This is a genomic window from Marinactinospora thermotolerans DSM 45154 (genome assembly GCF_900167435.1).
In the GTDB taxonomy this organism is placed as follows: Bacteria; Actinomycetota; Actinomycetes; order Streptosporangiales; family Streptosporangiaceae; genus Marinactinospora; species Marinactinospora thermotolerans.
Map to the genome: position 1 here is coordinate 1 of NZ_FUWS01000018.1, position 57671 is coordinate 57671.

Sequence of the window (57671 nt, forward strand, 5' to 3'; positions counted from 1 at the left end):
GTACTAATCGGCCGAGGGCTTGTCCACCGCAGATGCTGGGTGCTCGCGCATACACACGAATCAGAATATTGTTGGATATTGTTTTTGCCGCGTTGTTGTTGTGGCTCTTGGTTTTCCCGCCCCTGTGTGGGGGTTGGGGTGAGGGTTACGGCGGTGATGGCGGGAGGGAAACACCCGGTCCCATTCCGAACCCGGTCGTTAAGCCTCCCAGCGCCGATGGTACTGCCCCCTGGTTGGGGTGGGAGAGTAGGTCGCCGCCGGGCATCTTTTCGGTTGAGGCCGGATCCTCCGTGTGGGGGGTTCGGTCTCCCGTGTGTGTGGGGGGGTTCCCGTTCCGGGAACCCCCCTTTTTTTTTGTGCTTGAGGAGCGGGCACACCAATCCGGCCGGAGCGAGTGAAGGTCTACTCTGGCTTCGGCCATGAAACAGGACGTACGAGGAGCCTCTCGTGCCGGAATTCGTGTGGGTCGGCCTCCTGGACGCGTTGCCGACCGCGCTGTGGGTCGGTTTCGCGCTCCTCGTCTTCCTGACCCTTCGCAGGCCGCTGTTGCAGGAGATCCTGCCCCGCGTCTCCGAGATCAGGGGGCTCGGCGTGGAGCTGACGCTGGGAGAGGCCGAGGAGCTCCTGGAGAAAGCCGCGGAGCACGCGCCAGGCCGCGGTCCCGTCCACGCAGGCCAGGCGGCGCCGCTCGCCGGGGCAGAGGGCAGTTCCGTGGTGGCCCGTCTGGAACACGCCGCTTCCCTCCTGAAGGGCGGCCGGATCCTGTGGGTGGACGATGTTCCAGGGAACAACCGTTACCTCGTCCGTCTCTTCGAGGAGCTTGGAATGCGGGTCGACCAGGTGACGTCCACCTCGCAGGCCCTGGAGAAGGTCGACCGGAACTCCTATGACATGGTGATCAGCGACATCGCCAGGGACGGAGACGAGCGGGCCGGTATCGACATGGTCGAACTCTTCAGGAAGAACCAGGTCAGGCTTCCGGTCATCTTCCACAGCGAGGGATTCGACCCGCGGCTCGGTCTCGATCCGATGGTCTTCGCCGGAACCAGCGGAATCGGTCTCGTTCACTACGTCATCGACGTCATGGAACGCATCCGCTTCGCCCATCCCTGAACCCGCCGGGCTGGACCGCGCTCCACGGGTCCTCCCGCGCGTTGTACCAGAACCCTTTCCCGGCGTCCTGGCCGGCAGCCGGCGGCCCGGCACCGCGCATCGCGCACACACGCACCGCCCATCACCGGTGGCCGCCTCAGGGCACACTCGCCGCCGCTGGGGCGGACTTGTCCTCCGAGGCGTCCCCGCCCGACCGTCGGGATGCGAGCCGGTCCCGGTGGGGCGGTCTTTCCCCCGCGTACAGGCGGGGGGATGATCGATGAGGCGATGGTGCCCCGAGGCCGAGGGACCGGCCGGGCACCACGCCCCGGGACCAAGGACGAGGAGAGGGACATGGCGGAAGAGAAGAAGGAGTTCAAACGGTCGCTGAGCCACTTCACCGACCGGATCACCGCCGACGGTTCGAGCGGATGGCCGGTGGAGGCGGGACGGTACCGGCTGGTGGTCAGCCGCGCCTGCCCGTGGGCGAACCGGGCCTTGATCGCGCGCCGGCTGCTCGGGTTGGAGTCCGCGATCTCGCTGGCCGTCGCCGACCCCATCCAGGACGAGCGGAGCTGGCGGTTCACGCTCGACCCGGACGGACGCGACCCGGTGCTGGGAATCCGGTTCCTGGCCGAGGCCTACCTGGCGCGCGAACCCGGCTACACGGGCGGGGTGAGCGTGCCGGCGATCGTGGACGTCCCCAGCGGGAGGCTCGTCACCAACGACTACCCGAACATCCCCGCCGAGCTGGCCACCGAATGGGCGGCGCTGCACCGTGCCGGCGCCCCCGACCTGTACCCGCGAGAACTACGCGACGAGATCGACGCGATCGCCGAGGACATCTTCCGCGACGTCAACAACGGCGTGTACGTGTGCGGCTTCACCAGGGACCAGGCCAAGTACGAGCGGGCCTTCACCGCCCTGTTCGACCGCTTGGACGCGCTGAGCGAACGCCTGGAGAACCGCCGCTACCTCGTCGGCGACTCCATCACCGTCGCCGACATCAACCTGTTCGTCACCCTGGTCCGCTTCGACGCGGTCTACCACGGTCACTTCAAGTGCAACCGGAACAAGCTGACCGAGATGCCGGTGCTGTGGGCCTACGCCCGTGACCTGTTCCAGACCCCCGGGTTCGGTGACACCATCGACTTCGACCACATCAAACGGCACTACTACGTGGTCCACCATGAGATCAACCCGTCGGGGATCGTCCCGGCCGGCCCGGTCCTGACGGAGTGGACCACCGCGCACGGTCGCGAGTCCCTGCCGGGCAGCCCGTTCGGTCAGGGAACCCCGCCGCCTGCGCCGCCGGAGGCCGAGCGGGTCCCGCCGTTGGGCTGACCACGGGACGACGGGGCGGTCGAGGGAGCGACGTGTCCGTTTCCCCGGCACCGGGGATGCAGGGCCCTCGGGATTCACGCGCGCGGACGGAGCGGGAGCGGCCCCGGTTCGCTTCCGGACCGTCCGGATGGTACTTCTCGACGGTGAGCATCTCGACGTTGCAGGAGCTTCTGGCCGACTTCGCCGACCGGCGCGACTGGGAGCCCTACCACACCCCAAAGAACCTGGCGATGGCCCTGACGGGCGAGGCGGGCGAGCTCGCCGCGGAGTTCCAGTGGCTGACCGAGGAGGAGTCGCGGCGGGTCATGGACGACCCGGCCAAGGCCGAGGCGGTGCGCCTGGAGATGGCCGACGTCCTCAGCTACCTGCTGCGTCTCGCCGACGTGCTGGGGGTGGACCTGGAGCAGGCCCTGCGGGACAAGGTCGCCATCAACGAGAGGCGTTTCCCCGCGCCGGAACGCGGGACCGAGGCCTCTTAGCCGGCGCTGCCCCGTCGTCCGCTGCGGAGGGAAAGTCCCGGTTTCCCGGGCCCGCCATCAGTCCTGCGGGCTTCGATGAATCCGATGTACCGCTTCTACGACGTCTGTCCTATCGTTTCCTGACCAGTCGAGCCGTCCTGAGAGCTGATAAGAGAACTGAGGTTCAGAGAAACCGATCGACAGCCAGGGGAGGGCTTCTGCCGCTCCGACCAGACCTGTTCGGACGAGGTGGTCCAGCAAGTCTGATGGGGCATAGCAGGGAGCGTTCTCCAGTTCGTACTCCCCTTTACTTTTTCTCGCGTTCCCAGGAAATGATCAGATCCCGCCAGGCGGGGACGTCCTTCAGGTCTTCGACGAGTCTCTGGAGGCGTGGTGGGTATTCAGCGTTCCGGCTCCTTCCCGGCGCTCGTCGAAAAGCGTGGCGCGAGAGACCTTAATCTTCCGGTGGACGGTTCTTCAGCTCGGGGTACACGGACCAGCCTCCGTCGGGAGGAGCCTCGGAAAGAAAGTTCATCACCCCCCACTTGTCGCGGAAGAACTCGGCCGTTCTCGATACGTCGACGTCGAGGCTCTGCGCGATGACGTGTTCTTCTCTCTTCCGTGACCTGAGGATGTACTTGACCGCCTCTCTTTCGGGCATCTCTTCCGAGTAGACGGATATGCCCTTCATGAAGTTGAGCAGGGACATCTCTTCGACCTCCCGGAAGAGGAGGTCCACTCTGGGACGAAGGTTGTTCTCCCTGGGGGAGGCGCTGATGATCAGAGACCTTCTCCTGGGGGTGTAGAACTTTACCTGGAACGCGAGTTCGGGTAAGTCGGCTTCCGGTCGGATCTCTCTATGCTTCATGTTTTCGGGATACCTCGAATTCGTCGATAAGGATCAGTCTGTCGTGGTAATCCCGCACCGGCGTCGACCTGTCGACCTCCGATATCCGGCACCAATGCGCGGCCACATACCCGATGCTTCCCGATGACGCTATCCGAAAGAAGCTGACGCTTGGACCATCGGGAGGAGAGGCGTCAGGGAACAGTCTCCTGATCTCCCTGAAGGTGGCCTGGGATACGAATATTCCTTCGAACTCGGTGGGAAGATGCAGCTGGTCGGTCCGGTGGAAAAGTAAATCAATCCTTTTCTCTGGGTTTCCCGGGTGGGGGCCGGTGATCAGTAAAGGGGACTGGGGGAAGCTCCATCCTTGAATCCAGTAGCGGCCGGAAGCGGAGAAGGGCAAGGTTATGGACATGGGCACCTGCCGGGGATCGTGGACGTCATGTCCTGTGGGACTGCGGTGTCCGGCTCCCTTCGGCGGGAAACCGGCGCCGGTGGCCGTGTGAACCCGGAATCGGTGCGCGCCTCGCTCGCCCGGCCGGGGTCCTGCCGCGGTTGAACGCGCGCCGGGAGCGCGAGTCTCCGGCTTCGGGGCCATCTCCGTTATCGCCTGCGTCCTCATCGGGTGCGGGCCACTGGAGACCGGACCGCCAAGAAGCCGTCGTCCCGATCGCCGCTACCTCAAGTCTGCCCGCAGACCAGGAGAGTGCGCTACTTCTTCGAGACCATCGAAATCCCGCCCACCGCAAGGGAGAACATTCGGGCCAGAGCCTTCCGGACGATCGGGTCTCGATCAAGCCGATCCAACGATTCGTATCTCGCCGGATCGAGATCGATCGTGGCGACTCCTCCGGCATCTCCGTCGTCCATCGTCGAGAACAGGAGAAGGCATCGGTAGGCCCGCACGACTCCCTCTCTCTCTTCACGCATCAGCGACTGAAGGACGACGCTTCCCTCCTTGACCTGGCTACGGAGCGCGTCCACCGAAGTCCACCGAGTCGCCCAACCTCGTTGCTCCGCCTCCAGTTGGATTTCGAGCAGCGTGTCGAAACCGATCTGACACACACGGAAGTCAGAGTCGGTCACACGGACCATGGACATCGGATTATCAGTCCTCACCCAAAACGTCGATACGGATCGGCCTGTCTGGGGCGATGCGCCCGTCCTGGATTCTCCTTCGGGGTTCATCCCGGCGATGATGCCCTCCAAGGAGGTTCCTCACGGGAGACGGCCCTCCCGTCCCCTCTACGACCTTATCGATCGAGCCCAGAAGCTCCCGGTCGCTTGATTCCCCGTGAGACCGCTGTGACGCAGGGGCCCCAGCCGACCGGCCCGGGGCGTATTACTGAGCGGCATCACCAGCCGTCTCTGTAGGTGTCGCCCATCCACACCCCCGGAATCGTGAACCGGGACCGGCGTGGCCCTCGCCACGGGAAGCCCGGTGGCGGCCGCCCGGCGCGAGGGGGCGCGTCCCACGCGGTTTCCACGTTCGTCCCATCGGTGGGGTGAAGGAGGTGGTCATGAGGGTCGCCGGCCGGCTCGGTCGCACTCTCCCGGTCCTGTAGGCTCGCGTCCGGATATCGGTTCACACGGTCGCAGGAGCCGCCGCAGGAAATCTCCCATTTCCGCGGCCGAGGGGGAATCGGCGTCGCCCCTTTCTCCGAAAACTCCGGAAGAGGGAAAGTAGACGCCCGAATCCCATGGTCTGGAGGTCGAGGCGGCGTTCCGCGGCCACGATGCCTGAGGGGTGTGTTCCAATATTCGTTGAGATATGAAGACGTCGTGGATCGCGAAATAGGTGCGCCGGGCATCGAAATCGATGGGAGCGGGAAGTCCGGTTTCGATCCCGATCGATGCGTAGAGGGGGTCGGTCTCCTCACAGAGTCTGCGCATCAAGGACAACGCGGACTTCGTCCTCTTCCTCGTCGCGGACACCCTCTGGAAGGCCGAGCGCGGACGGATCCGTGAGCAGGCATATCGGATGCGGGCCACGGGAGGCCGGGTCGAATGTGGCGACCACGAGGCCGAACGGCTCCAGTGTGAAACCGACCTTCACGGGGCGGGAATCGGGGGAGCCTCCATGTAGGAGGTCAGGGGATGCCTGTTCTGAGGAGATCCGGGCCTGCCATCTCTCCTCGATGTCAGAGGTCATCACGAACTCGACGTTTCTCGGTGCCGATACCACATCCCCCGTCGGGATGGCCCCGGAGGACTCGAGAAAACGGTGAACCATCTTCAGGTGGTGCTGATCCCCTTCTCGGTCTCCGTAGAACGCGCAGATGCAGAGATGGGGAGAAGGAGGGGAAAGAGGGTTCTCGGTCATCGATGTTCCTGCCGGTTCTAGAGTTCACGCAGGATGGCGGGAACGACGCCTCAGGAGGTGAGGAAGACGTTCCTTCGGTGCCATGAGGTGAACTCCCGGTTGGGATGGTCGGAGCGGCGCTCGGGGAGGAGGACCTGTTGGCCGGCCTTCTCGTAGAAACAGGCGGTACCGTCGAAATCCTTTCGTAGACGATGGCTGACCAGAAGACGGTGTTCCTCGTCCAGGCCGAGGTACCCGCGGTCGAACAACGTGTGGATGTCGGAGCGCAGCAGGATGCCGTTGTCCGCGCGATGTTCACCCCCGGCGGGAAGAGGGCGGATGTGCGCCGCCTGGAGGGTGGGCCGTATCCGGCTCCCCGAAACGGCGCAGCGTCCGTCGTAGGTGTTCAGGATGACCGCTTTGAACGCCTGCTGCCCCAGCCGAGGTGTGACCGGCCGGGGCGCGCCGTAGACGGGGCCGGGGCGTTTCCAGGGGGCGGAATCGCCGTCCTTCGGGACGAGCCCCTCCGCCTCTTTGCACAGCCTGTCGAAGTAGTCCGCGTGACCCGGGTTCAGGGAGAGGTCGTATCCCTTTCCCTGAACGAGGTTCGGGGCGAAGCCGGGCGGAGGGTCCGCCGCCAGTCCGGCGGGAAAGAAGAAAGGGTCGCGCAGGAGTATGCAGCCGATCACCGGATCCTCGCCGTCCCCGATCGGCTCCTTGCGATAGGAGCTGATCCGTTCCCGCATCAGGTCGATGCTGGGAGCCCCGTTTCCCTCCCCCAGCAGGTTCCAGGCCTCGGAGACCCTGAGCCGGGCGAACCCGCTGTAGACACCTCCTCCGACCACCTTGTTGTGGGGAAAGTGCGTCTTGAAGAAGAAGAGATCTCCGGGTGAGAGGACGCGGAAGGCGCCCTTGCCCGACGGGCGCCAGAAGTTGATCTCTCGGATCCCGAACCGGGTGACGCGCTCCGCGAGAAAGTCGTACCACTTACCGTCGGTAACTCCGACGTATGCCTTCATGGCGGTAATTATGCATATTTGAGGTTGGCCTGTTCGACCGGGGGCTTACGGGGCCCGTCCGGGCCACGGCACGGGCCGGCTCCTCGTTTTCCGGGGTCTGGGATGTCGTCACGACCACGCTCTCGGGTCCGTCAGTCGACGCGCCGGTTCCCGGTGACCGCCCTGATCGTCTCCCGGAGCGGGGCCGCGGAGACCTCGGTACCGATGACAGCGCAACGGTGGTACAGGCGGTCGGCGGCCGCCTCCAGTGCCCGGTGGTCGATCTGCGGGGCGCCGAGCCGGTCGAGGAGGACGGTCAGGTCCTCGAGGGCGATCGCGGCGTCCCGGTCGCCGGCGCGGGCAAGACCGTCGAGATCGCGGCGCAGCCGTCCGGCCCGCTCCCGGACCGCCGCAATGGGATCGGCTTGGCCGGCGGGGGCGTGGTTGACCTGGACGTTGCCCGTCCCGAAGGGGTTGTTCTGGACCGGACCGTTGATCGTCCCCGCCGTCACCCCGTAGTTGACGGAGAGCCGGTCGCCGTGCTCGCTCATGTTCCCTCTCCCTGTTGTTGCTGGGTGTTGTGGTCGCCGAAGGGGGTGATCTGGACCTGGCCGTTGAACTGCTGGTCCGATCCCATGACGCCGAAGTTGACGATCGCGTTCGTGGTGGCCTCGCGGTATTCGCCGGTGTCGATGTCGTGTTCGTCGAGGAACCGCTCGACCGAGTCGAAGACGCGGCGTTGGAGGAGGCTCGCGTACTGCCGGGTGTCGTGCTTCATGTGCATGTCGTCGACGCGACGTTTGCTGTAGGCCTCGCGCAGGCCGACCGGTCCCCTCCCCGTGTCGATCTCGGGGCGTGGGCGCCGGCGGGGGCGCAGCAAGGGCGCGAACAGCGCGCCCACGTCACCCGCCGCCTGGAGGGCGGTGAGGAGCAGCCGCAGGGGATGGCGGAGCGGTACCGGGCGCAGCCGTGAGACCACGTCCACCAGGGGTGCCACCACCTGCGGGATGACGATGACGTGCAGGTGCTCCTCCCGGCGGGTGAAACGCACGAGGACGGAGACCACGAGCGACCCCGACCAGCCCTTGATCCTGGCCCACAGGTAGGGGCGCAGCAGCCGGGGATCGGGGGCGGTGTCGCCTGGTGCGACCCCGTCGGTCACCGAGGGAAGACTCCGCCAGGTGGGGTCGTCGATGCGTTCCCACGAGACGGCGGAGGTCCCCCAGATGCCGGCCACGTCCACGGGAAGGTGGTCGTCGGGCATGTCCTCGAAACGGATCTCGCGCTCCAGGTCGCGGGCCACCCGCTCGTACAGCTCGGTCAGCGTGAAGCCTTTCGGGTCGCGCCGGCCACCGCCGTACATCATCCCCAGGAGGGCCAGGATGGCATCGTCGCGGTGAGGGGTCTCCCCGGGCGTGACGCCGGGGCCGCCCTTGGTGACGTCGACGCTGATGGAGGCCGGATTCCACACCTCCAGGCCCGCGCCGAGGAACCGGTCCTCCTCCAGGAACCGGCGCCGTCCCCTGTCCGATATGTAGGGCAGCGCCGCGACTCCGGACTCGTCCGGTGGCGTTCTGCCCGGCCCGCCGAGGGACGACGGGGCGCGTTCCAAGACACGGTTCATCGACCGCTGGGCGGTGATCCGGTCGAAGAGGAAGATCCCCCACAGCAGGGCGGGGAAGACGACGAGGAGGCCGGCGGTGGGAAGGACGTCCAGCTCCGCCGCGCCCCAGGCGAGGAGCGCCGCGGAGCACAGCAGCGCCCGCCGGACGGCCCCCAGCCGTGCTCCGGTCTCGCAGGAGGCGATCACCGCGTCCTGGTCGAACCCGATGACGGGCAGCGGCCGGTCGCTGCGCGCGATCCGGCGCAGGACCCAACGGGCGTAGGCGTCGCCGACCAGTACGTCGGGATCGGGTTCCTCCTCGTCCCGGAGGGAGAAGAGCTCCCGTTCCCGTTCGGGCAGCAGCAGCAGCCGGAACAGCCGGTTGTTCCGCCGCAGCCGCTCGGTGAGCCGTTCGAGGCAGGCCCTGCCCTGGGCGAGGAGCCAGTCCGTGACGGGTCTGATCCGGTCGGGCCGGGCGAACGCCGTCGCGCACAGGAGCGGGGTCACCTCATCTGGGAGCGGTGGCCGCAGTGGCGGCCGCCGGCGTGGACGTGGGGAGGCGGTGACGGACATGGGAATTCCTTCGTTCCTGCCATTTCGGATACAGGCTCACGACGGGATACGCGGAGATGGTAGAGGCGGAAAAGGGTGGGCGGACTTCTTCGCTGATGGGGACGAGGTCGGTGAACCGGGTTTTCGGAACCTGGTGCCTGAATAGAGGTCCCTTTTTCAGACGTCCGGATTTCCGTCGTCGTCCTGTCTGTGCAGGTAGGAGGGGGTGCCGGAGGAGTGAAGGAAAGGGGAGGGGAGAGGAGGCGCGGGTGCGTGCGCGGTGGGGCCGTCGCGAGATCGGGGAAGGCCGTGAGCTGCTCTCATGGGTGGAGGTGTGAAACTTTCCGCGTTCGCTTTCCTGTTTCCTGTTGTCCCGTCAGAAGGGGGGAGGGGAATGGCGGCGGACGGATTTTCCGGTGGGGCGAATGCGGAAGAATCGCGTTCGGTCGGTTCCCGTCGGAAACAGGATCGTGAAACGTTTTCAAATTCGCGTGTTCCGGGACTCCGTGGATCCGCCCCACCGCCAGAAGACCCGAGAACGAGGGAGAAAAGCGTGCCCCAGATCTTCGTCAACTACCGCACAGGGGACGAGGAGGCCACCGCGACACTGATCGAACGCGAGCTCTCGCGCCACTTCGGCAGCAGGTCGGTCTTTCGCGCCAGCAAGTCGATTGCCCCGGGGCGGGACTTCCACCGGGAACTCCTCAACGGGGTTCACCGCAGCGACCTGCTCCTCGCCGTCATCGGAAGCGGATGGCTGGAGGCGGGGGACGGGCGTGGCGGCCGGGCACTGGAGGACCCCGATGACTGGACACGCCGGGAGATCGCCGAGGCGTTCGCCCACGGCATTCCCGTCGTCCCCGTCCTGGTCGGAGCCGCTCGGCGGATCCCCGCAGGGGTCCTGCCCGGGGAGATCGCCCAGATCGAACGGTGTCAGTACCTCAGGTTCAACCACCGCAACGCCGAGGCCGACATCGGCCGGCTGGTCAAGGCGGTCGCCGACGCGGTTCCCGGCCTGCGCCACGACCTGGACGCGGCCTCTCCGTCGGAGCGGGTTCCCCCGCAACGCGGTCCGGGAGACCGCGCCACCGGTGGGACCGCGGTCCACAACCACGTCGGCGGCAACCACGGCCTCAGCCAACAGGGGCGCGACTTCCACCGCCACAGCGGGACCGGAGACGTCGGGGTCAACCACGGAACCGTCATCGGCACCGCCAACGGCCCCCTGCACACCGGGAGCGGAACCCAGATCAACGGCCCGCAGGTGCACGGTCCCTGGTACAACGGCCCCTCGTTCCACGGCAATGAAGGGGTGAACTACGTCGCCGGCGACCAGCACGGAGACGTCCACCAGCGCTTCGACCGACGCCGGAACGAGGACGAGGAGGGACGGTGACGGCGGAGTACGGAGGGGAAAGGCCCGGACCGGCCCCTGCCGTGGACCCCTCCGTCTCCGTCGCGGCCGACATCGGTGAAGTGCGGGGAGCGGCGCACACCGGCAGCGGGGACCAGTACAACACCCACCTCCACCTGGGTTCCGTCTACGAGATCGACGAGCGGGGAAGGCTGCGGCGGAGGGTCCGGACACGTCTGATCACCGACGAGCAGGTACGCCGCCTCGACAGGTGCTTCGTCGAAGGCCCCGGTTACGCGAAGGCCCGCGACGTCCTCGGCGGTGACGAGCACAGCGTGATCGTCACCGCCGAGCCCGGCAGTGGCCGCCGGGCCGCCGCCATGATGCTGCTGCACCGGCTGGCCGACCGCGACGTGGACTCCCGTTTCCGGGAACTCCCCGATGACGCCGTCCACAACAGCGTCGACCCCGGGCTCCTCCTGGACGAGCGCAACCTCCAGCGTGGCGACCGGTTGCTCCTCGACCTGACCGGTCCCGCCGGACGGGGGCTTCTGGAGCAGGTCCAACCGGTCCTGGAGGGCTACCGGCACGCGGTACAGCGGCACCGCGCCCGGCTCGTCGTCGTGCTTCCCCGGGACCAGGAGGAGGCGCTGTACCAGGACTTCCGGGCCCTCGTCGTCCACCTCGAACGTCCCGACGGACGAGAGGTCCTGCGCGAACATCTGGATCTCCACGCCATCCCGTTCACCGAGACCGATCTCCATCGATCCGGCGTCCAGGAATGGGCCGCCGGCGCGGCACCGGGGGAGATCGCCGAACTGGTGCGCATGGTGGAGACGGCCCGGCAGGCCCCCGGCGCGGGCTCCCTCGCCGGATGCCTCGCCCAGGCGCGGATAGCGCTCAGCGATCGCGGCGTTCACGCGGCCGAGCAGATCGACAAGACCACCGACGTGCGAGAACGGGCTCTTCTCCTGGCGGCGGCGATGTTCGACGGCTTCCGCGGTGACGTCGTCTTCGCCGCCGCGGAACTCTTGGGGAGGGAGCTGAGGCTCCCCGATCCCGAAACCCCTTACCTGGAGCGCAGCAGGCTCGGCCGGAGGTTCGACGAACTGGGGATCCGGGTGGGCCCCGACCGAACCGTCACCTTCGAGCGCCTCGGCCATGCCGAGGCGCTCCGCAACCGATTCTGGGACGACTATCCCGAGCTGGGCCAACCGTTCCGTATGTGGATCGGCGCCTGTATGCGGGGACTGGAGATCACCGGCGCCCAACGTGACGAGCTGGCGGGGCGCTTCGCGGCCCAGTGTCTGCGCACGGGCCGGATCCGGGAACTGTTCGCCCAGGTCGAGGCGTGGTGCAGGGGTGAGCGGGGCGGGCGGGTGTCGCTGTCCCCGCAGGCGGTGTTCCTGCTCAACCAGGCACTGGCGGACGGCTCGGCCGCCCGGGAGGTCCGCCAGCAGGTCCGCGTGTGGGCCTCCCGCCCCTCCCTGCCTCCCGCGCTCGCCCATGTCCTCATCATGGTGTCCGCCGACGCCATCGCCTCCGGCTGGCCCGACGAGGCGGTGGTGCGCCTGCACCACCTGGCGCGCCACGAGGATCCCGGGGTCCGTGAGGACGCCACCGAGGAGCTCCTGCGGGTCGCCTCCCGCCCCTGGTCGCGGCGGCTGCTGTTGAACCGGGTGGTCGACGGGCTCGGCAGGAGGACCTGGAAGGCCGATCTCGCCCTCCTCACCCCCGTCGCCGATCCGGCCCGCTTACAGGGGACCTACCGCGGCCGGCCGTTCGTCGCGGACCCACAGGTGCGCGCCGATCTCACCGCCGGCCTCGCCGCCCTCTTCGGGAAGAAGGGGGAGGAGACGATCCGCCATCACGCGCGGCGCTGGCTGGACGCCTGCGCGGCGGGGGAGGCACCGAGAGACCTGCTGGAGCTCCTGGCCGAGGCCGCCCACCGGACGGGCCGGTCCAATCGGCTCTATGCGGCCGTCCGTGAGTGGACCCTCCGCACAGCAGAGGGAACGCCCGAGCGCAAGATCGCGCTCGGGCTCTTCAGAAGGATCGACGAGTACCAGGGCCTGCGTCCGCGCGGTACCGGCCCGGGAGAGAAAGAGTGGAGGACGCCGTGACGAAGCGCGCGGCCTGGAGCATTCCGGCGGTCCTGGTGGTCGCCGTCGTCGTCATCGCGGCCATGATCCACCATCTGGGCTGGTGGACGCTGCTGTGGGGCCCGCTGTTGCTCCTGCTGCTGGGAGGCGCCGCGGTGGTCTCGGGGACGCTGAGCCCCGCCCCGTTCCCGCTGGGACCGGTGGACGACGACAGGGAGGTGGCCGAAGCCGTGGAGACACCCGATCAGATACCGCGGCACACGATCGAGAACGTGCCGTTGCCCAGCGCGAAGGTCGACTACCTGTTCCTCTTCTCCGCGACGGTGGGCCGGCGCGGCGGAGGACGAGGGGAGCACGCGAACGAGGAGGCCCTGGCCGCCGATCTGCTGTTGCGTCGCGCCAGGGAGCTCACCAGGGCCTACGACCCCGCCGACCACGGCCTGGTGGGACACCGCCTGGCCGCCGCGCTCGGCCGGCCGGAGCACGACCCCGGCAGCGGTCTGGAGGTGTGGGCCGAGAACGTCACGATCAACCTTCCCGAGGAGGACGAGCAGCGCGTGCGGCGGCTCTCCGCCATCCGCAAGGATCAGGAGATACGGGAGCAGGAGCGCGGCGCCGAACTCGACCAGCGACGCTACTTCGGCGACGACGTCTTCACCACCCCCGGCCGGGCCCTCGTGTGGTGGCTGGCCCGCAACGCCGAGAGGATCGGCGACGCCGACACGATCCACCAGGCGGTGGAACTGGTCGAGCCGCTGACCCGGCTGACCAGGGTGGCCGGCCGCGAAGACGATCCCGACGAGGGGGCGATGCCGGCACCCGTCTCCGGCCTGAGCTGGTCGGCCGAGGACCTACCCCCCTCTGACCTCCTCGCTCCCGGACGGAGTGCGGAGGACGAGGTGGACGCCCTCATCGCGGCCGTCCCGCCGGAGGAGCGTGAGTCCTTCGTCGACAGGTTCGCGACCCTGCTGCGCGAGTACGGCCATAAGGAGACCGCCGACCGGATCCGGCGCGAACACGGGGTTCCCGACCTCACCGGTGACGTCCTGCCCGGGTTCGACGCGGATCAGGGGAGGAACGAGGGCGCGGCGCCGCGGCACACCGACGACGGAAACGACGAGGACGGCGATCCGAGGGTCGGACGCCCTGCACCCTTCTGGTGAGCGGACGGGTGGGCCGGGCCGCCGGCCCGGCCCACCCGTCCTCACAACGGTTGCCGGCGCAGGGCCAGGGCCAGCCGCGGGGACAGGTCGCGGACCGCGGGATCACCGTGCCAGCGGGTCAGGGTGCGGGCCAGCTGGCGCAGGTCATGGGCGATGGTGGCCGAGTCCACCATGCCCACCTCGTCCAGCAGGTCCGTGGCCAGGGCACAGGCCTGGTCGACGTTCCCGGCGCTCGCGTGGGCCAGTGCCCGGCGAGCGCCGAAGCGGGCCCGGGCGCGTACCGCCCCTTCGGGGACGCCGGCGAGCGCGGAGTCCAGGGTCGCGGCGGCCTCGGCCGCGAGACCGAGGTCGTACAGGCACCAGCCGGTGACCAGGGGGAGACGGTCCTCCACGCTCGACGTGCCGAGCGGCGGGCGGCCGGGGGCCGTCGTCCCGCCGCCGTCGGCGAGGGACGCGGCGAGGTCCAGCGCCCTCATGCAGTCGTCATGGTCGCCGAGGAGGGCGTGACCCTGGGCCTCACGTTCGGCGGCGAGGGCGCGGACCCGTGCCGACACGGCCTCGGACCGGGCGCGTTGCGCCAGTTCGACCGTTTGGAGACCGTCGTGGGCGTACATCGTGACGCAGGCGCGGCGGATCAGCGCGTAGGAGTGCAACTCGTGGTCGCCGGCGGCGGTCGCCATCTGCACGGCCTGGTCGGTCCACCACAGCGCGGCACGGTCGTCACCGGACTCCTGCGCCATCCAGCCGCCGTACTCGGCGTAGCGGGACGCGAGGAAGAGCGCCTCGACGCGCAGCTCCGGTTCGGCGTTGCGCGCCAGTTGCGTGAGGGCGTGCGTCTGGGCGAGGACGGAGGGCAGGACGAGCGCCGGACCGGTGCGCTGCCCCAGCAGCCTGAGCTGGCCGAACAGGGCGGAGAAGGTGTCGAGGACCCGGGGGGAGCGCAACGGCGGTTCGCGGTGGGCGCCCGCGGGGCTCAACCCGAGGAGCGCGGCCGAACCGATGTCGAAGGCGCCCTGACCTGAGGCCGGGGGGAAACCCGTCGGTAGTGACGGCGAACCCGAGGCGGGCAGGGGACGGGAGCCCGCCGCGACGCCGGCGCGCGCGGGGGCGGGGACCAGGGCGGCCAGGCCGCCCTTCGCCCCCAGCGCGTTGTCGCAGGCGCGCGCGAACGTCACGGACGGGGCCTTGTGCCCGTTCTCGACCTTGCTCAGATGGCTCTTGCTGTAGTGGACGGCCACGGCGAGGTCTCCAAGGGTCCAGCCGGCGACGTTGCGCAGGCGGCGGAGTTCGGAGCCGAAGGTACTGATGTCCCCTGCCATGTCACTCCCAAGTGTTCCGGCTCCCCGGCCGGGCGGGGAGCCATTGGTTTCGTCTCGACGAGGCCGGTCCCAGGGACGTTTCGGAACCCGGCCGGCGCTTCCCGTTTCCGGGTCCGTGGATCGTCCCGGATGTGGGACGGCCGGTTCGCTGGGGGAGGAAAAAGAAATAGGCGGTCGTTGCGAAGATCCCCGAAATGGCGGTCGCGGCCTTGGAGAGTTGAGGAGACCGCGGTGTGCCGTCCTCGTCGACAGGCGGTACCGGACTCCCCCACCGACCTTGCCGGAGCGGTGACAGCGCCGTGCGCCATGTGTGGTCCTGTGAGTGAGGCCCGGCAGCAGGCCGGAACCGGTGTTCCGGCAGGCCTGCCCGGCCTGGTGGGGAAGGCGCCGCAGGGACGGGGGTGGACCAGGAAGTGGTATGTGGACACGACCGTCGGCGCCATGGTCACCTCGGGCCGATAGCGGGATTCGGCCGGCCCGGAAGGGTGCCCGCGAATGGAACGAACCCCCGGTGCTTCAAGGCGCCGATCTCTCCTGTGAGGCCATACTGAAATCCTGCTGGGAGGAGCACTTCGCCATCAATCGTTTCGCGTTTCCTGTTGATTTCCTTTCCGAGGACACGGGAAATTCGGCCGTGAGCGGCGGGAAGGGGCGTCCGGCTCTCGGGCGCGCCGCACAGGGACGGGGACGGTCGACCTCGGAGAGGGGAATGTCCGGACGGCGTGGTGCGGGTCTCAGGTGCGGCGGAGGGTCGATGCGGTAGAACGGCCACATGAGCGAAGCAACGGACACCACGCCCGGTTGGCTCTCCCGCGAGGAACTGGACGCGGCGCGCGATCGGATGCCGATCCTCTATGTCGACGCCGTGCCGGTGCGGGTCGACGACACCGGCACGGTGACCCACGTCGGTCTGCTGTTGCGTGTCGGAGAGGACGGCACGATCAGCCGGGCCCTGGTCTCGGGCCGCGTCCTCTACCACGAGCGGATCCGCGACGCGCTGCTACGTCACCTGGAGAAGGATCTCGGGCCGATGGCGCTGCCGCGGATCCCCACCTCGCCGCAGCCGTTCACGATCGCCGAGTACTTCCCCACCCCCGGCATCACCCCCTACCACGATCCCCGCCAGCACGCCGTCTCGCTGGCCTACGTCGTCCCGGTCGCCGGCGACTGCCGGCCCCGCCAGGACGCGCTCGACCTGGTCTGGTTCACTCCCGAGGAGGCGGCCGGCCCCGACGTCCAACAGGAGATGACCGGGGGGCACGGCGTGCTGCTGCGCCAGGCCCTGGCCCACGTGGGGAGGCTGCCCTGAGCGACGTGGCGGGCGACCCGCCACGGGTTCCTCAGCGCCGTGGCGGAGGGAGCTCCCTCAGGTAGATGTCCCAGTAGGGCGGGACGGTTCCCGGTATCGGCCCTTTCCGGCCGACGAGCCGCCACCCCGTGCGCAGGTACAGCGCGTGGGCGGCGGTGGCGTCGGGCTGCACCGAGAGCACGGCGCGTTCCTCATCCCGGCTCGCGAGGAGGGCGCCGAGGAGGCGGGTCGCCCACCCGCGCCGGCGCAGGCCCGGACGGACCGCGAGATCGACCACCGCGAACGTACGCCCCTCCCATTCGCGGGTGAGCTCCTCGTCCAGTGGGGTGGGGAACCGTCCCCACCAGCGGTGGTCCACGGGAAGGCGGTGCCCGTAGGCGAATCCGGCGATCCGCGCCCCGGCCGATCCCACGGCGACCGTGAACGTGGCGTCGGCCCGTAGCCGGAGGAGTTCCGCCTCGTGCGCCTCGGCGGCGCCGTCCTGAAAGAGGAACGGAGGCCGGAGGAACACCTCGTCGTAGAGGTGACGGATTTCGGCGTGGTAGCGCGCGGCCAGGTCGCCCGCGCCGACCACGACGTCGGGGGAGGGGCTCACCCGGACCCTCCAGGGGAGAGCGGTGACCGCGCCGGACCGTCAGCGTCATGGCCGGGAAGGCGCCTTCTGAGGTCGGCGGTCTGCTCGTCGCCGAGCTCTTCGATGAGCTCCGCGGCGACACGGTAGTGGTCGCGGGACTCCTCGATCCGTCCCAGCGCGGCGTGAGCCTCGGCCAGGCCGATGAGCGCCCGCAACTCGTTACGCCGGTTGCCGAAGGCGCGGAAGGTGGCGAGGGCGTGAGCGTAGTGGTCGAGTGACTCCGTCCAGCGTCCCGTTTCGGCGACGGTCTCGCCGAGCGCGCACAGTCCCCAGGCGGTACTCCACTCGTCCCCGATTCCGCGGAACACCTCCACCGCGTCCTGGTGGCAGCGGATCGCCTGCGCGGACTGTCCCAGCTTGCGGTGGGAGTCGCCCAGGGTGAGGAGCGCCATGCCGGTGCCGCGCTGTTCCCCGGCGGCCCGGAACGCGGAGAGGGCCTGTTCGGTGAGGGCGAGCGCCTCGTCCGGGCGTTGTCGCTCGATCAGGAGCACACCGAGTTGACGCAGGGCGAACCCCTCGATCCAGCCGTCTGCGCAGCGCCGCGCGACCTCGACGGCGCTTCGGTAGCACTCCCACGCCTCGTCGGAGCGTTTGAGCAGCCAGTTGGCGTCTCCCAGGCCGAGCAGGTTGCACGCCTGGCCCAGGTCGTCTCCGAGCGCCCGGGCGGCCTTGAGCCCGAGCAGGTGGATGTCGCGCCATTGCGTCCAATGTCCGCGCAGTTCGAAGAACCCGTACATGACGGCGGGGAGCCGCCACGCCAGGTCGTGCTGGCCGCGCTCCACCGCGGCCTGGAGAACGTCGACCAGGTTGCCCCGCTCGTCCTCGAACCAGCGCATCGCCTCGTCCACGCCGGTGAAGGACAAGGGGACTCCGGCGCCCGTCATCTCGGGCAGCGGAACCGTGTGAAAGGAGGGGAGGACGACACGGTGACCGTTGTCCGCCGTGTGGAGGTACCAGTTCGTCAGGCGGCGCAGCGCCAGTTCGCGTTCCTGTTCTGCTTCGTCCTGTTCCGCGCGCTCCAGCGCGTAGAGCCGGAGCAGGTCGTGAAAGCGGTACCGGCCGGTCTCCGTGACGGTGAGGAGGTGGGTTCGGGAGAGCCGTTCCAGCAGCCTTCGCGTGGTCGGGACCGTGAGGTCGGCCAGGGCGGCGCAGGCGTGCAGCCCGATCTCGCGTCCCGGATGCAATCCGGCCAGCCGGAACAGACGGGCGGCGGCGGGGTCCAGGTTGTGGTAGGAGGCTGCGAAGACCGCCCGTATGTCGCTCAACTCGTCGTCCTCGACCTCCAGGGCGTCCAGGCGCTCTCTCTCGTTCTCGAGTTCGGCCACGAACTCGGCCAGCCCGGCGTGGGGGCGGCCGGTGACACGTTCGGCCGCGATGCGCAGGGCAAGGGGCAGGTGTGCGCAGAGCGCCACAAGCCGTTCCGCGGCCTCGGGGTCGGAGTCGATCCGCTCGTCGCCGATGATGCGGCGGAGCAGGGCGAGAGATTCGGATAGGGAGAGCACCTCGAGCACCATTCGTGTGGCCCCTTCGCGGGCGACAAGACCGGGAAGGGCGTTCCTACTGGTCACGATCGTCAGGCAGGCCGACGAACCGGGGAGGAGGGGACGGACCTGGTCGGCGCTGGCGGCATTGTCGACCAGGATCAGCATCCTCTTACCGGTGAGGACCGAGCGGTACAGCGCCGCCCGGCCGTCGATGTCGGGGGGGATCCGGTCGGGGGGCACCTGGAGGGAGAGGAGCAGCGCGCCGAGGGCCTGCCCCGGTTCGACCCGGGGGCCGGGGCCGTACCCCCGCAGGTCGATGTAGAGGTCCCCGTCCACATAGTGCGACCGGGCCCGGTGGGCCCAGTGCACCGCGAGCGCCGTCTTGCCGACCCCGGGGGCTCCCGTGATGGCGGACACGGTGACTTTTGGGGCCTTCTCGTCGTGGGGGCTGGTGAAGGAGTCCAGCGTCGCCAGGTGGGAACGGCGGTCGACGAACACGGACACGGCCAGGGGGAGCTGCCGCTGGGCCACGGCGATGGAGCCTTTGGGGAGCTCCACGTGGACGCCGCCGTGGACCACCCCGGCCTGGATCGACGCTCCTGTGGCTCCCACGGCCTCGTTGATCGTCAGTCGGTTCGCCTCTTCGTGGGAGGGGGGCATCCATGGCTCCGGAGACGAGGTCAGCGGGGAAGGAACATGGGGTCGAAGCCCTGCTCGTACTGGGTGAAAGGGATCGACAGGTGTATGGCGCGGTCACGCCAGAGATTCGCCTGGACGACGGCGGCCGGGTCGTCGACGAGCTCCGCGGAGCGGAAGGCTCCGTCCGCGGCGTAGTCCATCCACACCAGGACCGAGGAGTCGAAGAGCCAATAGTCGCTGCGGGGAAGGCCGTCGGGCCATCCGGTCGCGTCGACCGGGAGGATGCGCACGTCCTCTCCCGCGCGCACCGTGTGCCGATAGGACCAGGCGCATTCGAAGCGAACGTAATCCGACAACGGCTCGGATACGACGTGTACGCGATGAAAGACCTTTCCCTGTCCGCCTCCCTTACGTACGCGGTCGATCCAGCGTGAGATCCCCGGAAACGCTCCGCGTGACTGGCCGGAGCGGAAACGCCGGAACTCCTCCAGTTCATAGGGGACGCCGTAGGTCTGTAGCGTCTCGAGCCGGTACGCGGTGTAGGAGAATTCCTCGAACAGGTGCTGGAATTTGTTCTCCTCCAGTGAGGTGAATGTCAGTCCCATGGTGATTTCCAGTCATCCGCGAGCCTGGTACCGCCTGATGGCCTCGATGACGATTTCGGGGGCGATACGCACGGCGGTTTCGCCCGGAAGTGGATTCTCCAGCGAGGAGAGGTCGTCGTGGGACAGTTGCGCACCCTGCACCACCAGTTCCCCGGTGTCGGCAAGGTAGACGCTGGGGCAGCCCTCGCCGCCGGATCCCTGGTCCTTGCAGAGCATGGTCAGCTTCATCTTCCCTCTTCTCCGTCTGGATGTGCGGTGTTCGTTTCATTTCCCGGTTACGGAGAGGAGTAATCGCGCGACGGGGAGGTGAAAACTCCGCCTGAGAATACACAATTCTCGTTCGTGTACGCGGGGGGAATGTGCGGTGCTTCTGTCCTTATTTCGTATTGGTGCTGTCGCAGGGAAAGGGGTGACGATCGGCGGGGAGGGGTGAGACTGGTCCCCCGACCCTATAACGGTCGGTTTGGAAACCGCTATACATGACCGCCTCGATGTCCTGCGGGCTGGGACGGACACCGTCCCCGACCACCGCCACGGCCGGGTACGCTCCGCAGCAGGTCGGGGAGCGCCCGGACCGGGAGCAGGCCGCCGCGAGGGGCGGTCGCGGGCCGTGGAGGAGAACGTGGGCAGGTCGGGCGGGAACCGGGGCGGTGCCGGGGGCGAGGCCCCGCGGGCGGAACGCGACGGGGACGCCGCCTCCCCCGACGAGCTGATCTCCGCCGCGTTGGCCGCCCTGGCGCGCGGTGACTCCGACGACGCGCGCCGCCGGTCCGACCGGCTGGTCGCCCGGCCCGACGAGGCGGCGTGCCGGGCCGTCGACCGCGCGTTGTTCACCCGGCTGGTCCGCACCGTCTCCTACGCCTGGCCCAACGGCTGGCAGCCGGCCGAGCTGGTGCGCCACGTCCGCCGGGAGAACACGGAGGGCGGGGGCGAGGGCGCCCTCCACGCCCGTCTCGCCACCGACGTGATCGCGGCCGAGGCGCGCCGCTATGACCCCGCGACCGTGGACGAGCGGTGGAGCGCGCAGCTGGAGGCCCTGGGCGCGACCGTGTGGTGGGAGGACGACGACGGCTACGTCGCCGGGTGGGCCGCGCGGGAGAACGCCTACCGGGCCGAGTGGGTGGAAGCGGCCCTGGAGGTCCTGCACACCCTGTCGAGACTTCCCGCGATGGCCACGCTGCTCCCACCGCCGGGCAGGGGACGCCGCGGCCCGGCCCCGGTGGCCGCGGCGCGCGGGGCCGCGGCGGTGCCCTCCCGGATGCTGGAACGGGTGCGCGCCCTGTTGCGCAAGGCCGAGTCCACGGAGTTCCCGCAGGAGGCCGAGGCGCTGACCGCGCGGGCCCAGGAGCTGATGGCCCGCCACAGCATCGACCACGCGCTGCTGGCCGTGGAGGAGGGCGCGCAGGGGGAGGGCCCGGTGAGCCGTCGCCTGCCGGTCGACGACCCCTACGACACCGCCAAGGCGGTCCTGCTCGACGTGGTGGCCGGCGCCAACCGGTGCCGCGCGGTGTGGGACCAGGGGGTGGGGCTGTCCACGGTGGTGGGGTTCGCCGAGGACGTCGAGGCGGTCGAGCTGCTGTTCACCTCGCTGCTGGTGCAGGCCGACACCGCGATGGTCGCCGCGGAGGCCCGCCAGCGCGCCGGCGGGCGCAAGCGCACGAAGACCTTCCGCCAGTCGTTCCTCGCGGCCTTCGCGCAGCGGATCGGCGAGCGGCTCGACGCCGCCGCGGACGCCGCGTGCCAGGAGGCGCGGGAGCGGGCGCCGGAGGCGGACCTGCTGCCGGTGCTGGCCGCCCGTGACGTCGCGGTCGCCGAGGCCGCCGACGCGATGTTCCCGGAGACGGTGACGAGCCGGGTCCGCGGCGTCCACGACCACGCGGGCTGGCGCTCGGGCCGCGACGCCGCCGACGCCGCCCCGCTGCGTCCCGCGACATGACGTTCGTCCCTCGCCGGCCCTCGGCCGCGGTGCCGTCCCGCGCGGCTAGCCCGGGGCGACCTCGCTGGTGACCTCCCAGGCGATGCGTTCGGCGAGGTCGTCGGTGAGCTCGGCGCCGTCGAGGCGTTCGGCGAGCCGGGCGGCGTGGTAGAGCACGCGGAACCCGAGGCGCTGGGCCTCGCCGGCGCTCATGATCGCGTAGTCCTCCCACAGCTCCGGATCGACGGCCAAGACGGTGATGTCGTCGTTGTGCGGGATCGCGCCCGGCTCGTGCGCCTCGTGGATCTCGCGGATGTCGTCGGCCTCGACGTGCGGGAAGGTCCGCTCGGCGACGTAGCTGTCCTCCAACGCCGCGGCCTGGGGCGGGGTGAGGTCGTCGGCGTCGTAGCCGAAGTCCGCGGCGAGCTCGCCGAGGCGCCGCGCGATGGCGGCGACCTGACGTTCGACCGCCTGCGCGCTCGCCGGCCCGTAGCTCGTCTCCCTGATCCGGCCGGCCAGCCCCTGGACGTCCACCCGTCCCCTCCCGTCTCCTCGTCGCCTTCCGGCGGGTGAGGGCGGCGCCGTCACCGGCGTCCATGTTCCCACCTGCGGAGAGGGCCGGGAACCGGCGGTCCGCCCGGCGGGGCGCGGCGGGCCCCGCGCGGCGGGCGCGGAGATGTCGTGTGCCACTGATATGTCTTCTCGGGCCGGACATTTCGCGATCCAGGAGCGGCGCATGGACATCTACGACAAGATCACCGAGTTCGGGGGCCTGCCGGTGGTCGACCTCCCACCGGACGGACCGCTGCCCGAGGCCGTCGCGGATCCGGGCGCGGTCGCCTGGCGCCTGGACGTCGACCCGTGGGACGACCGGTATCCCAAATTCCCCTTGCACTTCGCCCGTTTCCTGGAGGTCGTGGACACCACCAGGGTCACCGCGCTGGTGATCGGCACGTGGGGGGAGGGGTACGAGGACTCCGGGAGCGTCCCCCGCGACCTGCTGGTCGAGCACGCCGCGCGCTTCCCGGCGCTGCGGGCGCTGTTCTTCGGCGAGTTCACCATGGAGCTGACCGAGATCTCCTGGATCGAGCAGACCGACGTCACGCCGCTCCTCGCGGCCTTTCCCGGACTGCGCGAACTGGTCGTGCGCGGCAGCACCAGCCTGGAGTTCCCGGCCACGCGCCACGGCGAGCTGCGCAGCCTGGTGTTCCAGACCGGCGGCCTGCCCGCCGAGGTGGTCCGGGGCGTGCTGGGGTCGGACCTGCCGGCCCTGGAACACCTGGAGATGTGGTTCGGGTCGGAGTACTACGGCGGCAGCAGCACCGTCGCCGACCTCGCCCCGCTGCTCGACGCCGAGCCGTTCCCCCGCCTGTCGCGGCTGGGCCTGCGCAACGCGGAGTGGACCGACGAGCTGGTGGCGCGGCTGGCCGACGCGGCCGTCACCGGCCGGGTGCCCGACCTCGACCTGTCCCTGGGCACGCTCACCGACACCGGGGGTCGCGTCCTGCTGGAGGCGCCGGTCTTCCGCGGACTGCGCCGGCTCGACCTGCACCACCACTTCCTGTCCGAGGAGATGGAGGACAGGCTGCGGGAGGCGTTCACCGCGGCGGGGGTCGAGATCGACCTGAGCGAGCGCGAGCAGCCCGACGTCTACGACGGCCAGGTCCACTACTACCCGGAGGTCACCGAATGACCTCTGCGCGGCCCCGCCCGGTCGCGGTGGTCGCGGTCCCCGGCGGGCGCCGGCTCGCCCTGTTCACCGCCGCGCTGCGCGCCGCGGGCCGCCCCGACCCCGTGGTGCTGCCGTGGCGGGGGCTGGCGGCCGGAGAGGTGAAGGTCCCGCCGGGAGCGCTGGTGCGGGTCGACTCGCCGGGCGAGGACCCCGAGACGGCGCGGCTGCTGCGCGGCCTGCCGCACCCGCCCGACCTGTACCGCGTCGAGGGGTCGGCGGCCTTCCACGCGGGTTTTCGCGCCGCGCTGGACCGGCTGGCCGCGGAGGTGGCGGCCACCCCCGGCGCCCGGCTGGTCCAGGACCCGGCCGACCTCGTCACCATGTCCGACAAGCGGCGCTGCCACGCGCTGCTCACCGCCGCGGGCGTCCCCGTGCCGCCGGCGCTCGACGGTCCCGTCGAGGACTACGCCGCCCTGCGCGCCGGCATGGCCCGGCGCGGGTGGGGCCGGGTGTTCGTCAAACCCGCCCACGGCTCCTCCGCGTCGGGGGTGGTGGCCCTGACGGCGGGACGCGACCGGGTGCGCGCCGACACCTCCGCCGACCTCGTCCGCACCGCGGCGGGGGTGGAGCTGTACAACAGCCTGGTGATCCGCACCTACGAGTCCGAGGCCGACGTCGCGACACTCGTCGACGCGCTGTGCGCCGAGCGCGTGCACGTCGAACGCCGGCTGCCCAAGGTCGTCCACCAGGGCCGCGCGGTGGACCTGCGGGTGCTGGTGGTGGCGGGCCGGGCCACCCACGTGGTGGCCCGCGCGTCGCGCTCCCCGATGACCAACCTGCACCTGGGCAACGCGCGGGGCGACCTGACCGCGTTGCGCGCCCGGATGGGCGAGGACGCCTGGGCGCGGGCGATGGCGGTGGCCGAGCGGGCCGCCGCGTGTTTTCCGGGCACCCTGCACGCCGGCGTGGACCTGCTGGTGGCGCCGTCGCTGCGGTCCTTCGCGGTGTGCGAGGTCAACGCCTTCGGCGACCTGCTGCCCGGGGTGCTGCACGAGGGCCGCGACACCTACGCCGAGCAGGTGCGCGCGCTGCAACGGATGGAGGCGACATGCCCGGTGTGACGCCGAGCGTCGACATGAACGCGATCGTCGGCACCCACGACATCCTGCTCGTCACGTTGGACACGCTCCGCTACGACGTGGCCCAACGGCTGGCCGAGGAGGGGCGCACCCCCAACCTGTCGAGGGTGCTGCCCGGCGGGGGGTGGGAGCGGCGGCACGCCCCGGCGAGCTTCACCTACGCCTCCCACCAGGCGATGCTGGCCGGGTTCCTGCCCACGCCGGCCGCTCCCGGCCCGCACCCGCGCCTGTTCGCCGCGGCCTTCCCCGGCAGCGCCACCACGGGGGAGCGCACCTGGGTGTTCGACGCCCCCGACCTGGTCTCGGGCCTGGCCGCGGCCGGCTACCACACCGCCTGCGTGGGCGGGACGGGCTTCTTCAACCGCCGTTCCCCACTGGGCTCGGTGCTGCCGGACATGTTCGCCGAGAGCCACTGGGAGCCCTCCTTCGGCGTGGCCGACCCGCGCTCCTTCGAGCACCAGGTGGCGCGCGCCGCGGAGGTCGTCACCGCGCTCCCCGCTCAGCGCAGGCTGTTCCTGCTGGTCAACGTCGCGGCCCTGCACCAGCCCAACTGGTTCCACCTGCCCGGCGCGACCGCGGCGGACGGGGACACCCCGGCCAGTCACGCCGCGGCGCTGGAGTACGTCGACCGGCACATCCCCCGGCTGTTCGCCGCGGCGGCCTCGCGCCGAGACTGCTTCGCCATCGTGTGCTCCGACCACGGCACCGCCTACGGCGAGGACGGCCACACCGGTCACCGGATCGGCCACGAGACGGTCTGGACGGTCCCCTACGCCGAGTTCACGCTGCCCCACCGCCCCCTGGAGGACCCCGCCCCGTGACCTCGCTCGACATCACCCCCCTCGCCCCCTCCGAGCCCGGGGAGGACTCCCCCTACCGCTCCTACGTCTACGCCTATCCGCACAAGACCGCCTACCGGCCACTGCCCGACCGGCCGCGGCTGAGGGAGGTGTGGGCGGGTGAGCCCCGCGACGCGCTCTCGCTGTACCTGCACGTCCCCTTCTGCGAGATGCGCTGCGGGTTCTGCAACCTGTTCACCCGCTCCACCCCGCCCGCCGAACAGGTCGCCGCCTACCTCGACGCCCTGGAACGCCAGGCCGAGGCGGTGGCCGAGGCGATCCCGGGCGCCCGCTACGCGCGCGGCGCGCTGGGCGGCGGCACGCCGACCTACCTGACGGCCGACGAGCTGGCCCGCCTGTACGACATCGCCGGGCGGGTGCTCGGCGCGGACCTCGCGGCGATCCCCACCTCGGTGGAGACCTCGCCCGCGACGGCCACCCCCGACCGGCTCGACGTGCTCGCCGAGCACGGCGTGTCCCGCGTCAGCATCGGCGTGCAGAGCTTCATCGACGCCGAGGCCCACGCGGCGGGGCGGCCCCAACGCCGCGCCGAGGTCGACCGGGCCCTGGACGCGATCCGCGCGCGCACCGACGCCGCGCTCAACATCGACCTCATCTACGGCATCGACGGCCAGACCCCGCGGACCTGGCGCTACTCCCTGGACACGGCCCTGGAGCGCGAGCCCGAGGAGCTCTACCTCTACCCCCTCTACGTCCGGCCGCTGACGGGCCTGGGCCGTCGCGCCCGCGACTGGGACGACCACCGGTTGAGCCTGTACCGGCAGGGGCGCGACCACCTGCTCGACAACGGCTACCGCCAGGTGTCGATGCGGATGTTCGAACGTGGGGACGCGCCGCGCGCGCAGGGGCCCGACTACTGCTGCCAGAGCGACGGGATGGTGGGGCTGGGCTGTGGCGCCCGCTCCTACACCGCGGACCTGCACTACTCGTTCGACTACGCGGTGGGGGTCGGCGCGGTGCGGGCGATCCTGGCCGACTACACCGCCCGGGACCGCGCCGGGTTCGAACGGGCCGAGGTCGGGTTCCGGCTGGACGAGGGGGAACGCCGGCGCAGGCACCTGCTCCAGTCGCTGCTGCGCGCCGAAGGCGTCGACCCGGACCTGTACCGCGACAGGTTCGCCTCCCACCCCGCCGCGGACTTCCCCGCGGAGTTCGCGGAGCTGGCGGCGCGCGGCTGGCTGGTCCCGGGCTCCGACGCGGAGGGGGAGCGCCCGCTCCTCACGGCCGAGGGACTGGCCCACTCCGACGCGATCGGCCCCCTGTTCTTCTCCCCGCGGGTCACCGCGTCGATGGCGGGGTACGACGCGCGATGAGCCTGCCCGAGCACCTGACGATCCTGTACCGCGGCCCGTTGGCCAGCTGCGACTACGACTGCCCCTACTGTCCCTTCGCCAAGCGGCGCGACTCCCCGGAGCGGTTGCGCGCCGACCGGGCCGCGCTGGAACGCTTCACCGCCTGGGTCGCCGACCAGGGCCGCGCGGCGCCGGGCACGCGCATCTCGGTCCTGTTCACCCCCTGGGGCGAGGGGCTGGTGCGGTCGTGGTACCGGCGCGCCATCGTCGACCTCAGCCACCTGCCGCACGTGGAACGGGTGGCCATCCAGACCAACCTGAGCGGGCGCACCGGCTGGCTGGCCGACTGCGACCGGTCCACGGCCGCGCTGTGGACCACCTACCACCCCGGCCAGGTCGCCCACGACCGGTTCCTCGGCAAGTGCCGGGAGCTGCTGGACCTGGGGGTCCGCTTCAGCGTCGGCGTCGTGGGCCTGCCGGAGCACCTGGAGGCCGCGCGCCGGCTGCGCGCCGAGCTGCCGGGCGAGGTCTATGTGTGGGTGAACGCGGCCGAGGGCCACGCCTACAGCGACGCCGAGGCCGCCGACTGGCAGGGGATCGACCCGCTGTTCCACCACAGCAGGCACGCCCACGCATCGCGCGGCCTGCCCTGCCGGACGGGGGAGAGCGTCGTGTCGGTGGACGGCGAGGGGCGGGTGCGCCGCTGCCACTTCGTCCCCACGGAGCTGGGCAACCTCTACGACGGCTCGTTCCGCGCCGCGCTGCGCCCACGATCGTGCCCGGCGGCCCTGTGCGACTGCCACATCGGCTACGTCCACCTGGAGCCGCTCGGGCTCTACGACGTGTTCCGCGGCGGCGTGCTGGAGCGCATCCCCGCGGGGTGGGGGGACGCGACGCCGGCCGGCGCGGTGAGCGCTGACGTCGAGCGGTGAACGACGACGCCGAACGGCCGTCCGGACGAGGGCCTCGCCCGGCCGGACGGTGCGATGACGCCTTTGAGCGCGCGGACGCGCCGGAGCAGGGGCCGCCGCCTCCGATGCCGCTCCGCAACGCCTCTCCCGGCCGGGTGACGGAGGGCCTCCCGCCGGGAGGGACGGGGGTGTCCGCGGCCGGCGCGCTCTCGTCGAGAGCGAGGGCCGACATCGCGAGAGGAAGACTGAACCGTAACGCTTCCACCTGCACTGATGCACTACCGGCGGATCGCTGCGAAAATGGGTCTCCAAGTGACCATCGAGGCGGCTCTGACCTGGGACTTTACTCTCGGGCCGCTGATCATCCCTGGAGGGATAGCAACTGGGCTGGCTCCCCGACATTCAGGGACGGCACGAGTCGCTGATCATCCCTGGAGGGATAGCAACACCGGGTGGATCACCCACTGGGCCGCAGGCAGGTGCCGCTGATCATCCCTGGAGGGATAGCAACACGGTGATGGGGGTCAGGGTGTAGCGGCCGGGACTGGCTGCTGATCATCCTTGGAGGGATAGCAACGTCACCTCCCCCTGGCTGGACGGCCTGGCCGCCGGTCGCTGATCATCCCTGGAGGGATAGCAACAGGTTCGCGCGATCGTTGCGGTGGGGCTCGAACCGCTGATCATCCCTGGAGGGATCCCGGCACGCCTCAGTCCCGGTCGGGTGCCGTGTTCAGGGTCTCGCAGATCTGGAGGAGCCGGGCGCGTAGCGCGGCGCCGCGTTCGGCGAATGAGCGTTGCGCCGTGACGTATTCGGCCTTGCCCTCGGGTGTCTCGATGGCGACGGGGGTGTAGCCGTGCGCGGACAGGTCGTAGGGCGAGGCGCGCATGTCGAGTTCGCGCACGTCGCGGGCCAGTTCGAAGCAGTCCAGGACGAGGTCGCCCGGCACCGCAGGGGCGAGCTTGTAGGCCCACTTGTAGTAGTCCATGGTGGCGTGCAGGCACCCCGGCTGGTCCAGTTCGACCTGGCTGTCGCGGGTGGGGTGCAGCTGGTTGAGGGGCCGCGCCTCGGGGGTGAAGAAGCGGAAGGCGTCGAAGTGGGAGCAGCGGATGCGGTGCTCCTCGACGACGCGGTCGGTGCCCTCGGGCCCCAGGCGCAGCGGCACGGCGGAGTGCCGTACCTGTTCGGGCGGGAGCCGGTAGACCATGGCCCACTCGTGCAGGCCGAAGCAGCCGAAGTTGGCGGGGCGGCGGTCGATCGCGCGCAGGAGTGAGGTGACGAACCGCAGCGGGGTGGCCCGCGCGGCGCGGAACGCGGCGACGTCGAGTTCGACTCCCCCGCCGGGGGCCTCGCGGTACCAGCGCCCGTCGAGGCGGTCGCGGGCGCCGTCGCCCAGCAGTACGACGCCGGGTCCCGGGTGCCAGCGGCGCAGGTGCGCGGGCTTGTGGCTGTAGTAGGTGAAGAGGAAGTCCTCGACCGGGTGGGCGACGCCGCGTCGGCGCCGGTCGAGGTGGCCCGCCAGCAGCGCGTCCGCGCGCTCGTGGTGGCGTTCCTCCAGGGGCCGCCACTGGTGTTCGGCGAGAACGCTGCGCTGCCCGCCGCGGGCGGGGGTCGAGGTGGTGGTGGTCATGGCGTCCTCCAGGGTATGCGCCCGCCGAGTGGAGGGGTTCGGAGGGGACCCGGAGCGAACTCGTGCCCGCGAGGGGATTGACCGCGCGGAAACCCGTTCTTAACATGCGTCGCAATGGTGAATCGATTCGACGCCGTAACTCGGCATCGAGTCGAATCGATTCGACAAGGGGGAGGCGGAGCCATGGCCACCATCAAGGACGTCGCCCGGGCCGCCGGGGTGGCGCCGAGCACGGTTTCCTACGTGCTCAGCGGCTCCCGGAAGATCTCGGAGGAGACCCGCGAGGCCGTCCGCGCCGCCATCGAACGTCTCGGCTACCACCCCAACGCCGGAGCGCGTTCGCTGCGCAGCACCCGGACCAACGTCATCGCCCTGGCGCTGCCCCTGTCCTCCTCCCGGGGGTATCTCCCGGTGGGCGGGCGGTTCATGTACGGCCTCAGCGAGGCCGCGGGGGAGCACGGTTACGACGTCCTGCTCATCACCGGCCGCGACGCCGGTCCGGGCGGGGCCGGCCTGGAGCGGGTCGCCCGCAGCAGGCTCGCCGACGCCGCCGTGCTCATGGGGGTCGAGATGGAGGACCCCCGCATCGACGCCATGCGGGAGCTCGATTTCCCGGTGGCGGTCCTGGGCCGTCCCGCCGAGGAGTCCGCCGTCGCGTGGGCCGACCTCGACTGGGAGGAGGCGGCCGCGGTCTCGGTGCGCGCGCTGTATGAGGCGGGGCACCGTGACATCCACTACCTCGCGACGGTCGAGGAGGACATCCGTGACCGTCGCAGCTATTCGGTGCGCGGCATCGACGGTGTGCGCCGGGCCTCCGCCGAGCTCGGCGTGCCGGTCCCGGTGTGCCCCTCCAGCAGCGATCCCGCCGAGCTGCTGCGCCGGCTGGACGCGCTGTTCGACGCCGAGGATCCGCCCACGGCGCTGGCCGTCCAGCATCCGGCGGCGATCCCCGGCATCCTGCGTCACCTGGCGGCGTGGGGGATCCAGGTTCCCCGCGACGTCTCGCTCGTGGCCGTCGGCAACTTCCCCGAGGACCTCGGTGGGATCGACGCCACCCGTGTCGAGCTGCCCGTCCGGGAGATGTCGGTGGCCGTGACCCGTCTGGCCGTCGAGCTGGCCGCCGACCCGGCGGCCTCCCGGCCCACCGCCGGACGCGAACTGATCCCGCCCCGCCTCATCCGGGGTGGCACGGTCGCGCCGGCTCCCTGACCCCTTTTCCCGTTTCTCGATCCAGCTCTCCCACGATCCGCCGCCCCCTGTCCCGGTGGGCGGGTGGCCTTCCGGCCGCCCGCCCGGTTCGATGACGGAGACCCACCATGAGACTCCTACCCCACCGGCCACCCCCCGCCTTACCTCTCACGGCGGCGACGGTGGCGCTCACCCTCCTCGCGACGGGATGCGCGGCCGAGCGCGATCCCGGCGTCTACACGATCATGAATTCCGGCACCGACGAGCCCTACCACTCCTGGGACCAGGAGGTCATGGACCGGTGCGGCGCCGAGAACGGCGTCCAGGTGCAGCAGCTCAGCGTCCCCGCCGACCAGTTGGTCCCCAAGGCGTTGCGCATGGCCTCCTCGGGGTCGCTGCCCGACGTGCTCATCATCGACGGTTCCGACCTGCCGCAGTTCGCCGAGACGGGAGGGCTGGTACCCCTGGAGGAGCTGGGGCTGTCCACCGCGACGCTGTCGGAGGGCGCGATCTCCTTCGGCAGCCACGAGGGCGTCTACTACGGTGCCGCCCGCTCGGTGAACTCCCTGGGCCTGTTCTACAACGTCGACATCCTGGCGGAGGCCGGGGTGGAACCGCCGCGGACCTGGGCCGAGTTGCGTGAGACGGCGGCGGCGCTGACCGAGGGCGACCGTTACGGACTGGCGATCAGCGCCCTGGCCACCGAGGACGGGGTCTATCAGTTCCTGCCCTGGCTGTGGTCCAACGGGGGCGACGAGCGCGACCTCGACGCCCCCGAGGCGGTGGAGGCGCTGGAGTTCGTCACGTCGCTGCTGGACGACGGTCTGGCGTCGCGCTCGGCGGTGAACTGGACCCAGGCCGACGTCAACGACCAGTTCATCGCGGGCAACGCGGCGATGATGGTCAACGGCCCCTGGCAGATGCCGGTCCTGCGGGAGCACCCCGACCTGGAGTGGGCCGTGGTGGAGATCCCGGTCCCCGAGGCCGGTGCCACGCCGGTGGCGCCCATCGGGGGAGAGACCTACACCATCCCCCGCAACAGCGAGAACCCCGAACGCGAGGAGCTGGCCGCCCGCCTCGTGGCCTGTCTGACCACCCCCGAGGCGCAGCTGGACTGGTCCACCAAGGGCAGCAATGTCCCGGTCGACGCCGAGGCCGCCGAGCGCTACCGCGAGGAGGTGCCCCAGCTGGCGGCCTTCGTCGACCAGGTGCAGACCGCGCGCAGCCGCACCCAGAACGTGGGGACCGACTGGAACGTCTACTCCCAGGCGATCGGCACCGCCCTTCAGGCGGCCCTGACCGGTGAGGCCTCCCCGGCCGACGCGCTCGCCCGGGCCCAGGCCCAGGTCGAGTCGGAGCTGAGGAGCCGGTCATGACGATGATGGTCAACAGGACATCGGCACCTGCTGTGCGGGAGCGCTCCCAGGGGGTGGGGGCCGGACCCGGACGGCGCGGACGGCTCGCCCAGTGGCTCTTCGTCGCCCCGGCCGTGCTCTACATGCTGGTCTTCTTCGGCTACCCGCTCGTCCGCAACGTCGTGATGAGCTTCCAGGACTACACGCCCGCCACCTACTTCACCGGAGAGGCCCCCTTCACCGGCCTGGAGAACTGGTGGGCGGTCCTCACCGACGAGCTGTTCGCCTCCTCCCTGTGGCACACCCTGCTGTTCACGGTGGGGTCGCTGGTCGGACAGTTCACCATCGGCATGGCGCTGGCCCTGTTCTTCTCCCGGCGCTTCCCGCTCTCGGGCGTCATGCGCTCGCTGCTCCTGCTGCCCTGGCTGATTCCCATGGTGGTGGCCGGAACGGTGTGGCGGCGCGTCCTCGACCAGGAGACCGGCGTGGTCAACGAGGCCCTTCAGGGGCTGGGCGTGGTCTCCTCGGCCATCCCCTGGCTGAGCAGCCCCGACCACGCGCTGATCTCGGTGATCCTGGTCAACATCTGGATCGGGATCCCGTTCAACATGGTGATCCTCTACGGCGGGCTCCAGGAGATCCCGCGCGAGGTGCGCGAGGCGGCGCTGCTGGACGGCGCCGGCCCCTTCCGCGCCTTCTTCGGCGTCATCCTGCCGATGATGAAGCCGGTGGTGACCGTGGTGCTGGTCCTGGGCTTCATGTCCACCGTCAAGATCCTCGACCTGATCCTGGCCCTCACCAACGGGGGACCGGCCCACGCCACCGAGACGCTGGGCACCTACACCTACCAGCTGTCCTTCCTGCAACTGGACTTCGGCCAGGGCGCCGTCGTCGGCAACGTCCTGATCCTCATCAGCATGGTCTTCGCGGTGATCTACCTGCGGGCCAACCGCGACGGACTGGAGGAGCGGAGATGAGCGCGCTCACGGCGGCACGGCCCGGGCGGCGGCGCCGCGGGGGAACGCGCGGGATCGACCGCGCCGGGGCGGGCAGCCTCGTCCTGGGCACCGTGATCCTGGTGATCCTGCTGTTCCCGCTGTACTGGATGGTCAACACGGCCCTGCAACCGGGGACCTCGGCGGCGGAGCTGAGCTGGTTTCCGCGGACCCTGGACCTGGGGAACTTCCGCCGCGCCTGGGAGTCGCAGGCCGGCAACCTGCTCACCAGCCTGCTGGTGGCGCTGGGCGCGGTCGCGGTGTGCCTGGTCGTCGCCACACCGGCGGCCTACGCGCTGGCCCGCTTCCGGCTCCCAGGCACCCGCACCGTCGTCTTCGGCACCCTCATCACCCAGATGGTGCCCGGCATCGTCGTGGCCAACGCCCTGTACAACGCCTACGTCGAACTGAACCTGGTCAACTCCTACCTCGGTCTCATCCTCGCCGACGCCTCCCTGGGCATCCCCTTCACCATCGTCCTGCTGCGCGCGTTCATGGTCTCCATCCCCGGCGAGGTCGTGGAGGCCGCGATGGTCGACGGGGCAGGGCGGATGCGCACCCTGCTGCGCGTCGTCGTGCCGATGAGCCGCAACGCCCTGATCACCGGCGGGCTGTTCACGTTCCTGTTCGCCTGGAGCGACTTCCTGTTCGCCCTGACGCTCAACACCACCGACGCGGTCAAGCCGGTGACGCTCGGCATCTACGAGTACATCGGCGCCCACGTCGGCGACTGGGGAGCGGTGATGGCGGTGGCGACCCTCTCCTCGATCCCCGCGGCGGTGCTGCTCGTCGTCGCGCAGAAGTACGTGGCCGCCGGGATCTCCGGGGGCTCGATCAAGTAGCCCCGGCACCGGAACCCGGGCCGCCTCCCCCGCACCGCGGGCCCCGACCCAGTACCAGTCAGCACAGACAGCGAGGACAACACATGACAGCAGACCTGCCCGACCTGCCGGCCGACTTCCTCTTCGGAACGGCCACCGCCTCCTACCAGATCGAGGGGGCCGTCAAGGAGGACGGCCGCGGCCCCTCGATCTGGGACACCTACTGCCGCATCCCCGGCAGGGTGGCCCGGGGGGAGACCGGTGACGTCGCCTGCGACCACTACCACCGTTACCGTGAGGACGTCGCGCTGCTGCGGGAGCTGGGCGTGGACGCCTACCGGTTCTCCGTCGCCTGGCCGCGGGTCGTGCCCGGCGGCGACGGTCCCGTCAACCCCGAGGGGCTCGCCTTCTACGACCGGCTCGTCGACGCCCTGCTGGAGGCGGGCATCGAGCCCGTCGTCACGCTCTACCACTGGGACCTGCCACAGGCGCTGGAGGACCGGGGCGGCTGGCGGGTCCGGCCGACCGCCGAGCACTTCGCCGCCTACACCCGGGCCACCGCCGACCGGCTCGGCGACCGGGTGCGGCGCTGGATCACCCTGAACGAGCCGTTCTGCTCCTCCTTCGTCGGCCACGCCGTGGGGCGCCACGCCCCCGGAACCCGGGAGGGGACACCGGCGCTGGCCACGGCCCACCACCTCCTGCTCGCCCACGGCCTGGCCGTCCGGGAGCTGCGCGCCTCCGCCCAGGCCCACGGCCGGCCGGTCGAGGTCGGCATCACCCTCAACCTGGACCGGCTCGTCCCGGCCAGCGACTCCCCCGCCGACCACGCGGCCGTGGACCGGGCCGAGACCCTGCACAACCGGGTCTGGCTGGACCCCCTGTTCAACGCCCGTTACCCCGTCAACGAGGCCGAGACGTGGGGGCGGCTCGCCGACGGCTCCTACCGGGTGGAGGGGGACCTGGAGACCATCTCCCAGCCGCTCGACTTCCTCGGCGTCAACTTCTACCGGCCGGTCATGCTGCGCGACGCCCCGCACCAGGAGGCCGACCCCGCCCTGCGCACGGCGACCGACATCGGAGTCGAGGAGGTGCGTTTCGCCGAGGCCCGCCACACCACCATGGACTGGCCCGTGGTCCCCTCGTCGTTCACCGACCTGCTCGTCGACCTGCACCGTCGTTACCCGGGCCTGCCCCCCATCTACATCACCGAGAACGGTTCGGCCGAGGACGACCGGGTGGAGGCCGACGGCCGGGTCCACGACAGCGACCGCATCGACTACATCCGCGACCACCTCGACGCCGTCGCCGCGGCGATCCGGGCCGGGGTGGACGTGCGGGGCCACTTCGTGTGGTCCCTCATGGACAACTTCGAGTGGGCCTACGGCTACGAACGGCGTTTCGGCCTGATCCGGGTCGACTACGACACCCTGGAGCGCGTCCCCAAGGACAGCTACCACTGGTTCAGGGATCTCATCGCCCGCCACAAGGCCCGGCACGGGGTCACCACGGTCCCCTAGGCGTCCACCACCCATCGCAACGACCGGTCCCGCCGCACGGGCGTCCCGCCCGTGCGGCGCCATTCGCGACCCCCACGGAGGCGGCCGATGAAGTTCACCGACGGGTTCTGGCAGATGCGCGCGGGAACGCGCGCGCACTACGCGCGCGAGGTCCGCGACGTGCGCGTCCTCGACGACAGGATCACCCTCCACGCTCCCGTCCGCGCGGTCACCCACCGCGGCGACACCCTCAACGCGCCACTGCTCACCGTCGACTGCTGGTCGCCGGCCCCCGGGGTGATCGGGGTGCAGGTGGTCCACCTGGCCGGAGGGGTACGCCCCCATCCGGCCTTCGACGTGACCGCCGATCCGGCCGTGGCCCCGAGCGTCCGCCGGGAGGACGGCGTGGTCGAGCTGGACAGCGGGGAGCTGTCCCTCAGGGTGGCCACCGAGGGGCCCTGGCGGCTGGAATTCCGGGCGGGCGGGCGCACGCTCACCAGTGTCGAGGAGCGCGGAACCGGGTTCGTGGAGACCGCCGACGGCGCCCACCACATGCTGGCCCAGCTCTCCCTGGGGGTGCGCGAGCTCGTCTACGGCATGGGCGAGCGGTTCACCCCGCTCGTCCGCAACGGTCAGACCGTCGACATCTGGCAGGCCGACGGCGGCACCAGCAGCGAACAGGCCTACAAGAACGTCCCCTTCTACCTGTCCAACCGCGGGTACGGCGTCTTCGTCGACCATCCCGGCCTGGTCTCCTTCGAGGTGGGCTCGGAGGCGGTGGGCCGGGTGCAGTTCAGCGTCGAGGACCAGGCGCTGCGCTACTACGTCATCCACGGCGCGACCCCCAAGGAGGTGCTGGCCCGCTACACCGCGCTCACCGGCCGGCCGGCCCTGCCGCCACCGTGGTCCTTCGGGCTGTGGCTGTCCACCTCGTTCACCACCTCCTACGACGAGGCGACCGTCAACGCCTTCGTCGACGGGATGGCCGAGCGCGACATCCCGCTCAGCGTCTTCCACTTCGACTGCTTCTGGATGCGCGAGTTCCACTGGTGCGACTTCGTGTGGGATCCCGAGGTCTTCCCGGACCCCGAGGGGATGCTGGCCCGCCTGAAGGAGCGCGGGTTGCGCGTGTGCGTGTGGATCAACCCCTACATCGCCCAGCGGTCGGCGCTGTTCGAGGAGGGGGCGCGGCTGGGGCACCTCGTGCGCCGACCCGACGGCACCGTCTGGCAGTGGGACATGTGGCAGGCGGGGATGGCGCTGGTGGACTTCACCAGCGCGCAGGCGCGCCGCTGGTACGCCGACAAGCTGCGCGTCCTGCTGGACATGGGCGTCGACGCCTTCAAGACCGACTTCGGCGAGCGGATCCCCACCGACGTGCGCTGGGCCGACGGCTCCGACCCCGAGGGCATGCACAACCGCTACACCCACCTGTACAACGAGACGGTGTTCGAGCTGCTGCGCGAGGTGCGCGGCGAGGGGGAGGCGGTGCTGTTCGCCCGTTCGGCGACGGCGGGGGGACAGCGGTTCCCGGTCCACTGGGGTGGCGACTGCGCCTCCACCTACGGGGCGATGGCCGAGAGCCTGCGCGGCGGGCTGTCGCTGGGGCTGTCGGGGTTCGGGTTCTGGAGTCACGACATCGGGGGGTTCGAGGGGACCCCGGATCCGGACCTGTTCAAGCGGTGGCTCGCTTTCGGGCTGCTGTCCTCGCACAGCAGGCTGCACGGGAGCCGCTCCTACCGGGTGCCGTGGGCCTTCGACGAGGAGTCGGTCGAGGTGGCCCGGACGTTCACCCGGTTGAAGTGCCGGTTGATGCCCTACCTGTACGGGGCGGCGGTCCAGGCGCACGAGCAGGGCACGCCGATGATGCGGGCGATGCTGCTGGAGTTCCCCGACGATCCCACCTGCCACCACCTCGACACCCAGTACATGCTCGGTGACGACCTCCTGGTCGCGCCCGTGTTCGACGCGGAGGGGGCGGTGGAGTACTACGTCCCCGAGGGCGAGTGGACCCACCTGATGAGCGGGGCGACCGTGCGGGGACCGGCGTGGCGGCGCGAGACCCACGACCACGGGTCGCTGCCCCTGCTGGTCCGCCCGGGGGCGGTGCTGCCGGTCGGGGCCGTGCAGGACCGGCCCGACTACGACTACCTCGACGGGGTGACCCTGCGCGTCTACGGCGCGGCCGGGGCCGGGACGCGGCGGCGCACGGTGATCCCCGACGCCCGGGGCGGGGTGGCCGCGGTCTTCCACACCGACGCCGGGAACGGCGTCGTGACCCTTCGCGGTGACGCCGAGCGTCTGCCCGCCTGGAAGGCGGTGCTGGTGGGGGTGGCGGCGGCGCGGGTGACCGAGGGCGAGGCCCGGGCGGTCCCCACCGCCGAGGGGGTCCTCATCGAGGTCGCCGAGGGCTGTGCGCGGGTGCGCGTCGAGGTGTGAGGAAGGGCGGCCGGCCGGCGTCACCACGGGGTGGCGCCGGCCGGCCGCGTGGAGGGGGAACCGGACGAACCGGGACTTGCTACTCTAGACGTGTACTTAATCGCTTAACTGAGCGGAGTCCGTCAATGGTGAGGGCGCGGCGCCCAACGATCGTCGACATCGCCAAGGCGGCCGGCGTCTCCACGGGGGCGGTCTCCTACGCCCTCAACGGGCGGCCGGGGGTCTCCGCGCCCACGCGCGCCCGCATCCTGGCCATCGCGGCCGAGATGGGGTGGGCGCCCAGCACGGCGGCGCGCGCCCTCTCGGAGGGGCGGGTCGGCGCGATCGGCCTGATCGTCGACCGCCCGGCCCAGGTCCTCGGCGTCGAACCGTTCTTCATGCAGCTGATCTCCGGCGTGCAGAGCGAGCTCGCCCTGAGCGGCACGGCCCTGTTGTTCCAGGTCTGCGAGGACATCGAGACCGAGATCGCCACCTACCGCCGCTGGTCGGCCGAGCGCAGGGTGGACGGGGTGCTCCTCCTCGACCTGCGCGTCGACGACGTGCGGGTGTCGGCCGTCACCGAGCTGGGGCTGCCGGCGATCGTGGTCGGCGGCCCCGAGGGCGCCGGGGGGCTTGCCTGTCTGTACTCCGACGACGGTGCCGCGATGCGCGAGGTGGTGCAGTACCTGAGGGCCCTCGGGCACCGCAGGATCGTCCGGGTGGCCGGTCCCGCGGAGTTCGCGCACACCGCGTCGCGCTCCGCCGCCTTCGTCGCGGCGGCGGAGGAGTTCGGGGTGGAGACGGCCGAGATCGTGCACACCGACTACACCGGCGAGGGGGGGACCACGGCCACCCGCAGGCTGCTGGCCGCCCGGGAGCGGCCCACCGCGCTGGTCTACGACAACGACCTGATGGCGGTGGCCGGGCTCGGGGTGGCCCAGGAGATGGGGGTGGCGGTCCCGGCCGACCTGTCCGTTGTCGCCTGGGACGATTCGGTGCTGTGCCGGCTGGTGCGTCCCGCGTTGACGGCGGTCGGCCGCGACGTCGCGGAACACGGCAGGCGGGCGGCCCGGATGATCATCGAGGCCGTGGCCGGGCGGCGGGTGGCCGACCAGGCCACTCCGGCGGCGGAGTTCGTCCCCCGTGGCAGCACCGGGCCTCTCGCGCGGACCAGGGGAGTCACAGAGGGGTAACGAGGGGTCGCGGGTGCATTGACGCGATTGCGGCCCCATGTTTCACTCACTTCAACTTATCCGCTTAAGTCAAAGTTCCACCGACCATATGGGAGCGCTCTCAAGACGTTGGTGGCGGAGTGACCACACGAACTCGGACCGCGGTTGGGGAGCAGGCACGCCGGCGTCGAACCGGGGGACGGGCCGGTCTCCTGCCCCCTGATGAACCTCCCGCCCACCCCGGCGCGGAGGAGGGAGAGCCGAAATGCTGAATCGGACGAGACTGGCGGCCGCGCTCCTGGCCGTCGGCATGGCGGCCACGGCCTGCACCGGCGGCGGCGGTGGCGGGGGAGGCGCCGGCGCCTACCCCAGGAACGAGACCCTCTACACCACCGGGACCCAGTGGGGGCCGCCCTCCAACTGGAACCCCATCATGAACTGGACGTATGCCACCGGCACCGTGGGCTACGCCTACGAGACCCTCTTCCTCTACGACCCGCTCGCCGACGAGTACATCCCCTGGCTGGCCGAGAGCGGGGAGTGGACCGGCGAGGACACCTACGAACTGCGGTTGCGCGAAGGCGTCCAATGGTCCGACGGCGAGGCGTTCACCGCCGACGACGTCGTCTTCACCATCGAGCTCGGGCAGATGGACTCGGTCCCCTACAGCAACCTGTGGAACTGGCTGGAGGAGGTCGAGGCCGTCGACGACCACACCGTCCGCCTCACCTTCTCCGAGCCGCGCCACCAGGAGTGGGCCAACTGGATCTACATGAACGCGATCGTGCCCGAACACCTGTGGGCCGACAGGTCCGAGGAGGAGGTGAGCTCCGGGGCCAACGAGAACCCCGTCGGCACCGGCCCCTACCTCTACGAGACCCACGACGAGGACCGCATGGTCTGGGCCGAGAACGAGAACTGGTGGGCCCGGGACCTGCTCGACCTCGACGTCAAGCCCACCTACATCGTCGACATCGTCAACTCCAGCAACGACACCGCGCTGGGGCTCCTCACCCAGAACGACATCGACATCAGCAACAACTTCCTGCCCGGCATCGACCGGACCATCACCGGCAACCCGCAGATCACCAGCTACTACCCCGAGCCCCCTTACATGCTCGCGGCCAACACCGCCTGGCTGGTGATGAACCTGGAGCGCGCGCCGATGGACGACGCGCGGTTCCGGCGGGCGCTGGCGCACTCCATCGACATGCAGCGCATCGTCGAGGGGCCCTACAGCAACCTGGTCGAGGCGGCCGACCCCACCGGCCTGCTCCCCAACTGGGACGACTACATCGACACCGCCCTCGTCGAGGAGCACGGCTTCTCCCACGACCCCGACGAGGCCAGGAGCATCCTGGAGGAGGCCGGCTACTCCGACACCGACGGCGACGGCATGGTGGAGACCCCCGACGGCGACCCGATCGACCTGACGATCATCGTCCCCTCCGGCTGGACCGACTGGATGGAGGCGATCCGCATCATCAGCGAGGGCGCCAAGGAGGTCGGCATCAACCTCAACGCCGACTTCCCCGACGACGCGGCGTTGCAGGACGCCCGGGAGAGCGGCGACTTCGACATGCTCATCAACAACGAGCGCCAGATCAGCAACACCCCGTGGGTCTACTACGACTACCTCTTCCGCCTGCCGATCCAGGAACGGCAGACCACGGTCAACTTCGGCCGCTACGAGAACGAGGAGGCGTGGGAGCTGGTGGAGGAACTGGCCCGCACACCGGTGGAGGACCGCGAGGGGATGCGGGAGATCATCTCCCGGCTCCAGGAGATCCAGCTCACCGAGATGCCGGCGATCCCCCTCTGGTACAACGGCCTGTGGTCGCAGGTCAACAACGGGACCTGGACCAACTGGCCCTCCTCCGCCGAGGACACGCCCGACCACATGCCGACCACGTGGCGCGGTTACAACCAGCTCGGCGCGATCCTGACCCTCACCGAGATCGAGCCGGCGGCCTGACCCGCCGCGGTCGCCGCGGCCGGGGCGCCCGCCCCGTTCCGCTCCCGTCCCCCGCCCCCTCGGGGGACGGGAGCGGGGCCGCGGACCGCGTTTCCAGGAGGACCCCGTGTGGCGTTACTTCGGCAGGAAGCTCTTCGTCTACGCCCTGACCTTCTTCGTGGCGGTGACGATCAACTGGATGATCCCGCGGTTCATGCCGGGGGACCCCGTGCGCAGCATGCTGGCCCGGGCGTCGGTGGGAAACGCCGAGGCCCTGGAGGCGATGCGCGCCTACTACTCCTCGCTGTTCGGCCTGGACCTTCCCGTGTGGCAGCAGTACCTCAACTTCTGGGGCTCCCTGCTCCGCGGTGACCTGGGCACCAGCGTGTGGCTGTTTCCCACCCCGGTCTCGGAGGTGATCCTGGGGGCCGTCCCCTACACCCTCGGGCTGCTCGTCCCGGCGATCCTGCTGAGCTGGATCGCCGGCAACAAGTTCGGCGCGTTCGCCGCGCGCGGCAGGTGGCTGGACAACACGGTGCTGCCGGTGGGCTACCTCCTCACCGCCACGCCCTACATGTGGCTGGGGATCCTGCTCGCCTGGAGCCTGGGGATCGTCGCGGGGATCTTCCCGACCGCGGGGGCCTACGGGTTCGCGTTGCAGCCGTCGCTGTCGTGGGCCTTCGTCTCCAGCCTGGTGCTGCACTGGTTCCTGCCGTTCCTCTCGCTGTTCCTCGTCGCGTTCGGCGGGTGGGCGATCGGAATGCGCAACATGATCATCTACGAGTTGGAGGCGGACTACTCCAGCTATCTGGAGGCCCTGGGCGCGCCGCGTCGCCTGGTCCGCCGCTACGCCTTCCGTAACGCGCTGCTGCCCCAGCTCACCGGCCTGGCGTTGCAGCTCGGCACGATCGTGGCCGGCGCCCTGCTCACCGAGATCGTCTTCTCCTATCCGGGACTGGGCAACCTCATCCTCGAGGCGTTGAACAACCGTGACTTCTTCCTGCTCCAGGGCGCCTTCCTGTTCATCGTCCTCGGGGTGCTGATCGCCAACTTCGTGATCGACGTCGTCTACGTCCTGGTGGACCCGCGGGTGCGGGTCCAGATGCAGGGAGGTGCCGCATGAGCGCGCAGCAGGTCCCGGGCGGGCCGGTGCCCGGAGAGGGCGTGGGCGCCGGCCCGGGCGAGGCCGCCGCGGTCGGGGCGCCGCGCCGCGGGAACGAGACCGTCTACTTCGCCCTGCGCAACCCCAAGCTCCTGGCCGGGGCGGTGGTCGTCGCGGTGCTCCTGGTCGCCGCCCTCGCGGTCCCGCCCTTCCTGGGGGGCAGCCCCAACGCCTATGTCGGCCCCCAGGCCCAGCCGCCCTCCGCGGAGTTCTGGTTCGGTACCACCAACTTCGGCCAGGACGTCTTCGCCCAGTTCGTCCACGGGCTGCGCTCGACCTTCCTGGTCGGCCTGCTCGGCGGCGGGATCGCGGCGCTTGTGGGCATGGTGGTCGGCTTCGTGGCCGGTTACCGGGGCGGGCTGGTCGACGAGGTCCTCAACATGATCACCAACATCGTGCTGGTGCTGCCGGCCATGGTGGTCCTGATCATCGCCGCCGCCTACCTGGAGGCCCGCGGGATCCTGGTGCAGTCGCTGTTCATCGGCTTGACGTCGTGGCCGTGGGCGGCCCGCGCCATCCGGGCCCAGACCCTCTCGCTGGCCACCCGAGACTTCGTCGACCTGGCCAGGCTGAGCGGGCGGCGCGCGCACGCGATCATCTTCCGGGAGATCGCGCCCAACATGAGCTCCTACCTGTTCATGACCTTCATCCTGCTGTTCGGCGGGGCGATCCTCATCGCCGCGGGGCTGGACTTCATCGGCCTGGGGCCGCCCCAGGGGGTCTCGCTCGGCCTGATGATGCACAGCGCGGTGAGCTGGAGCGCCCTGCAATTGGGCATGTGGTGGTGGTTCGTGCCGCCGGGCCTCGGCATCACGGCCATCGTCGGGTCGCTGTACATCATGAACGTCGGCCTGGACGAGGTCTTCAACCCGCGACTGAGGGAGACGTGAGCGGCGTGAGCCTCGAAGTATCCGACCTCACCGTCCACTACCGGACGTTGCGCGGTGACGTCCACGCCCTGGAGGGCGTGGGGTTCACCATGGCCGACGGCGAGATCATGGGCCTGGTCGGCGAGTCCGGCAGCGGCAAGTCCACCCTGGGCAAGAGCCTCATCCGCATGGACTCGCGGATGCGTCACGTCCGTGGCACCGTCCGGTTGGACGGCGAGGAGCTGCCGATCGGCGACCAGGCGGCGATGACGCCTTTCCGCTACCACCGGGTGTCGCTGATCCCGCAGTACTCGATGAGCGCGCTCAACCCGACCCGCAGGATCGGCCGGATGATCGACGAGCTCCTGGAGTCGCGCGGGGTGCGTCCCGCGTCGGTGCGGGCCGAACTGCTCCGCCGCCTGGATCTGGTCGGCCTGTCCGGGCAGGTGCTGCGGCGCTACCCGATCGAGCTGTCGGGCGGCATGAAGCAGCGCGTGGTCATGGTGCTGTCCACCCTGCTCGACCCGTCGCTGCTGATCGCCGACGAGGTCACCTCGGCGCTGGACGTGTCCACCCAGCGCGCGGTCGCCCAGACCCTGGTGGAATTCCGGGACCGCGGCTACCTGGCCGGCATGATCTTCGTGTCCCACGACATCTCGCTGGTCAACCAGATCGCCGACACGATCATGGTGATGTACGCCGGGAAACCGGTCGAGAAGGGGACCGCCGAAGCGGTCGTGAACGGTCCCCGCCATCCCTACACCCGCATGCTCATCTCCTCGCTGCCCGAGGTCGGCGTCACCCACGCCGAGCGGCGGCTGGAGGGGATCCCGGGCAGCCCGCCGGGGCTGCTCGACCCTCCGAGGGGGTGCCGGTTCCGGGAGCGCTGCCCTCTGGCCTTCGACAAGTGCGACCAGGAACCACCGTTCGTCGAGGTCGACCGCGGCCACTGGGCCGCCTGCTGGAAGGCGGGGTGAGGCGGATGCTCAGGCTCGATCGGGTCTCCAAGGTCTACCGGGTCGGCTCCTTCGGCCGGGAGCGGCTGCACGCCGTCCGCGACGTCGGTTTCGAGGTGCGGTCGGGCCAGGTGGTCGCGCTCATCGGCGAGAGCGGGAGCGGCAAGAGCACGATCGGCAAGATGGTGCTCGGCCTGACCTCCATCACCGGCGGTGCGATCACCTTCGAGGGCACCGATGTGGCGGGGCTGCGCGGGCATCGCGCGCACAAGGAGTACTACCGCCGGGTGCAGGGCGTCTTCCAGGACCCGTTCAGCTCCTTCAACCCGGTCTTCCCGGCCGACCGGGTCTTCGCCCTGATCAGGGCCGAGTACTTCCCGGAGGTGGGCGAGGCCGAGTGGCGGCGCCGGATCGAGGAGTCCCTGCGGGTCGTCCGCCTGGACCCGGCCCAGGTCCTCGGCAAGTACCCGCACCAGCTCAGCGGGGGGCAGCTCCAGCGGATCCTCATCGCCCGGGCGCTGCTCCTGGACATCCGGCTGCTGGTCGCCGACGAGGTCATCAGCATGCTCGACGCCTCCACCCGGATCGACGTGCTCAACCTGCTGGCCGACCTCAAGGCCCGCGGCATGGGGATCCTGTTCGTCACCCACGACCTGTCGCTGGGCAACTACGTCAGCGACACGGCGGTGATCCTGCGGCGGGGGGCGATCGCCGAGTCGGGGCCGGCCGACCGGGTCTTCACCAACCCGCTGCACCCCTACACGCGGCGCCTGCTCTCCTCTGTCCCGCGGCTGCACCGGACGTGGGCGCAGGCCGACGCGGAACTGCCCGCCGACGACGGCGGCTGCCCGGTCCACGGCCGTGCCGGCGCCGGTGACGGCTCCGCGACGCTGGTGGAGGTCGAGGCGGGCCACTTCGTGGGGTGCGCGGGGGACGGCGAGGGCGGCCCGTGCCGTCCCGACCCCCGCGCCTGAGGAGCAGACCGTGACGTCGCGCCCCGCGCCCCCGGGGCGCGGCGTCCCTTCCCGCCCGTCTTCGACGTCTGGAGTGCCATGGCAGACCACGTCCCCCTCGACCGGAACTGGACCGTGCGGGCCGTCGCGCCCGCGCATCCCCCCGAGGAGCTGGCCGCGGCGGTGACCGCGCCGGGCGGTGTCCCCGCGACGGTGCCCGGGTGCGTGCACACCGACCTGCTCGCCGCGGGCCTCATCGACGACCCCTACCTCGACGACAACGAGACCCGGCTCGGCTGGATCGGCCGCTCGGACTGGTGTTACACGACCGTTCTGCCCGGGGTCGAGGACGTCGCCGCCCTGGCGCGGGCCGAACGGATCGACCTCGTCTGCGCGGGGCTCGACACGGTCGCCGAACTGCGCCTGGACGGGCGGCTGGTGGGCCGCACCGCCAACATGCACCGCTCCTACCGGTTCGACGTCACGGCCGGGGTGCGCGCCGGCGCCCGCGAGCTGGCCGTCACCTTCGGCTCCGCCTACCGCTACGCCGAGGGGCTGCGCGAGCGGCTCGGGCACCGGCCGGCCGCCTACGCCGAACCCTTCCAGTTCATCCGCAAGATGGCCTGCAACTTCGGCTGGGACTGGGGGCCCACCCTCGTGACCGCGGGGATCTGGCAGCCCATCGGCCTGCACGCCTGGAGCACCGCGCGCCTGGCCGGGGTCCGCCCCGAGATCACGGTCGCCTCCCGCCCCGGCGGGCGCGCCGTGGGGTTGGTGCGCCTGCACGTCGAGGTGGAGCGCAGCGACGCGGGGGGCGGGGTGCCGCTGACCCTGACCGCGCGCATCGCGGGGCAGGAGCGCGAGGTCGCCGTCGCGCCGGGGAGGAACCGGGCCGAGGTCGAGGTGGAGGTGCCGGCCCCGCGGCTGTGGTGGCCGCGCGGCCACGGCGACCAGCCGCTGTATGACCTGGAACTGTCCCTGGGCGGGGACGGCGGCGAGCTCGACACGTGGCGGCGGCGCGTCGGGTTTCGCACGGTGGAGCTCGACACCCGCCCCGACGCCCACGGGACCCCGTTCGCGTTCCGGATCAACGGTGAGACGGTCCTGGTCAAGGGCGCCAACTGGATCCCCGACGACTGCTTCCCCGCCCGGGTCACCCGCGAACGCTACGCCGAGCGGATCGACCAGGCGGTCGGGGCGAACATGAACCTGCTGCGGATCTGGGGCGGGGGCCGCTACGAGAGCTCGGACTTCTACGAGCTGTGCGACGAGCGGGGGGTGCTGGTCTGGCAGGACTTCCTGTTCGCCTGCGCGGCCTATCCCGAGGAGGAGCCGATCGCCGGGGAGGTCGAGGCCGAGGCGCGCGAGGTGGTGGTCCGCCTGGCCGCCCACCCCTCCCTGGTCCTGTGGAACGGCAACAACGAGAACATCTGGGGTCACGAGGACTGGGGGTGGAAGGAGGAACTGGCGGGCCGCAGCTGGGGGGAGGGGTACTACCTGGACCTGTTGCCGAGGATCGTGGCCGAGCTGGACCCGACCCGGCCGTACTGGCCGGGCAGCCCCTACTCGGGGCGCTCCGACGTGCACCCCAACGACCCGGACCACGGCCCCATGCACATCTGGGACGTGTGGAACCGGCGCGACTACACCGGCTACCTCGACTACCGGCCGCGTTTCGTGGCCGAGTTCGGCTTCCAGGCGCCCCCGGCCCACGCCACGTTGCGGGCCGCGGTCGGCGACGACCCACTGGCCCCCGATTCGCCCGGCGTCCGCCACCACCAGAAGGCCGAGGACGGCGACGGCAAGCTCGCCCGCGGGCTGGCCCCCCACTTCGGGGCCGTCAAGGGGTTCGACGACTGGCACTACCTCACCCAGGTCAACCAGGCCAGGGCCATCAGCCTGGGGGTGGAGCACTTCCGGGCCCAGTGGCCGCTGTGCACGGGCGCGGTGGTCTGGCAGCTCAACGACTGCTGGCCGGTGACCTCCTGGTCGGCGGTTGACGGCGCGGGCCGGCCCAAGCCGCTGTGGTACGCGCTGCGCCGGGCCTACCGGGACCGGCTGGTCACCGTGCAGGCGGATCCGGGCCGCGCGGGGCTGAGCGTGGTGGTGTGCAACGACACCGCCCTGCGCTGGGAGGGCGGGGTGCGCATGGCCCGCCGCGGCCTGGACGGCGCGGTCGTGGCCGAGGCCGAGGCCGGGTTCCGGATCGGTCCGCGCGGGGTGCTGCGCCTGGCCGTGCCCGACGCGGTGGCGCGGGCCGGGGATCCGGCGCGGGAGCTGGTCACCGTCGATGTCGTGGCGGGGGAGGAGACCGACCGGGCCTGGTGGTTCTTTGCCGAGGACGTGGAGCTGGCCCTGCCCGAGCCGGACTACGAGGTCGGGACGGAGGTGGGCGACGGCGTGACGCGGGTGTCGGTCACGGCGCGTTCCCTGCTCCGCGACGTCACGCTCTTCGCGGATCGGCTGGACGGCGCGGCGCGGGTGAGCGACGCGCTGGTCACCCTGCTGCCGGGCGAGAGCCACACGTTCGTGGTGGAGGGGGTGAGCGGGCTGGACGCGCGGCGGGTGGCCGCCCCGCCGGTCCTGCGCTGTGTCAACGAGGCGCTGGGAGGCCGAGGGGCGGGGGCGACGCTGTGAGCGATCCTCGCTTTGCGTCGGACCGAAAAGGTACGCCGGGAGCGGAAAAGCGCGTTGGGGGCGGAGGAATTCCGACAATTCGCAAAACGGTAAAACACTGACTCCGATTACGGCGCAACCTTTTCACGAAAGTGGCCGGAAGAGGTCGTCGTTCTTTCTATTCTTCCTCGCGTGGCAGGACGCGAGAAGAAGAAGAAGAAGAGACGACAGCGAGCCCACCGGCCCCGATCCGCCTCCCACGCGGTGGCGGGGGTCCCGTTGTGGAGCGAGCCCGCCCTGTGGCCCTTCGCCCCGACACTGCCCCTGATCGGGATGCTCGTCACGACCTACCTGGTGCTGGCCATCGGGCCCGCCACCTTGACCGAGCCGGTCGCCGCCGAGCCCCCGGCCCGTACCGTCACGGTGCCGGCCGAGCAAGCCGAGCGGGTTCCCAGCGCGGTGGCGGCGGTCGCGGGTCCCGCGATCGCCGCCGACACCACCGTGTGGTTCGCCAGCGGCCACACCACGCTCGCCGCGGACCAAAGACGCGAGCTGCGGGAGTTCGCCGCCCGGGCCTCGGCCGAGGGGGCCTCCCTGGTGCGCGTCGCCGGGCACGCCGACAACACCGGTCCCGACGAGGTGAACCGGACCGTCTCCATGGAGCGGGCGCGCACGGTCGAATCGCTCCTGCGCGACGCGCTCACCAGGACCGACGTCACGTTCGAGGTGAGCGCGCACGGCTCCGACCAGCCCGCGGGCGGCCCCGGAGCCCCCCGCGACCGCGCGGCCGACCGCAGGGTGGAAGTGGTCGCCGAGACCTGGTGACCTTCCGTGGTCCCGCCCACGGGAGGGGAACGGCTCCGGCGCCGCGGGTCAGCAGGCGCCGGCCCAGGAGCACTCCAGGTCCTCTGTTGCGTGGCGCCCACCGTCCCACGGCCCCTGGGGCGGCACCGGGAACAGCGACGAGGGGACGGGGCCGGAGCGCGAGAACTCGGCCAGGCGGACGGCGATCGCGTCCTGCACGCCACGCGGGGCGGCCCCCGGGTAGCCGTTGTTGACGACCGCGAAGGCCAGCTCCTCGCCGTTGGCGGCGGTGACGTAGCCCGACAGCGCGCTGACCCCGGTGAGCGTGCCCGTCTTGGCCCGGACGTTGCCCTCGGCGGCGGTGCCGCGCATGCGGCCGGCCAGCGTCCCGCCGGTCATGCGGTCGGGGTGTCCGGCGACGGGCAGGGAGGCGCGCCAGACGTCGAACCACGGCTCGTCACGGGCCTGCGCGAGCAGCTCCACCACGAAGGCGGCGGTCATGCGGTTCGAACGCGACAGCCCGGATCCGTCGTTGAGGTGCAGCCCGCGCGGTTTGACCCCGATCCCGGCGGCCGCGGCCTCGACCTCGGCGAGTCCGGCCGCCCAGCTCCCCTCTCCCGCCGCCTCGTGGCCGATGGCCTTGACCAGGATCTCGGCGTGCCCGTTGTTGGACAGCTTCATGAAGGGGACGAGCAGGTCCGCCAGCTCCATCGACTCGCGTCGGGCGAGTTCGGCCGTTGCCGCGGGGGCCGTGCCTCGCGTGATCGTGCCGTGGACCTCGACCCCGTGGTCGGCGAGGGCCTGGGCGAACACGTGCGCGGCGTAGTCGGTGGGCTCGTGCACGGTGCGCAGGCCCGAGAACGCCGCGCCGTCGGCCGGCAGCGAGCCGGTGACGGTCAGGGTGTTCGTTCCGGGGGCGCGGGTCACCTCCAGAGTGTCGGGGCTTCCGGCGGCGCCGGTGCGGGCGTCGGAGTCGACGTCGAGGTAGCCGGTGGCCGGTCCGACGTCGACGGCCACCGGGGCGCCCTCGGCCGGGCCGGGGCGTACGGTCACCTCGGTGACGCCGGTGTCGTAGTCCTCGTTGGCGGCCACGGTCAGCGCCGAGATCTGGGCGGCGTAGTAGTAGGGCTCGTCGTCGGCCTCCCAGTCGTCGACCAGCCGTTGGTCGTCGAAGCGGGTGTCATCGGCGACGAGGTCGCCGGTGACCTCGTGGACGCCGGCCGCGGCGATGTCGGCGGCGAGTTCGTCGTAGGCGGCCGGGGTCAGGGTGGGGTCTCCGGTGCCGACCAGGTACAGGTCGCCCTTGACGACCCCGCGTGAGGGGGCGGTGCCGGCCTCCACGGTGGTGGTGAACCGGTGGTCGGGGCCGAGCACCTCCAGCGCCGCGGCGGCGGTCAGCAGCTTGGTGGTGGACGCGGGCACGAGGGGGGATCGGGCCGCGTGGGCGTAGAGGAGGTCGTCGCGGCCCAGGCCGCGCACGACGACCCCGGAGTCGGCCCCCTCCAGGGACGAGTGGCGCAGCAGTGTGTCGATGTCGGCGCGCAGGTCGGCGACCCCGCCGGGGGGAGGGGGGAAGGCTGCGGGCGTGGCGGGGGCCGCTGCCGGGGCGGTGGGGGAGGCGTGGGCGGGGGCGGCGAGCGGGCCGGCCACCCCGATCGCGGTGAGGAGGGCGAGGAAGACGGGGAGCGCCCCGCGGGGGGCGGAAGGGCGGGAGGCGATCGGCATGGACGTACCTCTCCTATCGACTTAAGAAGCGACAAAGAGATCTCGCGCATCGGTAACCTATCCGGTTCCGCCCCGCTTGTCTGCGAAGAGTGACGGGATGATTGCTCCGCGTCTTCTCCTCATGGACGCCGGAGTGAGGCTAGTCTCACTCTCACCGCGTCGTCCCCTTCCCGTTGCCTCAGGACGTGTCTCGTGAGCCTTGATCCCTCCGCTCCCTCCGGTTGCCCCCTGGAATCCTCCCCCGTGCCCATCTACGAGGTGTCCAGCGCCGAGCGTGCGAGGCTGTGGGCGGACCTGCGTTCCCGGTACGGGCAGATCGCGCCGATCCGCCTGGAGCCGGACCTGACCGCCTGGCTCCTCCTCGGTTACGAGGAGAACCTGGAAGTCCTGCGGGACTGGGCCACCTACTCGCGTGACACCCGCCGCTGGAACGAGATCCGTGACGGCCGGCGCAAGCTCGGCTCGGGTCTGCGCCCGACCATGGCCTACCGCTCCAGCGCGCTGTACGCCGACGGGGCCGAGCACGCCCGGCTGATCGCCCCCATCGCCGACGCCCTGGCCCAGGTGCCCGAGGCGCGCGTGCGCCGCGACATCACCGAGATCGCCGACCACCTCATCGACGCCTTCTGCGAGCGGGGCGAGGCCGATCTCGTCAGGGACTACACCACCCCGCTGCCGGCGCTGCTGGTCAACCGCCTGTTCGGCCTCGGCGACGTCTACGGTCACGCCCTCGGCCACCTGTCCGCCAGCCTGTGGGCCAGCGACGGCACGGTCGGGGCCGAGGCGGTGGCCCGGATGCGCGACTACTTCGTCGGGCTCGTGCAGCGCAAGCGCGTCCGCCCCGGCGACGACCTGCCGAGCCGGATGATGGCCCACGAGGCGGCCCTGAGCGACGCGGAGATGGCCGACCAGCTCATCGTCCTCGCCGGCGCCGGCCACGAGCCGACGGCCAACCTGCTCGGCAACGTCCTGCGCGCGCTGCTGGCCGATTCCCGCATCGGGCGCGACCACGCCTCGGGTGGTCTGCTGCTGGACGAGGTCATCGACCATGTGGCCTGGAGCGAGCCCCCCTTGCAGATGCTCGCCGCGCGTTTTCCCACGCGCGACGTCGAGATCGACGGCACCCTCGTCGCCGAGGGCGAGCCGCTCATCATCGGTTTCGCCGCGGCCCACGCCGACCCCCGCCTGGGGGCCGGCGCGGTGCCGGCCGAGTCCGCTCTGCCCCCCGGGCACAACAGCGCGCACCTGATGTGGGGGGTGGGGACGCACCGCTGTCCCGCCCAGTCGCTGGCGCTGCGGATCGTCCGCGTCGGCGTGGAGCGCCTGTTGGAGCGGCTGCCCGGGGTCCGGCTCGCGGTCCCGGCCGAGGAGCTGCGCTGGCGCGAGGAGTTGTTCGTGCGCGGCCTGGTGTCGCTCCCGGTGCGCTTTCCCGCGGTCGAGGCGCCGCCGCGGTCGCCGGCGGCCGATGAGGACGACGCTGAGGGGGGCTACGCCGAGGTGGACGGCGGGGAGGAGCCCGTGGACCTTCTCGGCCGGGTCCTGCGGTGGTGGCGTGGCGTCCGCGCCGCCTCGACGGCGGAGTGAGGGCGGGGCGGCCGTCCCCGCGGCGGCCGCCCTTTGGCCGGGATGGAGTAGCCGTCCCGCCCGGATGGGACGAACCGGACAAAGGACTCCGTGGGTGCGGGCAGTAGCGTCACAGACATGTCTACGCGTCCGTTTTGGCTGGCCGGCACCGCCGCGACCGGCGACAGTGAGATCACGGTGACCCACCCCTACGACGGTCGGGTCGTGGCGACGGTCTCGGTCCCCACCGAGGCCCAGATCGAGGAGGCCGTCGCGGCCGCCCACGCGGTCCTCGACGAGGCCGCCGCGCTGCCCGCCTACGTGCGCGCCGAGGCGCTGCTGCACGTGTCCCGGCGGCTGGCCGAACGCACCGAGGAGATCGCGCAGATCATCACGGCCGAGAACGGCAAGCCCATCAAGTGGGCCCGGGGCGAGGTCGGACGCGCCGTGTCGGTGTTCCGCTGGGCGGCCGAGGAGGCCCGCCGCGACAGCGGGGAGCTACAGCGGCTCGACACCGACGCCGCCGGCACCGGCCGGATCGCGATGGTCCGCCGGGTCCCCAAGGGCGCCGTGCTCGGCATCTCCCCCTTCAACTTCCCGCTCAACCTGGTCGCGCACAAGATCGCCCCGGCGATCGCGGTGGGCGCGCCCATCATCCTCAAGCCCGCTCCGGCCACGCCGGTGTCGGCGCTGGTGCTCGGCGAGATCCTGGCCGAGACGGACCTGCCGCGCGGCATGGTCTCGGTCCTGCCGATGCCCAACGAGCGCGCCTCCTCCCTGATCACCGACGAGCGGCTGCCGGTCATCTCCTTCACCGGCGGCCAGTTCGGCTGGGAGCTGCAAAAGCGCGCCCCGCACAAGCACGTGACGCTGGAGCTGGGCGGCAACGCGGCGGCCGTCGTCCTGGGCGACGCCGACCTGGACTGGGCGGCCGAGCGTGTCGCCCTGTTCGGCAACAACTCCGCCGGCCAGGTCTGCATCGGCGTGCAGCGGGTCATCGTGGACGAGTCCGTCTACGACGAGTTCACCGCCAAGCTGGTCGAGCGGGTCGAGGCGCTGCCCACCGGCGACCCCGCCGACGAGGCGACCGAGGTGGGCCCGCTCATCGACGAGGCCGCCGCGATCCGCGTCGCGGACTGGGTCGAGGAGGCCGTGCGGGCCGGGGGCAGGCTGCTCACCGGCGGCACGCGCGAGGGGGTGACCGTCGCGCCGACGGTCCTGGCCGAGGTCCCCGGCGACGCCAAGGTGGTGCGCGAGGAGATCTTCGGGCCGGTCCTGGTCCTCCAGCGCGTCTCCGGCGTGGACGAGGCGTTCTCGCTGGTCAACGACAGCGACTTCGGGCTTCAGGCGGGCGTGTTCACCCGCGACCTCCAGGTGGCCTTCCGGGCCCACCGCGAGCTCAAGGTCGGCGGCGTCATCATCGGCGACGTCCCGTCCTTCCGCGCCGACCAGATGCCCTACGGCGGGGTGAAGAAGTCCGGCGTCGGCAAGGAGGGCGTCCGCGCCGCGATGGACGACCTCACCTACGAGCGCGTCATGGTCATGACGGGCGTCACCCTCTGATAGGGGCGCCGTCGATCTCCCCGCGGGGGACGGTGCGGGACCCGGGAGGCGCCCCTCCCGGGTCCTCGCGTGTCCGGGGTCCGCGGACTACAGGGACTGGGCCTTGTGGTAGAGCCGTTCGGCCGCGTCGTCCAGGCGGGGACCGTACTGGGTGCCGGCGTCGTCGGAGTACTTGAAGCTGATCACCGAGGTGATCGTGCCGGTGCCGGTCGAGCTGTCGAAGTCCGACAGCCAGGGGCCGCCGCTGGAGCCCTCGGTCATCCGGCAGGCCATCCCCGCGGCGGTCGTGCCCTGCCGGTCGGGCCGGGTGGGGCCGGCGCAGTAGTGCAGGCGCGAGCCGTCGTAGGGGCGTTCCGAGGGGTAGCCGAAGGCGTGGACCTCGGCGCTGTTGCCGGTGCCGAACGCGATGCGCTGGGTGCCGGTCTCATCGGCGACGTGGGCGCCCTCGCTGTTGGGGCCGAGCACGGCCATGCCGAAGTCGTAGCTGTCGTCGGCCTGCCGCGCCCACTCGGGCGGCACGAGGAGTTCGCGCGCGGGGAAGCGGCCGTGGGGTTCGGCGCCGTCGTCATAGGCGGGCACGAAGACCCAGTTGCGGGCCCACGAGCCGGTGCCGTCCTTGAGGCAGTGCCCGGCGGTCACGACGGTGTCGCGGTTGTCGGCCCGCACCACGGAGGCCGAGCAGGTGAAGTCGCTGCCGTCCAGCGTCAAGAACACCTTGCCGGTGGTGGAGGTGACCAGGCCGCCCCCCTCCCAGGGTGTCCCGGTGGACTGGGCCGCGGCGGCGGCGGGGTGACGTCCGGGCGTCGCGCCGCCGAGGGCTCCGCTCAGCACCTCTCCCAGGGGAACGGCGTCGGCCATGCGCTCGGGTGTCCAGTAGGCGAGTGTCGTCCGCCGACCGGAGGGCTCGGCCGCGGCCGTCTGGTGGACGACGCCCTCGGCGGGCGGGACGGCGTCGGCCGCGGAGGCGGGCGCCCCGGTGGTGACGCCGGTGGTGATGAGGACGGCCCCCGCGAGTGGGCCCAGGACCTTGGAAGCGAGGGTGGAAGTCATGGCTCGCGATTCTGCCATACTTTGCGTGATCGATTGATCACCCTGTGTTTGTGTTGTCGTGTTCGTGGATGTCGCGCCGGCCCCTTCCCGTCCCTGGGAGCGCTCTCGGGACGGCCCGGGAATCCCGGATGGCCGCCCGGCTCAGCCAGGCGTGTCGCACTCCCGTGGCGAGAGGAACAAGAGGAGCTCCCCCAACGGGCCCAGGGCGCGCGGGCGGGGTTCGGCCGTCCCCGAGCGCACCCGCTCGGAGCTGGCGTCCATGACCTCGGGCGGCAGCTCCACGACGATGGGGCTTTCCAGGCAGGGGAGATCGCTGCTCGCCGGCGCCGGGGCGTGGGCCGCAGCGGGCGAGGCCGTCCCCGCGACGAGGAACGCGCAGACGAGCGTCACCAACGTCGTCCGGCCGATGGGGGACTTCGCGGACCGTCGCAGGGCAGGAGGCACCTTTCCAGCCTGGCCGGTCGCAGCCGCGTTGAACAGTGACTTCGAGGGCTGATTCCCCTATACTCCGGCGCTTCTCACCGGAGAGGAGGGGGAAGGACCCCGGGGTGGGCGACAATGGGAGACGTGCATACCGCCGAACGTCTCGACGACGACATGACCATCCCTCGCCCGCGCGACATCGTCATCCTGGGCTCCACCGGCTCCATCGGCACCCAGGCCGTCGACATCGTCACCCGCAACCCCGGCCGTTTCCGGGTCGTCGGCCTGGCCGCCGGCGGCGGACGCCCCGACCTGCTCGCCCAGCAGGCCGCCGCGCTGGGCGTCGAGGCCGTCGCCGTCGCCGACCCACGGGCGGTCGGCGCCGTCGCCCGCGCCCTCGCTGATCACGGCAGCGGCGCCAAGGTCCTCGCCGGCCCCGAGGGCGTGGCCGAGCTGGCCGCATGGGAGTGTGACGTCGTCCTCAACGGCATCACCGGCGCCCTCGGCCTGGAGTCGACGCTGGCCGCGCTGCGGGCCGGACGCCGGCTCGCGCTGGCCAACAAGGAGTCGCTCATCATCGGCGGCCCGCTGGTCCGCGCGGCGGCCCGGCCCGGGCAGATCGTCCCGGTCGACTCCGAGCACTACGCGCTGGCCCAGTGCTTCCCGCGCGTGCCCGACGCCGAGCTGACCAGCCTGGCCCAGGGGCGGGTCGAGGCGGACCTGGGGGACGTGCGCCGGCTGGTCATCACGGCCAGCGGCGGGCCGTTCCGTGGACGCTCGCGCGCCGAGCTCGCCTCCGTCACGCCGGCCGACGCGCTGAACCATCCCACCTGGAGCATGGGCCCGGTCATCACCGTCAACTCCGCGACGCTGGTCAACAAGGGGCTGGAGGTCATCGAGGCGCACCTGCTGTTCGACGTGCCGTTCGAGCGTATCGAGGTCGTCGTCCACCCGCAGTCGATGATCCATTCGATGGTGGAGTACAGCGACGGTTCCACCCTGGCCCAGGCGGGGCCGCCCGACATGCGCATCCCGATCGCCCACGGGCTGGACGACGGCCGGCGGGTGCCCGGCGCGGGCCCGGCCATCGACTGGACCACGGCCCAGACCTGGACGTTCGAACCCCTGGACGGCACGGCCTTCCCCGCGGTGGAGCTCGCCTGCCAGGTCGGGGCCGTCGGAGGGACCGCGCCGGCGGTCTACAACGCCGCCAACGAGGAGGCGGTCGCCGCGTTCCTCGGCGGACGGCTCGCTTTCCCCTCGATCGTGGACACGGTGGCCCGGGTAGTCTCGGAGCATCGGGAGGCGGGGGCCACGCCGGTCCCGACCCTGGAGGACGTCTACGCGGCCGATGAGTGGGCGCGGGTCCGGGCCAGGGAGCTGATCGCTCAGTCCGCTTGAGGAGTCGCGCATGGTCGCCTTACTGACCACACTCGGGATCGTGGTGTTCGCCCTCGGGCTGCTGCTGTCCATCGCCTGGCACGAACTAGGCCACCTGGCCACGGCCAAGATGTTCGGCATCCGCTGCACCCAGTACATGGTCGGGTTCGGCAAGACGCTGTGGTCGCGGAAGTGGGGGGACACCGAGTACGGGATCAAACTCGTTCCCCTGGGCGGATATGTCCGCATGGTGGGGATGATCCCGCCGCGTAAGCGGGTCGAGGCCACCGCTGACGCGATGGAGGGCGACGCCGTCCCCGCCAAGCCGATGTCGCGCTGGCGGGCCATGATCGAGGACGCCCGCGAGGCGTCCTACGTCGAGATGGAACCGGGCGACGAGAACCGCCAGTTCTACCAGCGCGCCCCCTGGAAGCGGCTCATCGTCATGGCGGCCGGCCCGGGGATGAACCTGATCCTGGCTGTCGTGCTGTTCTGCATCGCCATGATGGGCATCGGCGTGCAGCAGCCGACCAACGTCGTCGGCGCGGTCCAGGAGTGCGTGGTGGCCGCCGACAGCGCCGAACGCGACTGCGCCGAGGGTGCCGAGCCCACCCCCGCCGCGCAGGCCGGCCTGCTGCCCGGCGACCGCATCGTCGCGATCGACGGCCAGGAGACCCCCACCTGGCAGGCCGTCAGCTCCGAGATCCGCGACACCATCGGCCCGGCCACCATCACCGTCGAGCGCGACGGCGAGCGGATCGACCTGTCGGCCAACCTCATCGAGAACCGGGTGGTGGCCCGCGACGCCAACGGTGACACGATCCTCAAGCTCGACGAGAACGGCGACCCCGTCCTCGACGCGCAGGGGCGCGCCGTACCCGAGACCGTCCCGGCCGGGTTCCTCGGGTTCGAGCCCACCAGCGAGCGCCAGTCGCTCAGCCTGGCCCAGACCGCCACGCGCATGGGGGACATGGCGATCGGCGTCGGAGAGGCGATCATCACGCTTCCCTCGAAGGTGCCCGACGTCTTCCAGGCGGCCTTCCTCGGCGCTGAACGCGAGGTCGACTCCCCGGTGGGCATCGTGGGGGCCTCCCGCATCGGGGGCGAGATCCTGGCCCAGCCCATCCCGGTCATGGACCGGATCGCGTTCATGGTGAACATGCTGGCCAGCGTCAACCTCTTCCTCTTCGCCTTCAACATGCTGCCGCTGCTGCCGCTCGACGGCGGGCACATCTTCGGCGCGCTGTGGGAGTGGGTCCGCCGCGGCTGGGCCAAGTTGTTCAAACGGCCCGATCCCGGTCCCTTCGACGTCGCCCAGTTGATGCCCTTCGCTTACGTCGTCGTGGTGTGCTTCCTGTGCTTCAGCCTGATGTTGCTGGTCGCCGACATCTTCAACCCGGTGCGGCTGATCCAGTGACCGCGGCGTGCCGCCGGGAGCCTCCAGGCCGTAAAGCCCTGAACCTGGTCATCCCGGCACGGATTCCCGGCGGCAGCGGGTAGCCTTGCAGTCGAACGGATGACGCAGAGGCGAGCTCCCGCGTCGCCGTTACGGCGCCGCGCCCCGGCGTGGCCGCCTGGTCCTTCTGACCCCGAAACGACGCCGCCGGCCGACCCCGGCGGCCGGCGAGGTGAAACCGCGTGTCCGTCGATCTTGGAATGCCCGCTGCCCCACCGCGTCCGCTGGCGCGGCGGCGCAAATCGCGGCAGATCATGGTCGGCAACGTCCCCGTCGGAGGGGACGCCCCGGTGTCCGTCCAGTCGATGACCACGACGCTGACCGCCGACGTCAACGCCACGCTCCAGCAGATCGCTGAGCTGACCGCGTCGGGTTGCCAGATCGTGCGCGTCGCGGTGCCCAGCGCCGACGACGCCGAGGCGCTGCCGATCATCGCGAAGAAGTCGCAGATCCCGGTCATCGCCGACATCCACTTCCAGCCCAAGTACGTGTTCGCGGCGATCGACGCGGGCTGCGCCGCGGTGCGC

48 protein-coding genes, 1 rRNA gene and 1 CRISPR repeat array (1 of these 50 running past the window's edge) are annotated in these 57671 nt (G+C 71.0%); of the genes, 33 read left to right on the forward strand and 16 right to left on the reverse strand.

Annotated elements, in window-relative coordinates; genetic code table 11:
- Positions 1-146: 146 nt before the first annotated feature.
- The 4 genes from rrf (at position 147) to B5D66_RS23355 (ending at position 2915) form a co-directional block, all read left to right on the forward strand.
- Positions 147-263, forward strand: a 5S ribosomal RNA gene (rrf, locus tag B5D66_RS23340).
- A 184-nt stretch (positions 264-447) separates the two neighbouring features.
- Complete coding sequence (locus B5D66_RS23345; protein ID WP_078763973.1) at positions 448-1113, forward strand: response regulator; 666 nt, start codon at positions 448-450, stop codon at positions 1111-1113.
- A gap of 333 nt (positions 1114-1446) precedes the next feature.
- A complete protein-coding gene (locus tag B5D66_RS23350) occupies positions 1447-2436 on the forward strand; it encodes a glutathione S-transferase family protein (RefSeq protein ID WP_078763974.1) in 990 nt (329 codons plus the stop codon).
- A gap of 143 nt (positions 2437-2579) precedes the next feature.
- Positions 2580-2915 carry a nucleotide pyrophosphohydrolase gene (locus tag B5D66_RS23355; RefSeq protein WP_078763975.1) on the forward strand — a complete coding sequence of 112 codons (336 nt, stop codon included), beginning with the start codon at positions 2580-2582 and terminating at the stop codon, positions 2913-2915.
- A gap of 433 nt (positions 2916-3348) precedes the next feature.
- Here B5D66_RS23355 and B5D66_RS23360 read toward each other — a convergent pair whose 3' ends face one another.
- The 6 genes from B5D66_RS23360 to B5D66_RS25585 all read right to left on the reverse strand — a co-directional run bounded on the left by B5D66_RS23360 (position 3349) and on the right by B5D66_RS25585 (position 9217).
- On the reverse strand, positions 3349-3762 hold the full coding sequence (locus B5D66_RS23360) for a hypothetical protein (RefSeq protein ID WP_078763976.1): 414 nt from the start codon (positions 3760-3762) through the stop codon (positions 3349-3351).
- Between the two features lie 690 nt (positions 3763-4452).
- The gene (locus B5D66_RS23365) at positions 4453-4950 is read right to left on the reverse strand and encodes an A-kinase anchor protein family protein (RefSeq protein WP_200813768.1); all 498 of its coding nucleotides are present in this window, start codon (positions 4948-4950) and stop codon (positions 4453-4455) included.
- Between the two features lie 667 nt (positions 4951-5617).
- A complete protein-coding gene (locus B5D66_RS23370) occupies positions 5618-6064 on the reverse strand; it encodes a hypothetical protein (protein ID WP_078763978.1) in 447 nt (148 codons plus the stop codon).
- A 50-nt stretch (positions 6065-6114) separates the two neighbouring features.
- Positions 6115-7062: an HNH endonuclease gene (locus B5D66_RS23375; RefSeq protein ID WP_078763979.1), complete on the reverse strand. Its 948-nt coding sequence runs from the start codon at positions 7060-7062 to the stop codon at positions 6115-6117.
- A 131-nt stretch (positions 7063-7193) separates the two neighbouring features.
- A complete protein-coding gene (locus tag B5D66_RS23380) occupies positions 7194-7592 on the reverse strand; it encodes a hypothetical protein (protein ID WP_078763980.1) in 399 nt (132 codons plus the stop codon).
- Positions 7589-9217 (reverse strand): hypothetical protein, encoded by a 1629-nt coding sequence (locus B5D66_RS25585; protein WP_159457312.1) that lies wholly within the window; start codon positions 9215-9217, stop codon positions 7589-7591. Before B5D66_RS25585 ends, B5D66_RS23380 begins: the two co-directional genes overlap by 4 nt.
- 532 nt (positions 9218-9749) lie before the next feature.
- Between B5D66_RS25585 and B5D66_RS23390 the strand changes: the two genes are divergently transcribed.
- Genes B5D66_RS23390 through B5D66_RS23400 form a run of 3 tightly spaced genes read left to right on the forward strand, consistent with a single transcriptional unit; the run spans position 9750 to position 13815 of the window.
- Positions 9750-10592, forward strand: a complete 843-nt coding sequence (locus B5D66_RS23390) for a toll/interleukin-1 receptor domain-containing protein (RefSeq protein ID WP_078763982.1) — start codon at positions 9750-9752, stop codon at positions 10590-10592.
- Complete coding sequence (locus B5D66_RS23395) at positions 10589-12673, forward strand: hypothetical protein (protein ID WP_144390292.1); 2085 nt, start codon at positions 10589-10591, stop codon at positions 12671-12673. The genes B5D66_RS23390 and B5D66_RS23395 overlap by 4 nt, the downstream gene beginning before the upstream one ends.
- Complete coding sequence (locus tag B5D66_RS23400; protein WP_144390293.1) at positions 12670-13815, forward strand: hypothetical protein; 1146 nt, start codon at positions 12670-12672, stop codon at positions 13813-13815. The genes B5D66_RS23395 and B5D66_RS23400 overlap by 4 nt, the downstream gene beginning before the upstream one ends.
- Before the next feature lie 41 nt (positions 13816-13856).
- Here the strand turns inward: B5D66_RS23400 and B5D66_RS23405 are convergent, their stop codons facing one another.
- On the reverse strand, positions 13857-15134 hold the full coding sequence (locus B5D66_RS23405; RefSeq protein WP_078763985.1) for a helix-turn-helix domain-containing protein: 1278 nt from the start codon (positions 15132-15134) through the stop codon (positions 13857-13859).
- Positions 15135-15906: 772 nt separating this feature from the next.
- On the opposite strand from B5D66_RS23405, the gene B5D66_RS23410 reads away from it, so the two are divergent.
- Entirely contained in the window at positions 15907-16443 is a 537-nt protein-coding gene (locus B5D66_RS23410; protein ID WP_078763986.1) for an NUDIX hydrolase family protein, read from the forward strand.
- A 31-nt stretch (positions 16444-16474) separates the two neighbouring features.
- Here the strand turns inward: B5D66_RS23410 and B5D66_RS23415 are convergent, their stop codons facing one another.
- The 4 genes from B5D66_RS23415 to B5D66_RS23430 are packed head-to-tail and all read right to left on the reverse strand — an operon-like array spanning position 16475 to position 20033.
- Complete coding sequence (locus tag B5D66_RS23415; RefSeq protein WP_078763987.1) at positions 16475-17038, reverse strand: GNAT family N-acetyltransferase; 564 nt, start codon at positions 17036-17038, stop codon at positions 16475-16477.
- On the reverse strand, positions 17035-19221 hold the full coding sequence (locus B5D66_RS23420) for an ATP-binding protein (RefSeq protein WP_078763988.1): 2187 nt from the start codon (positions 19219-19221) through the stop codon (positions 17035-17037). The genes B5D66_RS23415 and B5D66_RS23420 overlap by 4 nt, the downstream gene beginning before the upstream one ends.
- A gap of 20 nt (positions 19222-19241) precedes the next feature.
- Positions 19242-19805 (reverse strand): DUF6879 family protein, encoded by a 564-nt coding sequence (locus B5D66_RS23425; RefSeq protein ID WP_078763989.1) that lies wholly within the window; start codon positions 19803-19805, stop codon positions 19242-19244.
- A 12-nt stretch (positions 19806-19817) separates the two neighbouring features.
- Positions 19818-20033 carry a hypothetical protein gene (locus B5D66_RS23430; RefSeq protein ID WP_078763990.1) on the reverse strand — a complete coding sequence of 72 codons (216 nt, stop codon included), beginning with the start codon at positions 20031-20033 and terminating at the stop codon, positions 19818-19820.
- A 394-nt stretch (positions 20034-20427) separates the two neighbouring features.
- On the opposite strand from B5D66_RS23430, the gene B5D66_RS23435 reads away from it, so the two are divergent.
- Positions 20428-21741 carry a DUF2786 domain-containing protein gene (locus B5D66_RS23435; RefSeq protein ID WP_144390294.1) on the forward strand — a complete coding sequence of 438 codons (1314 nt, stop codon included), beginning with the start codon at positions 20428-20430 and terminating at the stop codon, positions 21739-21741.
- Positions 21742-21786: 45 nt separating this feature from the next.
- Here the strand turns inward: B5D66_RS23435 and B5D66_RS23440 are convergent, their stop codons facing one another.
- Entirely contained in the window at positions 21787-22254 is a 468-nt protein-coding gene (locus B5D66_RS23440) for a hypothetical protein (RefSeq protein ID WP_078763992.1), read from the reverse strand.
- Between the two features lie 202 nt (positions 22255-22456).
- Here B5D66_RS23440 and B5D66_RS23445 point away from each other — a divergent pair, with 202 nt between their 5' ends.
- The 5 genes from B5D66_RS23445 to B5D66_RS23465 are packed head-to-tail and all read left to right on the forward strand — an operon-like array spanning position 22457 to position 27615.
- Positions 22457-23413: an STM4015 family protein gene (locus B5D66_RS23445; protein WP_078763993.1), complete on the forward strand. Its 957-nt coding sequence runs from the start codon at positions 22457-22459 to the stop codon at positions 23411-23413.
- Positions 23410-24513: an STM4014 family protein gene (locus B5D66_RS23450; protein ID WP_078763994.1), complete on the forward strand. Its 1104-nt coding sequence runs from the start codon at positions 23410-23412 to the stop codon at positions 24511-24513. The genes B5D66_RS23445 and B5D66_RS23450 overlap by 4 nt, the downstream gene beginning before the upstream one ends.
- Positions 24501-25352 carry an STM4013/SEN3800 family hydrolase gene (locus B5D66_RS23455; RefSeq protein WP_432936533.1) on the forward strand — a complete coding sequence of 284 codons (852 nt, stop codon included), beginning with the start codon at positions 24501-24503 and terminating at the stop codon, positions 25350-25352. The genes B5D66_RS23450 and B5D66_RS23455 overlap by 13 nt, the downstream gene beginning before the upstream one ends.
- Positions 25349-26704 (forward strand): STM4012 family radical SAM protein, encoded by a 1356-nt coding sequence (locus B5D66_RS23460; protein ID WP_078763995.1) that lies wholly within the window; start codon positions 25349-25351, stop codon positions 26702-26704. Before B5D66_RS23455 ends, B5D66_RS23460 begins: the two co-directional genes overlap by 4 nt.
- A complete protein-coding gene (locus B5D66_RS23465) occupies positions 26701-27615 on the forward strand; it encodes an STM4011 family radical SAM protein (protein WP_078763996.1) in 915 nt (304 codons plus the stop codon). Before B5D66_RS23460 ends, B5D66_RS23465 begins: the two co-directional genes overlap by 4 nt.
- Before the next feature lie 334 nt (positions 27616-27949).
- Positions 27950-28296: direct repeats of the CRISPR family, unit length 28 nt; unit sequence CGCTGATCATCCCTGGAGGGATAGCAAC.
- Positions 28297-28301: 5 nt separating this feature from the next.
- Here the strand turns inward: B5D66_RS23465 and B5D66_RS23470 are convergent.
- A complete protein-coding gene (locus tag B5D66_RS23470) occupies positions 28302-29222 on the reverse strand; it encodes a 3-methyladenine DNA glycosylase (protein WP_078763997.1) in 921 nt (306 codons plus the stop codon).
- A gap of 183 nt (positions 29223-29405) precedes the next feature.
- Here B5D66_RS23470 and B5D66_RS23475 point away from each other — a divergent pair, with 183 nt between their 5' ends.
- The 14 genes from B5D66_RS23475 (at position 29406) to B5D66_RS23540 (ending at position 48005) form a co-directional block, all read left to right on the forward strand.
- Positions 29406-30431 (forward strand): LacI family DNA-binding transcriptional regulator, encoded by a 1026-nt coding sequence (locus B5D66_RS23475; protein ID WP_078763998.1) that lies wholly within the window; start codon positions 29406-29408, stop codon positions 30429-30431.
- Positions 30432-30538: 107 nt separating this feature from the next.
- The gene (locus B5D66_RS23480; protein WP_078763999.1) at positions 30539-31786 is read left to right on the forward strand and encodes a sugar ABC transporter substrate-binding protein; all 1248 of its coding nucleotides are present in this window, start codon (positions 30539-30541) and stop codon (positions 31784-31786) included.
- 122 nt (positions 31787-31908) lie between these two features.
- Entirely contained in the window at positions 31909-32742 is an 834-nt protein-coding gene (locus tag B5D66_RS23485; protein WP_235001194.1) for a carbohydrate ABC transporter permease, read from the forward strand.
- Entirely contained in the window at positions 32739-33602 is an 864-nt protein-coding gene (locus B5D66_RS23490; RefSeq protein ID WP_078764001.1) for a carbohydrate ABC transporter permease, read from the forward strand. The genes B5D66_RS23485 and B5D66_RS23490 overlap by 4 nt, the downstream gene beginning before the upstream one ends.
- Positions 33603-33685: 83 nt before the next feature.
- Positions 33686-35101 (forward strand): GH1 family beta-glucosidase, encoded by a 1416-nt coding sequence (locus tag B5D66_RS23495; RefSeq protein ID WP_078764002.1) that lies wholly within the window; start codon positions 33686-33688, stop codon positions 35099-35101.
- Positions 35102-35188: 87 nt separating this feature from the next.
- Positions 35189-37519 (forward strand): alpha-xylosidase, encoded by a 2331-nt coding sequence (gene yicI / locus B5D66_RS23500; protein ID WP_078764003.1) that lies wholly within the window; start codon positions 35189-35191, stop codon positions 37517-37519.
- Between the two features lie 125 nt (positions 37520-37644).
- Positions 37645-38691 carry a LacI family DNA-binding transcriptional regulator gene (locus tag B5D66_RS23505; RefSeq protein ID WP_078764004.1) on the forward strand — a complete coding sequence of 349 codons (1047 nt, stop codon included), beginning with the start codon at positions 37645-37647 and terminating at the stop codon, positions 38689-38691.
- Between the two features lie 244 nt (positions 38692-38935).
- Positions 38936-40645 (forward strand): ABC transporter substrate-binding protein, encoded by a 1710-nt coding sequence (locus B5D66_RS23510; RefSeq protein WP_078764005.1) that lies wholly within the window; start codon positions 38936-38938, stop codon positions 40643-40645.
- A 106-nt stretch (positions 40646-40751) separates the two neighbouring features.
- Positions 40752-41747 carry an ABC transporter permease gene (locus tag B5D66_RS23515; protein WP_078764006.1) on the forward strand — a complete coding sequence of 332 codons (996 nt, stop codon included), beginning with the start codon at positions 40752-40754 and terminating at the stop codon, positions 41745-41747.
- Positions 41744-42676, forward strand: a complete 933-nt coding sequence (locus B5D66_RS23520) for an ABC transporter permease (protein ID WP_078764007.1) — start codon at positions 41744-41746, stop codon at positions 42674-42676. The genes B5D66_RS23515 and B5D66_RS23520 overlap by 4 nt, the downstream gene beginning before the upstream one ends.
- 5 nt (positions 42677-42681) lie before the next feature.
- Positions 42682-43632, forward strand: a complete 951-nt coding sequence (locus tag B5D66_RS23525; RefSeq protein ID WP_078764024.1) for an ABC transporter ATP-binding protein — start codon at positions 42682-42684, stop codon at positions 43630-43632.
- A 5-nt stretch (positions 43633-43637) separates the two neighbouring features.
- A complete protein-coding gene (locus B5D66_RS23530; protein WP_078764008.1) occupies positions 43638-44585 on the forward strand; it encodes an ABC transporter ATP-binding protein in 948 nt (315 codons plus the stop codon).
- A 78-nt stretch (positions 44586-44663) separates the two neighbouring features.
- Complete coding sequence (locus tag B5D66_RS23535; RefSeq protein ID WP_078764009.1) at positions 44664-47201, forward strand: glycoside hydrolase family 2 protein; 2538 nt, start codon at positions 44664-44666, stop codon at positions 47199-47201.
- A 171-nt stretch (positions 47202-47372) separates the two neighbouring features.
- A complete protein-coding gene (locus tag B5D66_RS23540; RefSeq protein ID WP_144390295.1) occupies positions 47373-48005 on the forward strand; it encodes an OmpA family protein in 633 nt (210 codons plus the stop codon).
- Between the two features lie 48 nt (positions 48006-48053).
- Here B5D66_RS23540 and dacB read toward each other — a convergent pair whose 3' ends face one another.
- On the reverse strand, positions 48054-49709 hold the full coding sequence (dacB, locus tag B5D66_RS23545) for a D-alanyl-D-alanine carboxypeptidase/D-alanyl-D-alanine endopeptidase (protein WP_078764011.1): 1656 nt from the start codon (positions 49707-49709) through the stop codon (positions 48054-48056).
- A gap of 243 nt (positions 49710-49952) precedes the next feature.
- Between dacB and B5D66_RS23550 the strand changes: the two genes are divergently transcribed.
- Both B5D66_RS23550 and B5D66_RS23555 read left to right on the forward strand, forming a co-directional pair.
- On the forward strand, positions 49953-51293 hold the full coding sequence (locus B5D66_RS23550) for a cytochrome P450 family protein (RefSeq protein ID WP_235001192.1): 1341 nt from the start codon (positions 49953-49955) through the stop codon (positions 51291-51293).
- Positions 51294-51410: 117 nt separating this feature from the next.
- A complete protein-coding gene (locus B5D66_RS23555) occupies positions 51411-52835 on the forward strand; it encodes an aldehyde dehydrogenase family protein (protein ID WP_078764013.1) in 1425 nt (474 codons plus the stop codon).
- An 87-nt stretch (positions 52836-52922) separates the two neighbouring features.
- Here the strand turns inward: B5D66_RS23555 and B5D66_RS23560 are convergent, their stop codons facing one another.
- Together B5D66_RS23560 and B5D66_RS23565 are read right to left on the reverse strand one after the other, a co-directional pair.
- Positions 52923-53885, reverse strand: a complete 963-nt coding sequence (locus B5D66_RS23560; protein ID WP_078764014.1) for a trypsin-like serine peptidase — start codon at positions 53883-53885, stop codon at positions 52923-52925.
- Positions 53886-54026: 141 nt separating this feature from the next.
- Positions 54027-54329 carry a hypothetical protein gene (locus B5D66_RS23565; RefSeq protein ID WP_144390296.1) on the reverse strand — a complete coding sequence of 101 codons (303 nt, stop codon included), beginning with the start codon at positions 54327-54329 and terminating at the stop codon, positions 54027-54029.
- A gap of 153 nt (positions 54330-54482) precedes the next feature.
- Here B5D66_RS23565 and dxr point away from each other — a divergent pair, with 153 nt between their 5' ends.
- The 3 genes from dxr to ispG all read left to right on the forward strand — a co-directional run.
- Positions 54483-55709 (forward strand): 1-deoxy-D-xylulose-5-phosphate reductoisomerase, encoded by a 1227-nt coding sequence (gene dxr, locus B5D66_RS23570; RefSeq protein WP_078764025.1) that lies wholly within the window; start codon positions 54483-54485, stop codon positions 55707-55709.
- Positions 55710-55719: 10 nt separating this feature from the next.
- Positions 55720-57105: a M50 family metallopeptidase gene (locus B5D66_RS23575; protein ID WP_078764016.1), complete on the forward strand. Its 1386-nt coding sequence runs from the start codon at positions 55720-55722 to the stop codon at positions 57103-57105.
- Positions 57106-57326: 221 nt separating this feature from the next.
- A protein-coding gene (gene ispG, locus B5D66_RS23580) for a flavodoxin-dependent (E)-4-hydroxy-3-methylbut-2-enyl-diphosphate synthase (RefSeq protein WP_078764017.1) crosses the window boundary here: on the forward strand, positions 57327-57671 show its beginning. 816 nt of this gene lie beyond the right edge of the window; 345 of the gene's 1161 nt are visible here — the first part of the coding sequence; its start codon is at positions 57327-57329; its stop codon lies off the right edge, out of view.

What these genes read in the sequence shown, in the direction of transcription:
- B5D66_RS23350 (WP_078763974.1), top strand. Translation starts at nt 1,447, where the DNA reads ATGGCGGAAGAGAAGAAGGAGTTCAAACGGTCGCTGAGCCACTTCACC.
- B5D66_RS23360 (WP_078763976.1), bottom strand. Translation starts at nt 3,762, where the DNA reads ATGAAGCATAGAGAGATCCGACCGGAAGCCGACTTACCCGAACTCGCG.
- B5D66_RS23370 (WP_078763978.1), bottom strand. Translation starts at nt 6,064, where the DNA reads ATGACCGAGAACCCTCTTTCCCCTCCTTCTCCCCATCTCTGCATCTGC.
- B5D66_RS23375 (WP_078763979.1), bottom strand. Translation starts at nt 7,062, where the DNA reads ATGAAGGCATACGTCGGAGTTACCGACGGTAAGTGGTACGACTTTCTC.
- B5D66_RS23380 (WP_078763980.1), bottom strand. Translation starts at nt 7,592, where the DNA reads ATGAGCGAGCACGGCGACCGGCTCTCCGTCAACTACGGGGTGACGGCG.
- B5D66_RS25585 (WP_159457312.1), bottom strand. Translation starts at nt 9,217, where the DNA reads ATGTCCGTCACCGCCTCCCCACGTCCACGCCGGCGGCCGCCACTGCGG.
- B5D66_RS23405 (WP_078763985.1), bottom strand. Translation starts at nt 15,134, where the DNA reads ATGGCAGGGGACATCAGTACCTTCGGCTCCGAACTCCGCCGCCTGCGC.
- B5D66_RS23410 (WP_078763986.1), top strand. Translation starts at nt 15,907, where the DNA reads ATGAGCGAAGCAACGGACACCACGCCCGGTTGGCTCTCCCGCGAGGAA.
- B5D66_RS23420 (WP_078763988.1), bottom strand. Translation starts at nt 19,221, where the DNA reads ATGCCCCCCTCCCACGAAGAGGCGAACCGACTGACGATCAACGAGGCC.
- B5D66_RS23425 (WP_078763989.1), bottom strand. Translation starts at nt 19,805, where the DNA reads ATGGGACTGACATTCACCTCACTGGAGGAGAACAAATTCCAGCACCTG.
- B5D66_RS23430 (WP_078763990.1), bottom strand. Translation starts at nt 20,033, where the DNA reads ATGAAGCTGACCATGCTCTGCAAGGACCAGGGATCCGGCGGCGAGGGC.
- B5D66_RS23445 (WP_078763993.1), top strand. Translation starts at nt 22,457, where the DNA reads ATGGACATCTACGACAAGATCACCGAGTTCGGGGGCCTGCCGGTGGTC.
- B5D66_RS23450 (WP_078763994.1), top strand. Translation starts at nt 23,410, where the DNA reads ATGACCTCTGCGCGGCCCCGCCCGGTCGCGGTGGTCGCGGTCCCCGGC.
- B5D66_RS23455 (WP_432936533.1), top strand. Translation starts at nt 24,501, where the DNA reads ATGCCCGGTGTGACGCCGAGCGTCGACATGAACGCGATCGTCGGCACC.
- B5D66_RS23465 (WP_078763996.1), top strand. Translation starts at nt 26,701, where the DNA reads ATGAGCCTGCCCGAGCACCTGACGATCCTGTACCGCGGCCCGTTGGCC.
- B5D66_RS23470 (WP_078763997.1), bottom strand. Translation starts at nt 29,222, where the DNA reads ATGACCACCACCACCTCGACCCCCGCCCGCGGCGGGCAGCGCAGCGTT.
- B5D66_RS23475 (WP_078763998.1), top strand. Translation starts at nt 29,406, where the DNA reads ATGGCCACCATCAAGGACGTCGCCCGGGCCGCCGGGGTGGCGCCGAGC.
- B5D66_RS23480 (WP_078763999.1), top strand. Translation starts at nt 30,539, where the DNA reads ATGAGACTCCTACCCCACCGGCCACCCCCCGCCTTACCTCTCACGGCG.
- B5D66_RS23485 (WP_235001194.1), top strand. Translation starts at nt 31,909, where the DNA reads ATGCTGGTCTTCTTCGGCTACCCGCTCGTCCGCAACGTCGTGATGAGC.
- B5D66_RS23490 (WP_078764001.1), top strand. Translation starts at nt 32,739, where the DNA reads ATGAGCGCGCTCACGGCGGCACGGCCCGGGCGGCGGCGCCGCGGGGGA.
- B5D66_RS23495 (WP_078764002.1), top strand. Translation starts at nt 33,686, where the DNA reads ATGACAGCAGACCTGCCCGACCTGCCGGCCGACTTCCTCTTCGGAACG.
- yicI (WP_078764003.1), top strand. Translation starts at nt 35,189, where the DNA reads ATGAAGTTCACCGACGGGTTCTGGCAGATGCGCGCGGGAACGCGCGCG.
- B5D66_RS23505 (WP_078764004.1), top strand. Translation starts at nt 37,645, where the DNA reads ATGGTGAGGGCGCGGCGCCCAACGATCGTCGACATCGCCAAGGCGGCC.
- B5D66_RS23510 (WP_078764005.1), top strand. Translation starts at nt 38,936, where the DNA reads ATGCTGAATCGGACGAGACTGGCGGCCGCGCTCCTGGCCGTCGGCATG.
- B5D66_RS23520 (WP_078764007.1), top strand. Translation starts at nt 41,744, where the DNA reads ATGAGCGCGCAGCAGGTCCCGGGCGGGCCGGTGCCCGGAGAGGGCGTG.
- B5D66_RS23530 (WP_078764008.1), top strand. Translation starts at nt 43,638, where the DNA reads ATGCTCAGGCTCGATCGGGTCTCCAAGGTCTACCGGGTCGGCTCCTTC.
- B5D66_RS23535 (WP_078764009.1), top strand. Translation starts at nt 44,664, where the DNA reads ATGGCAGACCACGTCCCCCTCGACCGGAACTGGACCGTGCGGGCCGTC.
- dacB (WP_078764011.1), bottom strand. Translation starts at nt 49,709, where the DNA reads ATGCCGATCGCCTCCCGCCCTTCCGCCCCCCGCGGGGCGCTCCCCGTC.
- B5D66_RS23555 (WP_078764013.1), top strand. Translation starts at nt 51,411, where the DNA reads ATGTCTACGCGTCCGTTTTGGCTGGCCGGCACCGCCGCGACCGGCGAC.
- B5D66_RS23560 (WP_078764014.1), bottom strand. Translation starts at nt 53,885, where the DNA reads ATGACTTCCACCCTCGCTTCCAAGGTCCTGGGCCCACTCGCGGGGGCC.
- dxr (WP_078764025.1), top strand. Translation starts at nt 54,483, where the DNA reads ATGACCATCCCTCGCCCGCGCGACATCGTCATCCTGGGCTCCACCGGC.
- B5D66_RS23575 (WP_078764016.1), top strand. Translation starts at nt 55,720, where the DNA reads ATGGTCGCCTTACTGACCACACTCGGGATCGTGGTGTTCGCCCTCGGG.